The sequence below is a fragment of the Streptomyces sp. NPDC057137 genome, from assembly GCF_042670825.1.
Classification (GTDB): Bacteria; Actinomycetota; Actinomycetes; order Streptomycetales; family Streptomycetaceae; genus Streptomyces.
Window position 1 is genome coordinate 57,672 of the sequence record NZ_JBHUUW010000023.1, and the last position, 55,376, is coordinate 113,047.

At 67.4% G+C, this 55,376-nt stretch carries 59 protein-coding genes and 2 pseudogenes (2 of these 61 cut by a window edge); 47 read left to right on the top strand and 14 right to left on the bottom strand.

Annotated features, from left to right (window positions below):
• The 9 genes from ACFT9I_RS19820 to ACFT9I_RS19860 form a co-directional block, all read left to right on the top strand.
• Window positions 1-121: the end of an RHS repeat-associated core domain-containing protein gene (locus ACFT9I_RS19820; RefSeq protein ID WP_382565893.1), read on the top strand. It extends 7,769 nt beyond the left edge of the window; only the last 121 of its 7,890 coding nucleotides appear in the window; its start codon lies off the left edge, out of view; its stop codon occupies window positions 119-121.
• Between the two features lie 10 nt (window positions 122-131).
• Window positions 132-827 (top strand): hypothetical protein, encoded by a 696-nt coding sequence (locus ACFT9I_RS19825; RefSeq protein WP_382565894.1) that lies wholly within the window; start codon window positions 132-134, stop codon window positions 825-827.
• 197 nt (window positions 828-1,024) lie between these two features.
• The gene (locus tag ACFT9I_RS19830) at window positions 1,025-1,894 is read left to right on the top strand and encodes a Dyp-type peroxidase (RefSeq protein WP_382565896.1); all 870 of its coding nucleotides are present in this window, start codon (window positions 1,025-1,027) and stop codon (window positions 1,892-1,894) included.
• Between the two features lie 153 nt (window positions 1,895-2,047).
• Window positions 2,048-2,797: a Hint domain-containing protein gene (locus tag ACFT9I_RS19835; RefSeq protein WP_382565897.1), complete on the top strand. Its 750-nt coding sequence runs from the start codon at window positions 2,048-2,050 to the stop codon at window positions 2,795-2,797.
• 26 nt (window positions 2,798-2,823) lie between these two features.
• Window positions 2,824-3,147, top strand: a complete 324-nt coding sequence (locus ACFT9I_RS19840) for a hypothetical protein (RefSeq protein WP_382565898.1) — start codon at window positions 2,824-2,826, stop codon at window positions 3,145-3,147.
• A 462-nt stretch (window positions 3,148-3,609) separates the two neighbouring features.
• Complete coding sequence (locus ACFT9I_RS19845; RefSeq protein ID WP_382566007.1) at window positions 3,610-4,455, top strand: Dyp-type peroxidase; 846 nt, start codon at window positions 3,610-3,612, stop codon at window positions 4,453-4,455.
• Window positions 4,456-4,612: 157 nt separating this feature from the next.
• Entirely contained in the window at window positions 4,613-5,371 is a 759-nt protein-coding gene (locus ACFT9I_RS19850; RefSeq protein ID WP_382566009.1) for a polymorphic toxin-type HINT domain-containing protein, read from the top strand.
• Window positions 5,358-5,837: an SUKH-3 domain-containing protein gene (locus tag ACFT9I_RS19855; RefSeq protein WP_382565900.1), complete on the top strand. Its 480-nt coding sequence runs from the start codon at window positions 5,358-5,360 to the stop codon at window positions 5,835-5,837. The genes ACFT9I_RS19850 and ACFT9I_RS19855 overlap by 14 nt, the downstream gene beginning before the upstream one ends.
• 318 nt (window positions 5,838-6,155) lie before the next feature.
• A complete protein-coding gene (locus tag ACFT9I_RS19860; RefSeq protein ID WP_382566011.1) occupies window positions 6,156-7,007 on the top strand; it encodes a Dyp-type peroxidase in 852 nt (283 codons plus the stop codon).
• A 166-nt stretch (window positions 7,008-7,173) separates the two neighbouring features.
• Here ACFT9I_RS19860 and ACFT9I_RS19865 read toward each other — a convergent pair.
• Window positions 7,174-7,892, bottom strand: a pseudogene (locus ACFT9I_RS19865) (transcriptional regulator); the annotation flags it as partial.
• Between ACFT9I_RS19865 and ACFT9I_RS19870 the strand changes: the two are divergent.
• The 6 genes from ACFT9I_RS19870 (at window position 7,892) to ACFT9I_RS19895 (ending at window position 11,329) form a co-directional block, all read left to right on the top strand.
• Complete coding sequence (locus ACFT9I_RS19870; protein ID WP_382566013.1) at window positions 7,892-8,203, top strand: polymorphic toxin-type HINT domain-containing protein; 312 nt, start codon at window positions 7,892-7,894, stop codon at window positions 8,201-8,203. The pseudogene ACFT9I_RS19865 and the gene ACFT9I_RS19870 sit on opposite strands and share 1 nt — an antisense overlap.
• A gap of 248 nt (window positions 8,204-8,451) precedes the next feature.
• Window positions 8,452-8,685, top strand: coding sequence for a hypothetical protein (locus ACFT9I_RS19875; RefSeq protein WP_382565902.1), 234 nt, complete (start codon window positions 8,452-8,454; stop codon window positions 8,683-8,685).
• Window positions 8,686-8,930: 245 nt separating this feature from the next.
• A complete protein-coding gene (locus tag ACFT9I_RS19880) occupies window positions 8,931-9,338 on the top strand; it encodes a hypothetical protein (RefSeq protein WP_382565904.1) in 408 nt (135 codons plus the stop codon).
• A gap of 83 nt (window positions 9,339-9,421) precedes the next feature.
• Window positions 9,422-9,823 (top strand): DUF4265 domain-containing protein, encoded by a 402-nt coding sequence (locus tag ACFT9I_RS19885; protein WP_382565906.1) that lies wholly within the window; start codon window positions 9,422-9,424, stop codon window positions 9,821-9,823.
• A gap of 46 nt (window positions 9,824-9,869) precedes the next feature.
• Entirely contained in the window at window positions 9,870-10,586 is a 717-nt protein-coding gene (locus tag ACFT9I_RS19890) for an SUKH-4 family immunity protein (RefSeq protein WP_382565908.1), read from the top strand.
• Between the two features lie 281 nt (window positions 10,587-10,867).
• Window positions 10,868-11,329, top strand: coding sequence for a hypothetical protein (locus ACFT9I_RS19895; protein ID WP_382565910.1), 462 nt, complete (start codon window positions 10,868-10,870; stop codon window positions 11,327-11,329).
• A gap of 6 nt (window positions 11,330-11,335) precedes the next feature.
• Here ACFT9I_RS19895 and ACFT9I_RS19900 read toward each other — a convergent pair whose 3' ends face one another.
• From ACFT9I_RS19900 to ACFT9I_RS19915, 4 genes are all read right to left on the bottom strand, one after another.
• Complete coding sequence (locus ACFT9I_RS19900; protein ID WP_382565911.1) at window positions 11,336-11,779, bottom strand: hypothetical protein; 444 nt, start codon at window positions 11,777-11,779, stop codon at window positions 11,336-11,338.
• Window positions 11,780-11,892: 113 nt separating this feature from the next.
• Window positions 11,893-12,315: a DUF3592 domain-containing protein gene (locus tag ACFT9I_RS19905; RefSeq protein WP_382565912.1), complete on the bottom strand. Its 423-nt coding sequence runs from the start codon at window positions 12,313-12,315 to the stop codon at window positions 11,893-11,895.
• A gap of 10 nt (window positions 12,316-12,325) precedes the next feature.
• Window positions 12,326-12,991, bottom strand: a complete 666-nt coding sequence (locus tag ACFT9I_RS19910) for a hypothetical protein (RefSeq protein ID WP_382565914.1) — start codon at window positions 12,989-12,991, stop codon at window positions 12,326-12,328.
• Between the two features lie 25 nt (window positions 12,992-13,016).
• The gene (locus ACFT9I_RS19915; RefSeq protein WP_382565916.1) at window positions 13,017-14,588 is read right to left on the bottom strand and encodes a hypothetical protein; all 1,572 of its coding nucleotides are present in this window, start codon (window positions 14,586-14,588) and stop codon (window positions 13,017-13,019) included.
• Window positions 14,589-15,024: 436 nt separating this feature from the next.
• Between ACFT9I_RS19915 and ACFT9I_RS19920 the strand changes: the two genes are divergently transcribed.
• The 22 genes and pseudogenes from ACFT9I_RS19920 to ACFT9I_RS20025 all read left to right on the top strand — a co-directional run bounded on the left by ACFT9I_RS19920 (window position 15,025) and on the right by ACFT9I_RS20025 (window position 34,082).
• On the top strand, window positions 15,025-15,903 hold the full coding sequence (locus ACFT9I_RS19920) for a hypothetical protein (protein ID WP_382565917.1): 879 nt from the start codon (window positions 15,025-15,027) through the stop codon (window positions 15,901-15,903).
• Between the two features lie 204 nt (window positions 15,904-16,107).
• Window positions 16,108-16,821 (top strand): Flp pilus assembly protein CpaB, encoded by a 714-nt coding sequence (gene cpaB / locus ACFT9I_RS19925; protein ID WP_382565919.1) that lies wholly within the window; start codon window positions 16,108-16,110, stop codon window positions 16,819-16,821.
• A 7-nt stretch (window positions 16,822-16,828) separates the two neighbouring features.
• Window positions 16,829-18,076 (top strand): CpaE family protein, encoded by a 1,248-nt coding sequence (locus ACFT9I_RS19930; RefSeq protein WP_382565920.1) that lies wholly within the window; start codon window positions 16,829-16,831, stop codon window positions 18,074-18,076.
• Between the two features lie 146 nt (window positions 18,077-18,222).
• Window positions 18,223-18,582: a TadE family protein gene (locus tag ACFT9I_RS19935; RefSeq protein WP_382565921.1), complete on the top strand. Its 360-nt coding sequence runs from the start codon at window positions 18,223-18,225 to the stop codon at window positions 18,580-18,582.
• Window positions 18,583-18,585: 3 nt separating this feature from the next.
• Window positions 18,586-18,996, top strand: a complete 411-nt coding sequence (locus tag ACFT9I_RS19940) for a TadE family protein (RefSeq protein ID WP_382565923.1) — start codon at window positions 18,586-18,588, stop codon at window positions 18,994-18,996.
• Window positions 18,997-19,084: 88 nt separating this feature from the next.
• Entirely contained in the window at window positions 19,085-20,425 is a 1,341-nt protein-coding gene (locus tag ACFT9I_RS19945) for a CpaF family protein (RefSeq protein WP_382565925.1), read from the top strand.
• Window positions 20,426-20,482: 57 nt separating this feature from the next.
• Window positions 20,483-21,421 (top strand): type II secretion system F family protein, encoded by a 939-nt coding sequence (locus tag ACFT9I_RS19950; RefSeq protein ID WP_382565926.1) that lies wholly within the window; start codon window positions 20,483-20,485, stop codon window positions 21,419-21,421.
• Between the two features lie 16 nt (window positions 21,422-21,437).
• Window positions 21,438-22,322 (top strand): DUF5936 domain-containing protein, encoded by an 885-nt coding sequence (locus ACFT9I_RS19955; protein ID WP_382565928.1) that lies wholly within the window; start codon window positions 21,438-21,440, stop codon window positions 22,320-22,322.
• A gap of 61 nt (window positions 22,323-22,383) precedes the next feature.
• Complete coding sequence (locus ACFT9I_RS19960) at window positions 22,384-23,721, top strand: sensor histidine kinase (RefSeq protein ID WP_382565929.1); 1,338 nt, start codon at window positions 22,384-22,386, stop codon at window positions 23,719-23,721.
• Between the two features lie 73 nt (window positions 23,722-23,794).
• Entirely contained in the window at window positions 23,795-24,895 is a 1,101-nt protein-coding gene (locus ACFT9I_RS19965; protein WP_382565930.1) for a response regulator, read from the top strand.
• A 221-nt stretch (window positions 24,896-25,116) separates the two neighbouring features.
• Window positions 25,117-25,362 carry a hypothetical protein gene (locus tag ACFT9I_RS19970; protein ID WP_382565932.1) on the top strand — a complete coding sequence of 82 codons (246 nt, stop codon included), beginning with the start codon at window positions 25,117-25,119 and terminating at the stop codon, window positions 25,360-25,362.
• Between the two features lie 29 nt (window positions 25,363-25,391).
• Window positions 25,392-26,015: pseudogene (locus tag ACFT9I_RS19975) on the top strand (pilus assembly protein TadG-related protein); the annotation flags it as partial.
• A gap of 86 nt (window positions 26,016-26,101) precedes the next feature.
• Window positions 26,102-26,635: a hypothetical protein gene (locus ACFT9I_RS19980; protein WP_382565934.1), complete on the top strand. Its 534-nt coding sequence runs from the start codon at window positions 26,102-26,104 to the stop codon at window positions 26,633-26,635.
• Window positions 26,635-27,303 carry an OmpA family protein gene (locus ACFT9I_RS19985; RefSeq protein ID WP_382565936.1) on the top strand — a complete coding sequence of 223 codons (669 nt, stop codon included), beginning with the start codon at window positions 26,635-26,637 and terminating at the stop codon, window positions 27,301-27,303. The genes ACFT9I_RS19980 and ACFT9I_RS19985 overlap by 1 nt, the downstream gene beginning before the upstream one ends.
• Window positions 27,304-27,551: 248 nt before the next feature.
• Entirely contained in the window at window positions 27,552-27,788 is a 237-nt protein-coding gene (locus ACFT9I_RS19990; protein ID WP_382565938.1) for a hypothetical protein, read from the top strand.
• A gap of 163 nt (window positions 27,789-27,951) precedes the next feature.
• Window positions 27,952-28,554, top strand: a complete 603-nt coding sequence (locus tag ACFT9I_RS19995) for a tetratricopeptide repeat protein (protein ID WP_382565940.1) — start codon at window positions 27,952-27,954, stop codon at window positions 28,552-28,554.
• A 165-nt stretch (window positions 28,555-28,719) separates the two neighbouring features.
• Window positions 28,720-30,189 carry a polymorphic toxin-type HINT domain-containing protein gene (locus ACFT9I_RS20000; RefSeq protein WP_382565941.1) on the top strand — a complete coding sequence of 490 codons (1,470 nt, stop codon included), beginning with the start codon at window positions 28,720-28,722 and terminating at the stop codon, window positions 30,187-30,189.
• On the top strand, window positions 30,189-30,581 hold the full coding sequence (locus ACFT9I_RS20005; protein WP_382565943.1) for a hypothetical protein: 393 nt from the start codon (window positions 30,189-30,191) through the stop codon (window positions 30,579-30,581). Before ACFT9I_RS20000 ends, ACFT9I_RS20005 begins: the two co-directional genes overlap by 1 nt.
• Window positions 30,582-30,720: 139 nt before the next feature.
• Window positions 30,721-32,352, top strand: a complete 1,632-nt coding sequence (locus tag ACFT9I_RS20010; RefSeq protein WP_382565945.1) for a Hint domain-containing protein — start codon at window positions 30,721-30,723, stop codon at window positions 32,350-32,352.
• Window positions 32,352-32,744 carry a hypothetical protein gene (locus ACFT9I_RS20015; RefSeq protein ID WP_382565947.1) on the top strand — a complete coding sequence of 131 codons (393 nt, stop codon included), beginning with the start codon at window positions 32,352-32,354 and terminating at the stop codon, window positions 32,742-32,744. The genes ACFT9I_RS20010 and ACFT9I_RS20015 overlap by 1 nt, the downstream gene beginning before the upstream one ends.
• Window positions 32,745-32,752: 8 nt before the next feature.
• Window positions 32,753-33,148 carry a hypothetical protein gene (locus ACFT9I_RS20020; protein ID WP_382565949.1) on the top strand — a complete coding sequence of 132 codons (396 nt, stop codon included), beginning with the start codon at window positions 32,753-32,755 and terminating at the stop codon, window positions 33,146-33,148.
• 121 nt (window positions 33,149-33,269) lie between these two features.
• Window positions 33,270-34,082, top strand: a complete 813-nt coding sequence (locus tag ACFT9I_RS20025) for a hypothetical protein (protein ID WP_382565951.1) — start codon at window positions 33,270-33,272, stop codon at window positions 34,080-34,082.
• A 33-nt stretch (window positions 34,083-34,115) separates the two neighbouring features.
• Here the strand turns inward: ACFT9I_RS20025 and ACFT9I_RS20030 are convergent, their stop codons facing one another.
• The gene (locus ACFT9I_RS20030) at window positions 34,116-34,469 is read right to left on the bottom strand and encodes a DUF192 domain-containing protein (RefSeq protein ID WP_382565953.1); all 354 of its coding nucleotides are present in this window, start codon (window positions 34,467-34,469) and stop codon (window positions 34,116-34,118) included.
• Between the two features lie 89 nt (window positions 34,470-34,558).
• On the opposite strand from ACFT9I_RS20030, the gene ACFT9I_RS20035 reads away from it, so the two are divergent.
• Window positions 34,559-35,503, top strand: a complete 945-nt coding sequence (locus ACFT9I_RS20035; protein ID WP_382565955.1) for a prepilin peptidase — start codon at window positions 34,559-34,561, stop codon at window positions 35,501-35,503.
• A gap of 87 nt (window positions 35,504-35,590) precedes the next feature.
• Window positions 35,591-36,391, top strand: a complete 801-nt coding sequence (locus tag ACFT9I_RS20040) for a class I SAM-dependent methyltransferase (RefSeq protein ID WP_382565956.1) — start codon at window positions 35,591-35,593, stop codon at window positions 36,389-36,391.
• A 26-nt stretch (window positions 36,392-36,417) separates the two neighbouring features.
• Here ACFT9I_RS20040 and ACFT9I_RS20045 read toward each other — a convergent pair whose 3' ends face one another.
• The gene (locus ACFT9I_RS20045; protein ID WP_382565958.1) at window positions 36,418-37,632 is read right to left on the bottom strand and encodes a winged helix DNA-binding domain-containing protein; all 1,215 of its coding nucleotides are present in this window, start codon (window positions 37,630-37,632) and stop codon (window positions 36,418-36,420) included.
• A gap of 140 nt (window positions 37,633-37,772) precedes the next feature.
• Here ACFT9I_RS20045 and ACFT9I_RS20050 point away from each other — a divergent pair, with 140 nt between their 5' ends.
• Complete coding sequence (locus ACFT9I_RS20050) at window positions 37,773-38,162, top strand: winged helix-turn-helix transcriptional regulator (protein WP_382565960.1); 390 nt, start codon at window positions 37,773-37,775, stop codon at window positions 38,160-38,162.
• 389 nt (window positions 38,163-38,551) lie between these two features.
• On the opposite strand, the gene mgrA is transcribed toward ACFT9I_RS20050, so the two are convergent.
• The gene (gene mgrA / locus ACFT9I_RS20055) at window positions 38,552-39,589 is read right to left on the bottom strand and encodes an L-glyceraldehyde 3-phosphate reductase (protein ID WP_382565962.1); all 1,038 of its coding nucleotides are present in this window, start codon (window positions 39,587-39,589) and stop codon (window positions 38,552-38,554) included.
• A gap of 186 nt (window positions 39,590-39,775) precedes the next feature.
• On the opposite strand from mgrA, the gene ACFT9I_RS20060 reads away from it, so the two are divergent.
• The 5 genes from ACFT9I_RS20060 to ACFT9I_RS20080 all read left to right on the top strand — a co-directional run bounded on the left by ACFT9I_RS20060 (window position 39,776) and on the right by ACFT9I_RS20080 (window position 45,815).
• The gene (locus tag ACFT9I_RS20060) at window positions 39,776-40,540 is read left to right on the top strand and encodes an isoprenyl transferase (protein ID WP_382565963.1); all 765 of its coding nucleotides are present in this window, start codon (window positions 39,776-39,778) and stop codon (window positions 40,538-40,540) included.
• A 489-nt stretch (window positions 40,541-41,029) separates the two neighbouring features.
• The gene (locus ACFT9I_RS20065; protein ID WP_356594770.1) at window positions 41,030-42,346 is read left to right on the top strand and encodes a PhoH family protein; all 1,317 of its coding nucleotides are present in this window, start codon (window positions 41,030-41,032) and stop codon (window positions 42,344-42,346) included.
• A 391-nt stretch (window positions 42,347-42,737) separates the two neighbouring features.
• The gene (locus tag ACFT9I_RS20070; RefSeq protein WP_382565965.1) at window positions 42,738-43,439 is read left to right on the top strand and encodes a transglycosylase SLT domain-containing protein; all 702 of its coding nucleotides are present in this window, start codon (window positions 42,738-42,740) and stop codon (window positions 43,437-43,439) included.
• 145 nt (window positions 43,440-43,584) lie between these two features.
• Window positions 43,585-44,982, top strand: coding sequence for an AI-2E family transporter (locus ACFT9I_RS20075; RefSeq protein ID WP_382565967.1), 1,398 nt, complete (start codon window positions 43,585-43,587; stop codon window positions 44,980-44,982).
• A complete protein-coding gene (locus ACFT9I_RS20080; RefSeq protein ID WP_382565969.1) occupies window positions 44,979-45,815 on the top strand; it encodes a hypothetical protein in 837 nt (278 codons plus the stop codon). The genes ACFT9I_RS20075 and ACFT9I_RS20080 overlap by 4 nt, the downstream gene beginning before the upstream one ends.
• A 33-nt stretch (window positions 45,816-45,848) precedes the next feature.
• Here ACFT9I_RS20080 and ACFT9I_RS20085 read toward each other — a convergent pair whose 3' ends face one another.
• The gene (locus ACFT9I_RS20085; RefSeq protein ID WP_382565971.1) at window positions 45,849-46,394 is read right to left on the bottom strand and encodes a carboxymuconolactone decarboxylase family protein; all 546 of its coding nucleotides are present in this window, start codon (window positions 46,392-46,394) and stop codon (window positions 45,849-45,851) included.
• A 162-nt stretch (window positions 46,395-46,556) separates the two neighbouring features.
• Here ACFT9I_RS20085 and ACFT9I_RS20090 point away from each other — a divergent pair, with 162 nt between their 5' ends.
• A complete protein-coding gene (locus ACFT9I_RS20090) occupies window positions 46,557-47,009 on the top strand; it encodes a hypothetical protein (protein ID WP_382565973.1) in 453 nt (150 codons plus the stop codon).
• Here the strand turns inward: ACFT9I_RS20090 and ACFT9I_RS20095 are convergent.
• On the bottom strand, window positions 47,006-47,323 hold the full coding sequence (locus ACFT9I_RS20095; protein WP_382565975.1) for a hypothetical protein: 318 nt from the start codon (window positions 47,321-47,323) through the stop codon (window positions 47,006-47,008). The two genes, ACFT9I_RS20090 and ACFT9I_RS20095, sit on opposite strands and share 4 nt — an antisense overlap.
• Complete coding sequence (locus ACFT9I_RS20100; protein ID WP_382565976.1) at window positions 47,320-48,255, bottom strand: SPFH domain-containing protein; 936 nt, start codon at window positions 48,253-48,255, stop codon at window positions 47,320-47,322. The genes ACFT9I_RS20095 and ACFT9I_RS20100 overlap by 4 nt, the downstream gene beginning before the upstream one ends.
• A 264-nt stretch (window positions 48,256-48,519) precedes the next feature.
• Between ACFT9I_RS20100 and ACFT9I_RS20105 the strand changes: the two genes are divergently transcribed.
• Complete coding sequence (locus tag ACFT9I_RS20105) at window positions 48,520-50,796, top strand: transglycosylase domain-containing protein (RefSeq protein ID WP_382565978.1); 2,277 nt, start codon at window positions 48,520-48,522, stop codon at window positions 50,794-50,796.
• 95 nt (window positions 50,797-50,891) lie between these two features.
• Here ACFT9I_RS20105 and ACFT9I_RS20110 read toward each other — a convergent pair whose 3' ends face one another.
• The 3 genes from ACFT9I_RS20110 to ACFT9I_RS20120 form a co-directional block, all read right to left on the bottom strand.
• On the bottom strand, window positions 50,892-52,355 hold the full coding sequence (locus tag ACFT9I_RS20110; RefSeq protein ID WP_382565980.1) for a catalase: 1,464 nt from the start codon (window positions 52,353-52,355) through the stop codon (window positions 50,892-50,894).
• Window positions 52,356-52,563: 208 nt separating this feature from the next.
• Window positions 52,564-54,498 (bottom strand): SpoIIE family protein phosphatase, encoded by a 1,935-nt coding sequence (locus tag ACFT9I_RS20115; RefSeq protein WP_382565981.1) that lies wholly within the window; start codon window positions 54,496-54,498, stop codon window positions 52,564-52,566.
• A 488-nt stretch (window positions 54,499-54,986) separates the two neighbouring features.
• On the bottom strand, window positions 54,987-55,376 hold the 3' portion of the coding sequence (locus ACFT9I_RS20120) for a DUF402 domain-containing protein (RefSeq protein ID WP_382565983.1). The gene runs 285 nt beyond the window's last position; 390 of the gene's 675 nt are visible here — the last part of the coding sequence; the start codon falls outside the window, past its right edge — the gene reads right to left on this strand; it ends in the stop codon at window positions 54,987-54,989.

Below are 55,376 nucleotides of genomic sequence, written 5' to 3' on the forward strand. Positions count from 1 at the left end.
TCCGTCGGGTCCAGGAGGAGCCATGCAATGGGATGGCCCAACGAGTATGCCCGATCTCTCGGCGCTCAAAGGAGATCTTTCCCCTTTGCAGGGTTCGTCCATCGGCTACTGTCACTGCTGAGGAGTGGAGAATGGATGCCTGTCTGAATGGTTTGTACCCAGACGTGGCCGCTCGGGGTGGTCTGGGCGCGGCAATGAAAGAGGTGGCAAGGCTCTACGGCTACGATATTGAGCCATTGCACTTGGCGTCCGATGTCGCCAGGATCGAGACGACCCGGGGCGTCGTGTCGGTCGGCCTTTCAACTGAGGAGCGCGCGTTTCGAGTTGATGTCCATATTCCGGGATTCACCTGGGTAATCGGTTCGACGGGCGATCTTGAATTACTCGTGAAGGCGATCTGCGCATGGCGGAAAGGGGCATCGCTCGACGAGTTGGAGACGAGATTTGAGTTCTTGGAACTCGCTGAATTCCACAGGGCGCTCGAAGTCGGAGAGCCTGCCTTGTCGCAGTGGTCCGACCTCTTGTCGTCCGATTTCTATCAGGAGCAGTGGAATCTTCTGCGTTTTATCCATTCGGATGACGTGCTGAGGAATTTCTTCCCGACGGTCACCCATGGTGCCGTCCGCCTGCGTACCGATCCCTTGGACGGAGCGAGCCGTCAGGTCTTGGTGCAGGAGCTGTATAGGGGGCGGCGCTACGAGGTCCTACGTGTCGGTGAGCCAGAGGCCGTCTGGGTCGAGGTGGAGGTCGACGGTCTGCTCGCTTACCTGCGAGCCGCCTTGGAACATCCGTGGGGGGGCGTGTCTTGCGGCGAAGGACCTTGGTAGCTTCCGGGGCGGCGGTTGGGCTAGGTGTCGTGGGTGTGGGTGTGGTGCGTGTGGGGAGTCGCGAGTCGGAGGCCGACGAGCGCTCCGGCGTGGGAGCCGACAGCGCTGCGTCGCCGGTGCTGGGAGTGCATCAGTCGGAGAGTCGGGCGGGGTTCGTCGTCCTTGATCGGGGTCGATCCGATGGGGAAGCGGGGCGTGTGGTTAGAGCGCTGGTCGAAGGGACGCGGTCTGACGACGGGCGCGACACCGTCATTGCCTTCGGGTTGGGGGCGTCCCTCTTCGAGGGTGACCGGGCCCGGCCACCGCGGCAGTTGAAGGTGATGCCTTCCTTCGCCGGTGACCTGCTGGATCCGACGCAGTCGCACGGTGATCTTCTTGTGCGGGTCGCAGGGGAGGAAGCGGCGGCGGTGCGGAAAGCCGTGGCGGACGTCAAGGCCGTTGCCGTGAAGGCCGGTTGGGCCGTTCGTTGGGCTATCGACGGGTTCCGGGCGGAGAACCGCGTCGAGGGGGGCCGGGGGCTTGCCCGTAATCCCTTCCACTTCACGGAGGGGTTCGGGAATCCGGATTCGGAGCGGGAAGTCGTCGACCGGGTCCTCGTCCGGGACGGGCAGGGTGAGCCGGAGTGGGCTGTCGGTGGGAGTTATCAGGTTGTGCGGGTCATCCGGTTCGCCACCGAGTTGTGGGACAAGGACTCCGTCCCGGAGCAGGAGCGGATTATGGGGCGCGGGCGCGACGGGAGGTGGCTGGACGGGACGCCCACCGCCGAGGAGCCGAACTTCGCCGCGGATCCGAAGGGCCGGCGGACGCCGCTCGACTCGCACGTACGGCTCGCCGCTCCCGACCGCCGTAACCCGCCCCCGCTCGTGCGCCGCAGTTACAGCTACGACCGTGGCGACGGATACACCGGCATCATCTTCAGCTGCTACCAGCGGGATCTGGTCCAAGGCTTCGAGGCCGTCCAGAAACGCCTGGAGGGCGAGGCGCTGGCGAAGTACGTGCTCACCACCGGCGGCGGCTACTTCTTCGTACCCCCGCCCGGCAACGCCTGGATCGACGCCCTCAGCTAGAGGTCGTCGGCGGGCAACTCCCCGATGCTGGCCGGCTGCGTGATCGGCGGCCTGGGAGAGGCGGGCCTGGATTAGCCGGGCCAGCGTCTCTCGGGCCGGAAGGTCAACTGGGGTCAGGTCGGCACCTCGGCGGCACTGGGCTGCGCGGGCGGCATGCTCGGCAAGATCAAGTGGGCGGCCCCCGCCAAGACGATCCCCGCCAAGACCTGCAAGATCCGCCTCCCTAACAGCTTCACGGCCGACACCCCGGTCCTCCTCGCGGACGGCACCCGCAAACCGATCAAGGACATCCAAATCGGCGACCAGGTCCTCGCCACCGACCCTAAGACCGGAGAATCGGGACCCCGCCCGGTGACGGCCCTGATCAAGGGTACGGGCGACAAACAACTGGTCGACATCACCCTGACCGACGGCAAGACAAGCACCCTCACCGCCACTGACGGCCACCCCTTCTGGGTCCCCGCCCTCGGCCGCTGGATCGAAGCCGACGACCTCATCACCGGCCAATGGCTCCAGACCAGCACCGGCACCTGGACCGAGATCTCAACCGTTACCCACCACACAAAGCAAACGACGGTCTACAACCTCACCGTCGACGACATCCACACTTACTATGCGCTCGCGGGGGCGACTCCCGTGCTTGTCCACAATGCGGGATGCGACGAATTCGCTGACGAGCTTCAGCAAAGAATGGGTGGTGAGATCTGGACCCTCACACCCAAGGCTCCGTTCCCTGCGCTCGGCGACTACAAGCTCGCCAAGGAAAGTTGGGGTCATCACACGGTCGTCGTTAAGAATGGCAGGGTGTATGACCAGTTCACTGGCGGAGACGGAATGCCGATTGATGCGTGGAGAAGGCAATGGGACTGGCCGGATGATCATGACTGGACGCGGAAACGGTAGGTCCATGTGCGTGAAGGAAGGGCGGCATGCGTCAGATTGAAGAAGTCATCGAAATCATTGATGGCCGCATGGGTATGTACACAATGAGTCGCACATTCGGCGAGGTGTGTTCCTTTCTCGACGGTTTCGATGCTTGCTCCGAGCTGCAGAGGCTGCAGGCGTTTCGATCTTGGTTGACGCTGCGGGGAAAGGGTAGCCCGGAACTCACCTGGTGGGGACTGGTATTGGCCGAGGTTGGCGATGGATTTCGTGTCGCTGACGCGAAACTATTCTCCGAATCCGAGAACGAACTGGCGATCGCGCGATTGTTTGATCTTCTCAGTGAATTCCTGTCCTGTGAGCTGGAATAGCCGCAGATTTGTTCGCTTTGTGGCCTCGTGAGTCAATACAGTCCGGGAGCGTCATTCAGGATCTGATCGTTCGTATTGGATGCGGCTAGCTGTTCGCGTTAGGTCAACCCGGGGACTGTTCGGATCGGCGTATCGGTTTCGCTCCCCCCCTCCCCCGGAAAATAGGGTGATTGTTTAGAGGAGCAACGGAACCTGACGGTGGCGCGGCTCTGGAGCGGTTCGTGGTGAGGAGGAGGATGTGTCGTGCGGCGTAGGACGTTGGTCGCTTCGGGGGCGGCGATTGGGTTGGGCCTGGTGGGCGCGGGGGTAGTTGCAGCGCGTCTGGGGGGTGGCCCGTCGGAAGCCGACGCGCGTTCCGTGGCAGGTGCCGGAGTAAGGGTGTTGGGAGCGCGACAGCCGGAGAGTCGTGCGGCGATTGTCGTTCTTGATCGGGGGCGAGGCGTAGAGGCGTTGGTTCGGGAGGTGCGGTCCCTTGGTAGGGGTGACATCGCACTGGGGTTCGGCTTGGGAGCGTCGTTGTTCGAGGGTGCTGGGGCGCGGGCGCCTCGGCAGTTGAAGCTGATGCCCTCCTTCGCCGGTGATCTGTTGGATCCAGCGCGGTCGCACGGTGATCTTCTTGTGCGGGTCGCGGGGGAGGCCACGGAGGCGGTGCGGGATGCCGTAGAGAGCATCAAGTCCGTTGCGGACAAGGCCGGTTGGGCCGTTCGTTGGGCCATCGACGGGTTCCGGGCGGAGAACCGCGTCGAGGGGGGCCGGGGGCTTGCCCGTAATCCCTTTCACTTCACCGAGGGGTTCGGGAACCCGGAGACCGAGCGGGAGGTCGCCGACCGCGCAATCGTCCGGGAGGGCCAGGGGGAGCCGGAGTGGGCCGTCGGTGGGAGTTATCAGGTGGTGCGGGTTATTCGGTTCGCCACCGAGTTGTGGGACAAGGACTCCGTCCCGGAGCAGGAGCGGATTATGGGGCGTCGGCGTGACGGGAGGTGGCTGGACGGGACGCCTGTCGGTGAGGAGCCGAACTTTGCTGCCGATCCGAAGGGCCGGCGGACGCCGCTCGACTCGCACGTACGGCTCGCCGCTCCCGACCGCCGTAACCCGCCCCCGCTCGTGCGCCGCAGTTACAGCTACGACCGTGGCGACGGCGACACCGGCATCATCTTCAGCTGCTACCAGCGGGACTTGGCCAAAGGCTTCGAGGCGGTCCAGAAGCGCCTGGAGGGCGAGGCGCTGGCGCAGTACGTTCTCACCACCGGCGGCGGCTACTTCTTCGTACCCCCGCCCGGCGACGCCTGGATCGACGCCCTCAGCTAGAGGTCGTCGGCGGGCAACTCCCCGATGCTGGCCGGCTGTGTGATCGGCGGCCTGGGCGAGGCGGGCCTGGATTAGCCGGGCCAGCGTCTCTCGGGCCGGAAGGTCGACTGGGGGCAGGTCGGCACGTCGGCGGCGGCACCGCAGGTCGATCAAGGGCATCCAGATCGGTGACCAGGTCCTGGCGACGGACCCGGAGACGGGCGAGTCGGGCCCCCGCCCGGTAACGGCCCTGATCAAGGGCACGGGCGACAAACAACTGGTCGACATCACCCTCGACACCGACAAGACCAGCACCCTCACCGCCACCGACGGCCACCCCTTCTGGGTCCCCGCCCTCGGCCGCTGGATCGAAGCCCACGAACTCACCACCGGCCAATGGCTCCAGACCAGCACCGGTACCTGGACCCAAATCACCGGCGTCACCCACCGGGTAAAGCAGACGACGGTCTACAACCTCACCGTCGACGACATCCACACCTACTACGTGCTGGCTGGGGCCACGCCGGTCTTGGTGCACAATATTTGTCCCAAGCCAGGAAGAGCTCCCGAAGGAAGCACGCTTGAGGAATATGCCGGTGCGAATCGTGGCGTGAATCAGGATGCGACGCCCGATTTCGTGACGGAATACACCTCTCCATCGGGGGTGCGATACTACGGCCGAACTACCCCTGGGGGTGTAGACATTGAACCGGGTTCAAACCTCGCCGATGCGCTACGCGGCCATCATGGCGGCTGTGCGGAGGTATGCGCATTGAATGAGGCGCAAAAAGCGGAGGGTGGCCTCGCCATTTATGGCGGGACATTCCGCACACTTCGAGTCAGACCGCAGGGCTCGCCGCTGCCACACGGCGCGTCGGCGGATCCCTGTAAGGACTTCTGTCAGCCGCTGATAGGGAGGGTATATGGCACTTGGTAGTAACCCTCTCTGGGGTTCTGAGCCCAAAGTCCGCGTCTCTCTGGAAGCTGCAGGCTGGCGTTGTGGGCGCCGGGTCGAAATTTCTCACTGGGTTGACTTGCTAGGAGGGCGAGGGTTCAAGCTGAACGCGATGGCCCTCCGAATTTGGGAGGAGTTCGGGAGGCTTGAGATTCTGAGTTCACCAGTTCGTGATCCCCAGTCCTCGCTCCATATTGATCCGGTCGATGCCTGTATTGACGCCGGATCTGAATCGCAAAGGTTGGCGGATGCGTACGATGCCAGCTTTTCTCCGCTCGGGATGTGGTCGATTCAATATCGCACCTGGATCGCGGAATCGGGGAGAGTGCTGGCGGTCGGGCCTGGGATTATTTGGGAGCTGGGTGAGTCGTTTCCGGACGCTTTGCACTTCGTGGTGATCGGGGGGCGGCCCGATCGTGTCGTGACTGGCGGTCGCCGTACCGGTTAGAGGACGCCGGTGCGTGTGTACCGGAAGCGGGTGGATCACGATGGTTCGTCGTTCGTCAGAGCAATCACTACCTGGAGTGGGGGATGCGCTGTGCGGCGTAGGTTGTTGGTGGTTTCCGGGTCGGCGGTTGGGCTTGGGCTTGTGGGCGCGGGGGTGGTCGCAGTGCGTGGGGGGAGCGGCGTGTCGGAGGCCGGTGGGCGCTCCGGTCGGGGAGCTGATTCTCGGGTGGCGAGGGTGTTGGGAGCGCGACAGTCTGAGAGTCGGGTGGGGATCGTTGCCCTTGATCGGGGGCAAGACGTAGGGGCGTTTGTTCGGAAGGTGCGGTCCCTCGGTAGAGGCGGGGTCGGTGTGAGTCTCGGGCTGGGGGCGTCTCTCGTCGAGGGTGCCGCAGCTTCCTCGCCTCAGCAGTTGACAGTGATGCCTTCCTTTGTGGGGGATCTGTTGGATCCGACGCAGTCGCACGGTGATCTTCTTGTGCGGGTCGCGGGGGAGCATTCAGCGGCCGTGCGGGAGGCCATTCAGGGTGTCAAGGCCGTTGCCGCCAAGACCGGTTGGACCGTTCGTTGGGCTATCGACGGGTTCCGGGCTGACAATCGGGTCGAGGGGGGCCGGGGGCTTGCCCGTAATCCCTTTCACTTCACGGAGGGGTTCGGGAATCCGGATTCGGAGCGGGAAGTCGTCGACCGGGTCCTCGTCCGGGACGGGCAGGGTGAGCCGGAGTGGGCTGTCGGTGGGAGTTATCAGGTGGTGCGGGTCATCCGGTTCGCCACCGAGTTGTGGGACAAGGACTCCGTCCCGGAGCAGGAGCGGATTATGGGGCGCGGGCGCGACGGGAGGTGGCTGGACGGGACGCCCACCGCCGAGGAGCCGAACTTCGCCGCGGATCCGAAGGGCCGGCGGACGCCGCTCGACTCGCACGTACGGCTCGCCGCTCCCGACCGCCGTAACCCGCCCCCGCTCGTGCGCCGCAGTTACAGCTACGACCGTGGCGACGGCGACACCGGCATCATCTTCAGCTGCTACCAGCGGGATCTGGTCCAAGGCTTCGAGGCCGTCCAGAAACGCCTGGAGGGCGAGGCGCTGGCGAAGTACGTGCTCACCACCGGTGGCGGCTACTTCTTCGTACCCCCGCCCGGCGACGCCTGGATCGACGCCCTCGGTGATGAGTAGACGTCGTGACCAAACCTGCTCCCCGACGAACTGAACTGCGCGGCAGCTCCCAAGCGCCGGCGGAGGTAGCCGACCGATAGGCGCCGATATGGGCGTGTCCGAGTATCCCTCGACGCCCTCCGTCGTGGCTGACCCTCTGTGGCTGCGCTTGAAGGTTTGACGGGGATCAGGTGACCGGTGACGGTGGTGCGATCGTCCGTGCTCGGTCGTACAGGTCGAGCGCCGTTGCGTTCTTCAGATGAGGGCGCAAGGGATTGAACATCGCCTTCACGTGCTCGTCGGCGCGGCCGGACCGCACCTTGGGGTAGTCGTCGAGTGCCTGGTGCCAGGTGACGCCAGCCGCTTCGAGTTGGCCGAGTTCGAACTGCCGCTCTGCCAACAGGTCGCGACCGTGTACTCATGTGCGCTGGTGCACGCAGGGGCGCAGCCGATCCGCTTGTTGCATGGCTTCGACGGCTCCGGCCTTGTCGCCGAGTTCGTAACGCACCTGGCTGATGCGGTAGTTGAGCGAAGGGGGTCGTACGAGCCAAACACCTCTCCGCGTGACCTGGTAGGGTCCGTGGCTGCCTCGGCTTGCCGGATGTAGCGCAGCGCGCCAGTGCGGTCGCCGGTCTGCGCGGCGGCATCGGCCAGCTCCATGGCCTTCGCCCCGTGACGGAGGCCAACCGCCTGGATGCTCATGCCCCACAGGGCGGTGCAGTACGTCAGGTGGTCCTCGGCCGCGCCCGCCAGCTCCAGGTCCTTGACGTCGTAGCGTTGCGCCGACCGTGCAGCCCTTTGTCCACGGCCATGTAGCCGGCCAGGTGGAGCAGGCACGAGGCGGGGACAGCATCCCTCTGCGTACGTTCTCGGTTCGTCAGCGCGCAGGTACGAGGCCGCAGTGTCTGACCGACGGCAAGACCAGCACTCTTACCGCCACGGATGGTCATCCCTTCTGGGCGCCTGCCCTCGGCCGGTGGATCGGAGCCGACGGACTCACCACCGCCCAATGGCTCCAGACCGGCACCGGCACCCGGACCCAGATCACCGCAGTTACTCACCACACCAAGTCAACAACGGTCTACAACCTCACCGTCGACGATATCCACACCTACCATGTGCTGGCGGGGGGTACGTCGGTCCTGGTTCACAATTCGAACTGCTTCAATCGTAAATTCCGATGGATCCGTGCCAATACCTGGGACGGTTGGCACTAGGCCGCTGAATAACGGTTCGACGGGTTCGAGCGTTGGCAGCACGATTTGGAGAAGGGGACCAGAGAGAGTATCTGAGTTCGGAAACACTTCGTGGCCAAGCCCTACTTTCTGACGCGCTTAGGCTCGGTAAGTTCTATGCCAATGCTGATGCGCTCCGTCCTCAGAACCCGAGCGCCGCAGGTCGTATCAAGCTGCTTCAACGCATCATTGACGCTTATGGGCATGACTGCTAGACCGAGGGATGGCGTATGAGTAGGATCAAGATTGCGGCAGACCAGACTGTCGGGTTCATGCTGATGATCGAACCGCTTGGGATTAGCTATCAGCTAGAGCCGGGGGCATTCATGTTCTTTGAATTCTCGCCGTCCAGGCTTGATGAAATGGAAATCATGCACTGGGACGGAGGAGTTTCAGTTTGGATGTATGGGGATGTTGTCGTCTTCGATCAAGATGGAAAAGAGCTAGATCGACTGTTCTCGTGATAGGGATAGGCATGGCAGATGCTGCACTCCGCCATCCGGTAACGGCTATGACCAAGGACACGGGCGACAAATAACTGGTCGACATCACCCTGACCGGCGGCAAGACGAGCACTCATACCGCCACGGACGGTCGTTCCTTCTGGGTGCGTGTCCTCGGCTGCTGGATTGAGGCTGGAGGCGCCGCATTGTTGGGTGTGCGCCAGACAGTAGGCCCGGCGTAGTGGCGCAGATCAATCGAGGAAACTATGGATTTGACACCGAGCCGTGATGAATCGCTGATCGGGCGAGCCACGTTGTTCGTTGACCACGGGCTCATCATGATTGAGGATCCGGCGAGCTCTTATTTGCACGACGGCTGGGATCCGGCTTCCGAGTATGTGAGTGCTGGTCCGGACTCCGTCTATCTGTCAGTCCAGCCGTCGGTGGATGGACCGGTCGAGATTGGCATCTTCACATCGGAGTCAGGTCGTGCGGACGGCGTCCTCTATTTCGGTGGGTCGATTTCTGTGAAATCGGGTGGGATTGTGATTCATGATGCAGATGATGTGATGCGCTTCACTGTCCGCAAAACCAAAGGAAAGGTTCGAATCAAGGTGCTGGTGGACGAGGCCGGACTTGCAAGTCAGATGAGGGTTGTGTTCCTCGCGGAATAGCTGAGCGGTGAATACACGGCGGTGGAGGGTGTCGTGCAGGTTACGATTGACGGAGTCACCTACGTCAGCCACGAGACCCCCGTATGGAGAGGGGAGAACAACTTTATTGCCATGGTGGATCTCGCACCATCGAGGGCAGTTATGAGGTTTGTTGCATCCCCTTCTATGCCTACGGTCTGGCGCTGGGCGATGTGGTGGGAAGGAACGAGTCGGGAGCCGTTGACCGACTGATCAGTAAGTCGAGTCGTCGTGTCCTCCCGGTATATTTTGCCGAACCTCGGCCTTTGACGGACACTCGCTCCGCGCTGCGCAGAGCTGTGGAATCCACAGGGCTCTTGAGTGAGTGGAATGGCGATCACCAGATAGCGCTTGATGTTCCAGATATCTCGGTGATGCAGTCGATCTTCAACTGCGTTCAGGAGGAGATCGAGAGCGGAACAGCTTTCTGGGAGTGGAGTGACGCCAGGAACTTCAGGTCTAGCTGAAGAGGCCTCTCAATCGGCTGCTGATCAACACCATCGGCTGGGGGAAATGAAAGCCATGTCTCGGCATCGATTGAAATCGCAAGAAGGCTCCCGGAAGGAAGCTTTGAACGACGGAGGTCTTGTGGATGCAAACAGGGCGCGACTCGCTGCGGATCGCATCTTTGAGCAGAGCCTTGGCCTCCTGACCCGGTCGGGTGGGCTGTCGATCTTGCCTGGGTCGTGGACAGAGGGCTGGCGGGTTTCTGACCAGGGGAAACTTGCCCTGTCTTCCTACGGGCTTCCGCCGGCCAGGAGGGACGGCCTGATGGGCGTTGCGGCTGATTTTCAAGAGTCGGGGGAACTTGAGTCCGGGGCGGACGGGGTGCGGTTCTATGCTCTGGGGCGTTACGGCTCGGCAAAGCTTGTCGCTGTAGAAGACGATGGGTGCATTCTTGCCGTTCCGGAGCGTTCGGAAGTTCATCCCGGATTGAAGTCGCGCTGCCCATTGGGAATTCCCGCAATCTCCGTCAATGCATCGATCGATCTGTTTGTTGAGTGTGCGTGGCGATGGTACTGGATCGTGCCGCTTCTTGCTGACGAGCAGAAGCGTGTGGGGGAGGCTGAGATTTCTGCGTGGCGGAAGGGCGGGATTGATGGGATTCCTGACCCGTACGTCGAATATCAAGAGCTGTGCGGCTATATCTTGAAGAAATATCAGGTAATTGACTCCACGATTCAAGGAGATTCCGATTTCTGGTCGGATGTGATTGTTGATCTTTGGTAGAGTCCGACAACTGGAGTCCGTACGGGGATTCCGATCCGGGTTGACGGTACGCCGGGGTTCCGAGTCTTGCTGGTGGTTGACGAGCCGTTGCGTCACCGACGAGTCGTGTGAGGTCTCGCCGGACGAGGCGAGGAGAGGCGCTGGCGAAGTACGTGCTCACCACTGGCGGCGGCTACTTCTTCGTACCCCCGCCCGGCGACGCCTGGATCGACGCCCTCGACTGAGCGGCGCCGCCGACCGCCGGCGCAGTACCGCGTCCCTCAGGAGGAGGTAGCCGGACGATGGGCACCCTTCTGAAAGGGCTGAGCCGCGTCCCCTGGGGGGAGTTGCGGGATGCGCGGGGGTCCGCGTGGGGGGTTCCTGGGCTGTTGGGGCGGGTCGCCTGGGCCGCGGACGCGGAGGTCGCGCGGGCGGCCCTGGAGGAGATCGGGGAGCGGGTCTGTGAGTTGGGGTTCGTCGTGTGTGAAGCCACGGCGTACACCGTGCCCTTCTTGCTCGATCTCGCCGGCAGTCCGGACCCTCGGCATCTCGCCTGCAAGGCCGACGTCCTCGAACTGCTCCTAGCGATCCTCACCGCTCAGCAGTGGCCAAGTCACCTGGCGGAGCAGGTCGGTTGGGAGACGGCGTCGCACGACGCCGTACGTGCGGGGCGGTCCCTGATCGAAGGGCTCGCCGCGTCCGTGCATCCCGACGTCGCCGCCGCGGCGAGCCGCGTCCTGCTCGCCATGGACCAGGACCCGTAACCCGCCTCACTCGTCCTGCAGCCGTTCCCCCGCGTACCCCGCCACCACCCCCACCACCAGCACCGCGTTGGACATGAGGATGCCCTCGGCCTCCAGGTCCTGCCACTGCATCACCATGTTCAGCGCCTGCGCGGCCACCCCGACCGTGAAGACCGCCAGCGCGTGCTGGGTCTTCGAGTCGCGGAAGGGGTCGCGGTGGAACCGGCCCGCCGCCCAGGTGGCCAGGGCTATGCACACCGCGTTGGGGAGGTGGATCAGCATCAGTCTGCCGTTGAAGGTCTCCAGGTTCTCCGTGGTGGCCAGGTGATCGTTGACCAGCGTCGTCTGCAGGTACTCCGTCAGGAGCAGGACGACGATGCCGGCCGCCCAGGCGCGCGCGAGCGCGAACACCGCCGCTCCGCGCCCCTCCTCCCGTTGGACGGACGCCCCCGGGTAGCCGTACCTCGTCATCGCCAACCGCCTCCATCAGTGCTTGTGCGTGTCGGTCCGGGGGCGGGAACCTGAATCCCGCCCTCTCGGACCACCGTTCGAACCACCGTTCAGACCACGGTTCAGACCACGGTTCAGACCACCGTGAAAAGAAGAACCGCCGCGAAGCCGACCGCAGCCAGCCCGCAGCCCGCCACCAGCAACCCGTACTGCAGCACCGGCGACCAGTTGCCGCGGCCGGCCACCGTCGCCGTGCGCTCCGGGGCCGCCGGGTCGTACGTCACCGTCACCGCGTCGCCGACCCGGATCGACCGGCTCGCCAGATCCTCGAACTCGATCTGGCGGCCGTCCGGCGTACGGAACGCGAAGAAGTGCTGCCGTGCGTCCGAGCGGTTGTACGGCTCCTGCTCGATACGTACGCAAGTGCCCTCTGCCCGAATACCCGCTCGCAGTGCCCGATTCACGCCCGAAAGGCGACGCGCGTAGTGCGTTGCCAACCAGCCGAAAAGCAGAATCATGCCGCCGAAGAAAAGGTAATCGCCGCCCGGAACATCCATTGTGGACCGCCTAATTGACCGTGATCGAGTCGATGATTTTCTTCAGGTCGCCCTTGCTGAGTTTTCCCTTGACCGCGTCGATCCGTACGGCGTACGTCTTGTCGTCGGCGTCGAGCCCCGCGATGATCACGCCGTCGATCCGGGTGCCGCCCTTCGGGTCCAGCGCCCCGCCCGGGGTACCCGCTCCGGAGTCGGTGCCTGAGTCCTTCTGGGTGAACTGGAAGTTGACCCGCCGGGCCTCTTCGTCACCGTCCGGACCCGCGACCTGGATCTCCTCCTGCTTCCCGAGCGTCGAGCCGAGCGCGACCCCGGCCTCGGCGCCGATCGCCGCCTCCTCCACCGAGTCGGCGTCCGTGAAGTCGAGCTGCACGGTGATCATGCCGATGGTCCCGCTCTCGTCGGAGAGCGTCGCGGCGGCCGCGTTGTACTTGCTGCGCTCACCCGCGCTCTGCGCCTCGAACGCCGCCGGGTGTGCCACCGTGACCGCCGGGGTCTTGAGCGTGCCCCAGCCGTCCGGCACCGCGCCGCTCTCCGCCTCCGAGCCGCACCCGGCCAGGAGCAGGAGCAGGAGCGCTGCGAGCCCCGCGAGCGGCGCCGATACGGTCGAGGTCGGATCAGTCGCCCGTCCGGTCCGCCTGGCCATCGTCGTCCCTCTCGTCTTCTTCCTGCTGCTCATGGCGTGTGTGCTCCTGTCCCCGGGATCAGTTCGCACAGTAGCTGTACGGGACATAACTGCGGTTCTCCCCCTTCGGCGCACCCAGGAACTGCGCGTCGTTGAGGTTCTCCTCCTTCTTCTCGGTGGAGACCGAGAAGCCGAAGCTCAGACCCAGGTTCAGCTCGAACCCGTACTCCGCGGCCTCGGTCTGGCCGGTGTACGTGTTCTTGCTGGAGAGGCCCTCGTCGAAGAGGAGCTGACCGAACGGGTCGTCGTTGCCCGGCCGCTTCGTCGGCGCGTGGTCGTCAAACATGTAGGCGAACGGTGCCCCGTTGTCACCGCTGCCGTCGAGCCATTTCTGGGCGATCGCGCGCTGCTCGGCACCCTCGGCGCCGGGCTTGAGGACGACGGAGTTGGTGACGACCTCGATACCGGTCTCGTTGTCCGTGCCCTTGGCGCTGCCGCTGCCGCCCCGCTTGTCGTCGTCCTTCTTGCCGTTGTCGCCGCCGACCGAGACGCCGTCCTTCGTGGCGCCCTTCTCGACGGTGCGCGTCATGTCGATGCGCAGCAGCTCACCGGTCGTCTTGTCGTGGCTGACGGTGATGGTGCCGGTCTGCGTCGTGGTCGCGCTCGACTCGCCGCTGATGGGCCCGGCCTCGTAGCCGACCTTGCCCGTGTACTCGATGGCGGCGCTGTACGTGTACGACTTGAGATTCCGGTAGTTGTTGTCGGTCCACGTCACCTCGGGCGAGAACTTGAAGCTGCCGCCGAGCGTCGCGCTGAGCTTCTTCTCGTCACCCGCCGACAGCTTCATACCGCCGGCGGCGCTGGCCTCCAGGCCCACCTTGCCGTAGCTGATGTGCCGGTTGCCGAGCTTCTCGTCGATGCGCTTGCGGAGCTGCTCCTCCTCGTACATCGGACCGCTGTTGAAGAAGTAGGCGATGCTGTTGCCGAGCCCGCCACCACGCGAGTTGGCGTGCCGGTTGGCCAGCTCGTACGTCTTCAGGTCCTCGATGTCGTCGCGGAACTTGGCCGCGTCCTCCTCGCTGTCGAAGACCCAGGTGTCACCGTTGGTCACCTTGATCCCGGCACCGAGTTCGACCTTGTCCGAGCCGAACTTCCCGACCTTGGCGCCCGGCTTCCAGTCCTTCTTGGCGGCGACGGACGCGGCGTCGGTGAAGGTCATCATCACCTGCTGGTCCTTGTCGTCGACCTTGCCGTCCTTGTTGACGTCGTTCTTGGACTGGAAGGTCTGCTGCTGGAAGCCGTACTCCTCGCCCCACTCGATGAACAGCAACTTGCCCTTGGCGCCCGCCTTGTCGCTGATCGAGGAGATCTGGCAGAGCGGCGGCTCGTAGTCGGCGTCGGTCTTGGGGGCGGCCTGGTTCGGCTTGCCGCCGCCGGGGTCGCACGGTCCGAACGTGACCAGGCACTTCAACTGGTCGGCGATGGTCCCGTCCACACCGGTCCCCACCATCGCTCCCGCGACGGCCGCGACGACCACCACCATGCCGACGTACTCGGTGGCGGAGGTGCCGCGGTCGCCCCGTGGTCGTCGGCCCCGTGGTCCGTCCTGTGGCCGGCCCTGTGGTCGTCCTCGTACCAGTTCCCGTCTCATCCGACCGTCCCCCTCGGTGACCGCAACTTTTCTTGTACTCGTACTCGTATACGGAATCGAATCGGAGCGTACGGACGGCCCGGACCCTGTGGCGTGGGTCCGTGGACCCAACCCGGACCCAAAGCGCACCAGTTACCTGGTGGGCGCTTCCGGCGTCGGCTACTTTCGACTTCAAATGAAACATGGGTTAACGCCTGACTGCTTCGCCCGATTTTGGTGGTGCCTACGAAGTGCGCGCCGTACCACTGACATCGGTGAGGTGTTCTCTGTGCCCTAAGTCGTGGATAAAGTGCTGAGCAGTAGTCGAAGGACTTCGAGTAACGACTGCTGCGCAGGACCCGCCGACCACGACTGTCGAACACCGAGCGGCAGGACCCAGCAGGAGAGAAAACCGCGGTCGCCGGAACTCCGGCGGCCGAGCTGAACGGGGAACCAGGTGTCAACCGCCATAGCAGTCACCAGTCCCGACCTGGTGCTGCCTCCCACCGACCAGCAGACGCCCACGGCGGCCCTGCTGCAGGCGCCCGATGCCCAGCCTCTGGAGGCTGCGCTCGCGGACATGCAGGTCCTGGTGGAGCAACAGGGTTATGTCGTCGCTGTCTACCCCGCCTCCATCCCGGTGGCGCACGAACAGCGGCTGCACACTGTCCGGTCTGTCCTGGAGAGCGACCGTATCGCCCTCCTCAAGCTGGATCTCCCACCGCTCGGGCTCGCCGTCCTCGTCCGACAGCTAAGGCAGCTGTCCATCTGCGACTTCAGCGCCGGCGTCGTCGCCTCGGCCGCCCGGCTGCTCTCCCACTACATCCACGCGGGTGCCCTCCTCAACTCGGTCACCAAGCTCGACCGGGTCCCGGTCAGCCTCAAGTCGCACGCCAAGTCCTGGGTGCCGGGCTCCCAGTTCGGTGTCCTCGCCAACCCCGATCCCCAGTTGATCAAGATCGGCAACGGGAAGCTCACCGGCCCCGAGTTCGGCACACAACTCCTGGTCGGAAAGGGGCAATTGCAATCGGACTGGGTGACCGCGACACTCGCGCCCGAGTGGCAGGTGCAAGGAGTGCAGGAGATGGGACTCCTCGCGGATTCGCCACGCTGGTGGGGAACGTCCAAGATGATCGAATTCGCCGCGTTCCTGCCTGATATCTCCGTTCTCTACCAGCTGGTTTCATCCGTACGGCGAGAGGTGTGTTCCTGGTGCGGTCTCGAACTCATCGGTGATCGTTGCGGATTCTGTTCCGCACCGCTCTCCCCGACCGAGAACCAAACGCACGGTTCAGGTGTCCTGAACCAGGGAACGCCCACGCGCCGCGGGTCGTAACCCGCCTGCCAGGCGGTTCGTACGGGCCGGAGGTGCCGGTCGGCACCGTGTGACAACCGCTCTCCCCGTCTCCGTGCCCGCCCGGTCGGTCCCGTCCCACGCCCCAGTTCCACGCCCCAGCCCTAAGCCCCAGCCCTACGCCCCCGTCCCACGTCTTCGTCCCAACGTCTTCGTCCCACGTCTTCGAACGAGGTTGTCCCGCTCATGAATTCACGGCAACGCCGCGGCATCATTCTCCTTCTCCTCTCCGTCCTCTGCGCCTTCGGCGCCTTCGCCGGCGTGCTCTCGGTGATCAGCGACGTGAATTCGAAGGTCGGACCCGAGGTGCCCGCGTACCGGCTGAAGGCGGACGTCGCTCCGTACACGGCGCTCGAAGAGGGGCAGTTCGAGAAGATAGAGATGCCCAAGCGCTGGTTGTCCGACAACGCGGTCACCGACCTCGCCGTCGTCAACGGCAAGATCGCGGTCACCCAGCTCAAGAAGGGGTCGCTGCTCCAGGACGACATGATCGTCAAGCGGCCCGCCCTCGCCAACGACGAGCAGGAGATCGCGATCATGATCGACGCCGCGACCGGCGTCGCGGGCAAGATCAACGCGGGTGACCTGGTCAACATCTTCGCCACCTTCTCCGCCGAGAACGAGGGCGACAACGCGCAGTCCCGGATCATCGTGCCCAACGCCAAGGTCATCGACGTCGGTTCGCTGACGCCGCTGGAGCCCAAGGAGGACGACCGGGGCAGCAGCACCGGTCCCCGCTCGGCCGTGCCGATCACCTTCGCCCTCAAGACCAAGGACGCCCAGCGCGTCGCCTACGCCGAGTCCTTCGCACAGCACGTACGCCTCGCCCTGCTTCCCGACGACAGCCCCACCACGCTGCGCCCCGGGGAGAGCACCTACACCCTCGAAGGGGACAAGTGAGGGACGAATGACGACCAGAATCCTTCCGGTCGTCGGCGAAGCCGACGCCGCCAGATCCATCACCACCCTGCTCAGCCAGCTCCCCGACGCGGAGCCGGCCGGGCCGGTCGGTGACTCGACCTCGCTGATCGACACCCTGGCCAGGCTGGCCGCGGAGTCGATCGACGAACTGCCGGAAGTCGTTCTGGTACATGAGCGGATCGGTCCCGTCCCAGCTCTTGAGCTGATCCGGGAGGTTGCCCTCCGCTTTCCCGCGGTCGGGGTCATTCTGGTCACCGCCGACGCGAGCCCCGGCCTCTTCTCGGCCGCGATGGACTCGGGCGCGCGTGGACTGGTCGGTCTTCCCCTCTCGTACGAGGAACTCGCCCAGCGCGTCCAGGCCGCGGCCGGCTGGTCCGTGGGCGTACGTCGCCACCTCGGCCACGGCGGCGACGTGTTCACCGGCCCCGGTGGCACCGTCGTCACGGTGAGCGGGGCGAAGGGCGGTGTCGGTACGACGGTGGCCGCCGTCCAACTCGCCCTCGCCGCCAAGGCGTCGGGCATGACGGTGGCGCTCGCGGACCTGGACCTCCAGGCCGGCGACGTCGCCTCCTACCTGGACGTGCAGTTCCGCCGCTCGATCGTGGACCTCGCGACCATCCAGGACATCTCACCCCGCGTACTCCAGGACGCGGTGTTCACCCACCACACCGGCATCGGGCTGCTGCTCGCGCCGGGGGACGGGGAGCGGGGCGAGGAGATAAACGACCGGTCCGTACGCCAGATCGTCAGCGCCCTGCGCAACCGCTACGAGGTCGTGATCATCGACTGCGGCACGCAGACGACGAGCGCGAACGCGGCGGCGATCGAGATGGCCGACACCACCCTGCTGCTGACCACGCCGGACGTGGTGGCGGTACGGGCGGCCAAGCGCATGGTCAAGCTCTGGGACCGGCTGCAGATCCGCAAGGCGGAGGAGACGACGATCGTGGTGAACCGCTACATGCGGAACACCGAGATCCAGCCGCCCCTCATCGAGAAGATCACCAGCACCAAGGTGTCGCGGATCGTCATCCCGGCGAACTTCAAGGAACTGCACGCGGTGGTCGACGCGGGCCGGATGCAGGACCTGGACTCCAAGTCGACGGTGAAACAGGCGCTCTGGGGGCTCGCCGGAGAGCTGGGACTGGTGAAAACTCCCGAAGGCGCGGAGAAACAGGGGAAGTTCAAGGGAGACCGGGGCTCGGTCGGAGTGCGACGCGGACGATCGAAGTGATGACCGCAGGACGGCAGGGCCAACGAGACCAGGGGGCGCGTTGAACCATGAGCAATCCAGCAACAGACGCACTGAGCGGGGGCGGAGCGGTGACCGGGACATACGGTGATGTGTCGCGGCACCGCGATAGCCCGCGCCGGAGACGGATGCGCGACGACCGCGGCCAGACCGCCGTCGAGTTCACCGGCCTGGTCCCCATCATTCTGGCCACGGCGATCCTGCTCTGGCAGGCCGCGCTCGTCGGCTACACCTTCTCCCTCGCGGGCAACGCGGCGGACGAAGCGGTGCGCGCGGCGACCGTGGCGTTTCCGGGCACACGACTGGACGAGTGCACGGCCGCCGTGAACGAGGACCTTCCGGACGCGTGGGACATTGGGGAGATCCACTGCTGGGCGGACGACGACGTGGTCAAAGCAGAGGTCCAGCTCGAGATTCCGGTCCTCTTCCCGGGCTTCAACGTCGACGTCAAAGTCACCGGTGACGCCGTCGCGGTGAGGGAGAGCTGAAACATGGTGAACCGAATGCTCCGTGGCAGGCGCTCCGCACCCGGCGACGGGCACGGTGACAGGCACGGTGACAGCCGTGACAGGGGCCAGGCATCGATTGAGTTCGCAGGCGTCCTCTTCCTCCTGCTCATCGCCGGCCTGGCGGCGATACAACTGGGCCTGGCCGCCTACTCGGTCCAGCAGGCAGGTACGGCGTCCCGGGCGGCGGCCCGCGCGGCCTCGCAGTACGACGCGGGCTGGGAGCAGGTCGGACAGTCCTCGATGAGCGACTGGCTGGCCAACGACACGACGTTCGACCGCGACCAGGGGTTCGACGACGTCAAGGTCACAGCCGAGGTGGAGATCCCGTCGATCTTTCCGGCACTGTTCGACCTCGGCTCCGCCGAGAGGGACACCACCATGCCCATGGACTGACACATGACCGGCCGGTTACGCACCCGGGGCCCCGGAGACAGCACGCACCACCCAAGCACCACATCAGCAGCACCTGGGAGTTGAGGACATGAGCCTGAGGGCGCGCATCAGCAGCCCCGAGCCGACCAACGGACGCAGCGAAGAGAGCCTGCTCGTCGGCGTCTACCGGGCCAAGCTCCTTGAAGAGATCGACCTCGCGGAGATGTCCGCCCTCGCCGCCGCCGAGCGCCGGGCACGGCTCGAACGGGTGCTGGGCCACATCATCAGCCGCGAGGGCCCCGTGCTCTCCTCCGGCGAACGCTCCCAGCTCATCCGCCGTGTCGTGGACGAAGCCCTCGGCCTCGGCATCCTGGAACCCCTGCTCGAAGACGCCTCCATCAGCGAAATCATGGTGAACGGCCACGAGCAGGTCTTCGTGGAACGAGGCGGCCGGCTGGAAATGCTGCCGATGCGGTTCGCCTCCAACGAGCAGCTGATGCAGACCATCGAGCGAATCGTCTCCACGGTCAACCGCCGCGTGGACGAGGCGAATCCGATGGTGGACGCGCGACTGCCGTCCGGCGAGCGCGTCAACGTCATCATCCCGCCGCTGTCCCTGAGCGGCCCCATCCTCACCATCCGCCGCTTCCCGCGCGCGTTCACCCTGCCGGAGATGATCGGACTGGGTTCGCTCGACGAGCAGATGATGATGCTCCTGTCCGGTCTGGTCAGGGCGAAGTTCAACGTGATCGTCTCCGGAGCCACCGGTACCGGCAAGACCACACTCCTGAACGCCCTGTCCGGGCTGATCCCGGACGGCGAGCGCATCGTCACCATCGAGGACTCCGCCGAACTCCAACTCCAGCAGAAGCATGTGATCACGCTGGAGACCCGCCCCTCCAACGTGGAGGGCAAGGGCCAGGTCACCATTCGTGACCTCGTCCGCAACTCCCTGCGTATGCGCCCCGACCGCATCATCGTCGGTGAGGTCCGTGGCGGTGAGACGCTCGACATGCTCCAGGCGATGTCCACCGGTCACGACGGCTCGCTCGCGACCGTCCACGCCAACAGCGCGGAGGACGCGCTGATGCGACTGCAGACCCTGGCCTCCATGTCGGAGGTCGAGATCCCCTTCGTGGCGATCAAGGACCAGATCAACAGCGCCGTCGACGTGATCGTCCAGCTGACCAGGCACGCCGACGGCTCCCGACGCGTCACCGAGATCGCCATCGTCGACTCGCACGGCCGCGAGGAGTACCGGATCGTGTCGGTCTGCCGGTACCTCGCCCAGCCCATGGCCGCCGACGGCCGGATCCCGGGCCACTTCGAGTACTACCCGCTACCCCGCCGGATCGCCGAGCGGCTTTATATGAAGAGCGAACCCATTCCCCCGGCCTTCGGCGTCGCACAGTCCGAGGAAGAACTCGCCCTCCGTAAGACAGCGGCCTGATGTCCGCCCCCGACGCCCGTCCCTGCCCGCCGCTCACCCAGAAGGTCCCCGCACGACATGGATAATCTTCCGCTCCTGACGGTTGGCGTCACACTGCTGACGTGTGTGCTCGCCGTCATCGGCGTGCACGTCTACTCGTCGGGCAAGGCCCAACGCGAGGCGCTCGTCGAGCGAATGTCCCACACGGGACAGATAACGACGGTCGGTCGAAACCGCCGGTTCAGAGGGCTCGACCGTCGCCTGCGCCAGACCGGCATCGGCAAACGGATCGAGCGCAAGATCGCGGTGACCGGCCTCGATCTCACACCGGGCGAGTACTTCGTGTACGTGGTGGCCGGTCTGCTCGGCCTCTACTTCCTCATCGGGGCCATCTTCGCCTCGTTCTTCGGGGTGCTGGCAGCACTGGCCGGCCTGTGGGGCGGCAACGCGTTCCTGAACTGGCAGCGTGTCAAGCGGACCGAGGCCTTCATCAACCAGTTGCCCGAGCTGACGCGTGTGCTCGCCAACGCCACGCAGGCCGGGCTGGCCATGCGCACCGCCCTGGTGATGGCGTCCGAGGAACTGGACGACCCCGCGGGTGAGGAACTGCGCAGGGTGGCCGACCAACTGGCGGTCGGGCACACACTGGACGACGCGCTCGGCGAACTCGCCGACCGTCTGCCCTCCCGTGAGCTGGTCGTGCTGGTGACCACGCTGGTGCTTTCGAGCCGGGCCGGTGGACAGGTCGTGACCTCGTTGCGAAATCTCACCGAGACGCTGGAAGAGCGCAAGGAGACGCGGCGAGAGGTGAAGACCGTGCTCTCGCAGATTCAGGTCACCGCGCTCGCCGTGCCCATGATCGGTCTCGGCTTCCTGCTGCTCATCAACAACATGACTCCCGGAGCGCTGGACAAGATGACCGGGGCCACGATTGGCCAGGTCGGCACGATCGTCGCGTTCGCTCTGTACGCGGTCGGATATCTCGCCATCCGGCGAATGTCCCGGATCCAGGTCTGAGAGGGGGAGACGAGACATGGGACTTCTACTCGCCGCCGTCATCGGTCTCGCCGTGTACGGCGCCTTCCACGGCGTTCGTCTGTACCGCGCCGACGCCAAGCTCCCCGGCGACCTGGCCGTGGCCCTGGAGATCGGCGCCAGCCGTACCACCGCCGTGGGCTCCGGCATCGACCGGCTGGGCATTCGCTACGCCCCGTCCGTGCTGCGGATGATGGGACCCAAGCGCGTCGACGCGCTGCGCCGCCGCCTTGACATGGCGGGCAACCCCGGCGGTATGACCGTCGACCGGTACGCGGCCCGGCGCGCGGTCTACGGATTCCTCGGCGGCTTCGCCTGCTTCGCCCTGGTGATCCGTGGTCAGGTGCCCCTCGGGATCTTCGCCCTGATCTACGGCTTCTTCTGGACCGACGTCATCATCCGCGCCGCCATCCGCAAGCGCCGTGACGACATCGAACGTACGCTGCCGGACTTCCTGGACGTCCTGGCTGTCGTCGTCTCGGCCGGCCTCGGGTTCCGGCAGGCCCTGGACCGTGTCGCGGAGAAGTACAAGGGCCCCTGGTCCGACGAACTCCGCATCACACTGCGCCAGATGGACATGGGTGTGAGCCGCCGGGACGCCTTCGAGCATCTGCGAAAGCGCAACGACTCCGACCAGGTCTCGATGTTCGTCACCGCCCTTCAGCAAGGTGAGGAGCTCGGTGCGCCCATCGTCGACACGTTGATCCAGATCGCCAACGACATGCGGCGAACCGACTCGCAGAACGCGCGTCGTAACGCGGCGAAGGCCGTGCCGAAGACGACTCTCGTGGTCACGATGGTCATGCTCCCGGCGACCATGATTCTCATTGTTCTCAGCTTCTACTACGGTTCCGGAGTCGACTTCGGAAACATTCTCGGCTGATCGGACGATGGCCGGCCGAAGCGCAGCAGCCCAACGACATCCGAGCGGGAGGTGAGTCCCCATGACCCCGAGATTCGCAGTACTCACGGGCGGTATCAGCAGCGAACCACCCGGTTCAACCACCACCGCGCCTGATCATGTGCCGTCACTGCCGATTCAGGTCAACGCTCTCCAGGCGCTGTGCCGGCAGGTCTTCGGTTTCCGACTGGCGATGATCGCGCTCGCGTCTCCCTTCGCACTGGAACGCACCGCGGCCGGCCTTGCCACCTGGCTCGTCGCCTCCGCGGTCATCGTCACGTTCATGGTGTCGTACCTGCTGTTCCGTGACTGGGAGCGCTTCGGGCCCGTGCTTCTGCGGCACCCCGTACTCCTCGCCGCGGACACCCTGTTCGGGTCGCTCCTCCTGGTCACGGCCTCCCCGGACTCCACGCTCGCCTACGTCACCATCTGCACGCCGCTGCTGGCCGGACTCGTCTACGGCTGGCGTGGAGCCACGTTCTTCGCGGTGCTCCAATCGCTGATCATCGGCGCGGCGTACGTGGTGAACTCCGAGGTCGACGCGGCGTTCTCGGCCCTGCTGCTTCCCGGTCTGTGCGTCATCGCCGGCGCCGTCGGCAGCACTCTGCGCAACCTCATCCTCGGCTTCGGCACCGCCAGCCAGGCGCTCACCGAGGCCCGCGCCCGGCTCGCCGTCACCGGCGCGGTCGAGGAGGAACGGGCCAGGCTCGCGCGCGAGATGCACGACTCGGTGGCCAAGACCCTGCACGGTCTGGCGATGGCCGCCGACGGGCTCGCCAGCACGGCCGACCGCATGGACCCGCTCACCGTCAAGCACCAGGCGGAACTCGTCGCGCGCTCGGCCCGCCGCGCCGCCGCCGAGTCCCGCGAACTGCTTTCCGACCTGCGCCGGGAGTCCGGCCTCGACGGCGGGGTCGACGTCGTCGCCGAACTCCGCTCACGCACGGAGGACTTCACCCGGCGCCACGGTGTCCAGGCGGCCTTCCGGCAGCTCGGCGAGACGGCGATGCCGCCCATCCCGCACGCGGTGGCCAGGCACGCCCTGACCATCGCCACCGAGGCCATGGAGAACGCGAAGCGGCACGCGCACCCGACGTATGTCGACGTGTCGGCGGGCGTGGTACGCGACGTGCTGCGCATCAGCGTGTACGACGACGGGAAGGGCCTGCCCGAGGGCACCTCGCTCGAAGACCTCAGACGGGCGGGCCACTTCGGGCTCGTCGGCATGGTGGAGCGCGCGGCGTCGATCGGGGCCCGTATCCGTATCGGCAGAGGCCGGGCGGCGAAGGGCACAGAGGTACGGCTGGAACTCTCGCTCACGGCCCTGGGGCTGCCCCAGAGCCGTCATCCGCAACAGCACCCCGCACCACTTCTGAACTGAACCCGACCCCGGAACCTCCGTCCCGGAAGAGCAACCCACCCACCGTCCCCACCCATGAGAGGAGGCCGCAGCCATGCCGGACGACATCTCCCGGAGTTCCGGGCAGCACTGGACGCAGCAGTCGCACGTATCGCAGCACTCGTCCTCGCACGCCACACCGCTCAGCTCGGAGCACACCGCCGGAGTCCCCACGTCAGCACCGCCCGCGGCATCCGGAGGATTCCCCGCCCTTCCAGGGCCGATGCCCGCGGCGCCCGCGCTGCGTGTCGTGATCGCCGACGACAATCCGGTCGTACGGGCGGGACTGACCGTCCTGCTGTCCGGCCGTGACGACATTGAGGTCGCCGCAGAGGCTGCCGACGGCCGCCAGGCGTACGAACAGACCGTGCAACACCACCCCGACGTCGTCCTGTTGGACGTCCGTATGCCGGGAGTCGACGGGATCTCCGCCCTGCCGCACCTGGTGCGGCTCGCCCCGGTCCTGATGATGACGTACAGCCGCGAGAGCGAGATCGTCCATGAGGCGTTGCGGCTGGGCGCCGGCGGCTATCTCGTCCACGGTGAGTTCACGGCCGACCAACTGGTCGCCGCCGTAAGGGACATCAAGCAGGGCCGGGCGCACTTCACGCACTCCGCCTCCAGCGCGCTGCTGGCGAGTGTGCGGGGCGGCGGCGGGGCGGACCCGGGCGCCGGAGCCCTTCCGGAGGGACTGGGCACGGCGTTCACCGGCCCCGGCTACCAGCCGGCCCAGCCGAGCCATTCGTCTGCAAACGCACACGCCGGCCATGGGCATCCCCCGTACGTCCCACCTGCTGGTCGTCAAGCGGCACCAGGTGAACGTGAGTTGAACCCGCAACATTTTGCTCAGCCATCTTCGCTTTCGCAATCGAATATGGCACACTCGCCCCAAGGGCAGACAGCCCCGGGGATGCCTCGGGCGTCAGGAACCTCGGAGGGGCTCTACTCCGAGCTGAGCCAGCGGGAGGTGGAGATCATGGACCTGATCGCGTCAGGGATGACCAATCAGCAGATCGCCGCGGCCTGCTTCATCAGCCAGAAAACCGTGAAGAACCACATCAACCGCATCTTTGCCAAATTGAATGCCGGTAGCCGCGGCGAGGCGATCGCCTTCTGGCACGGTGTCGCACGAGGGGGGTCGGCCGGTCGTGACTGAGCGCGCCGAGGGCCGGACGGCCCGTGAATTCGCCGGCAGGGACGGGTCTGTTGGCCGGGCAGGGCGTTGGGTTTTGAAGCCCATACCAGAGAGTGTCGTGCCGTCGTATATTTCTCATGTCGCCAGCGGGACCGGCCGGGAGGAAGCCGGAAGCGCGGGTGGTATCCGAGACTTGTACGAGTCGGCCGGTTGCCGGTCGGCCGACATCAAAGGGGAAGCTCATGTCGAACGTCACGCTGAGAGCCGCCACCAACGCCAGACTCTCCGTCGGGACCTGGGTGAACACGGCTGTTGCGGCGATGAGGCGCCTGGGCGACAAGGGTCAGGGCGCGGTCGAGTATGTGGGTGTGATCGTGCTGGTGGCGCTGATCATCGCCGCGATCGTGGGCTCGGACGTGGACGACGCGATCGCCGACGGTCTCACCAGCACGGTCGGCGAGATCCTCGGTGGTGGCGGCGGCGAGTAGCCAACTCTCGCGAGACGGGGCAGGCCGCTCCCATCTACATCACGATGGTGGCGGGCCTGCTCTTTCTCGCGCTCGCGTTCTTCGCGGTAGGCCAGGCGGGCGCCACCCGTAACGGTGCCCAGTCCGGGGCCGACGCCGCGGCTTTGGCAGCGGCACAGGAATCCCGCGACCGGTTCGCGGAGGAACTCCTGGCGAATTTCTTCACCCCCGGCTATCTGGGCGGCATCTTCAACGGCAGATCGGTCGGCCCCTTCTTCGGTTGTGCGGCGGCTCATGAGCTCGCCGACAAGAACGGCGTCGACGTGAAGCCGAGGGGGTGCAACACCCCGGACAACGGCGCCTGGGGTGTCAAGGTCGATGTCAGAACCCAGGAGCCCATGGGCGATAACATCCTGCCCGGCACCGAGGACAAGAAGGCTGAGGCCACGGCCACGGCGGTCATCGTCCCTCGTTGTGAGTTCAAGCCGGCGGAGGAAGACGAGAAGCCCGAAGAGGAGCCCGGCGACGGGGACGACGGCGAGGACGAGGGCGAGGAAGAGCCCTCCTTGCCCGGTGAACTCATCTGCAATGGCAGGGGTCTGGACCTGGACCCGAAGAATCTGGTGCTGCCGGACATGTCTGTCCTGTTCTCCGTCCGACTGGCCGAGGACTGACCGCGAGTGAACGCAAAGGATCAACACTGATGAATATGCGGCATGGAACGAAAGCCCGTAGGGCAGCGGGGTGCGTCCTCGCGGCCGTGGCGCTGACCGTGTCCTTGACGGCCTGTGGTGGCAGTGACGACGGCGGGAAGGACGACGCCGACAACGCCTCGTCCTCCACCCCGGCCAAGGACGGGGCGAAGGACGACGGCGGGAACACGGTGCCGGACACCAGCCAGACGCTGGCGACGATCAACGGCAGCAACGGATTCCAGTTCACCATCCACACCGCCGCCCGTGACGAGGGTGGTTTTCTGACGGTGACCGGCACCATCAAGAACACCAGCGGGGGCAGGCAGTCGACCCCGAGCGCATGGAGCGGTGAGGAGAATCAGGTCAGGCGAACCGGTAAGTCGTTGGCCGGTGTCACGCTCGTCGACAAGGCGGAGAAGAAGCGCTACTACGTGTTGCGTGACACGGACGGCAATCCGCTGACCACAACGGGAATCAGCGGTATGGATGACGGCGACACCGAGAACTTCTTCGCCCAGTTCCCGGCTCCGCCGGACGGCACTTCCCAGGTCGACTTCTTGGTGCCGCTGATGCCCGCCGCGACGATTGAGATCTCCTGATGGGCGCATTCATGTCGCGCACGCGCGGGGCTGTCGCACGGCCGGCGGCGACGGCGATCGCCGCGGCCGTTCTGTTCACCAGTGTGCAGTTCACCATGTCGGCGAGCGCGTCCGCGGACGAGGCCCCCAGCACGCCACCGGGCACGGAATCGACAGCACCACCACCGGAGGTGGACGGTAACGCCTCGGGCCTCAAGATCCGTGACGGTGCCACGCTCGCCCCCGCGAAGGTGCTGCCCATCATCTCGGTCGTCGAGTCGGAGGGCGGAGAAGAGCGTCGCGAGGAGACGAGCGAAACTCTGAAGTTCGCGCTTCAGGCCGAGGTGCTCTTCGGGAAGGACAGCGCGAAGTTGTCCAGCGCCGCGAACTCGCGTATCGCCGCCGTGGCGGCGGAGATCGAGAAGCAGGGCGCCAAGAAGGTCCGGGTCTTCGGCTTCACCGACAACCTCGGCTCCTCCGCGCATGGAGACGTGCTCTCCAAGCAGCGCGCCGACGCTGTGCACGGCGTCCTGGAGAAGGAACTGGCGGCCGCCGACATCACGTTCGAGATCCGGGGCTACGGCGAGCAGTACCCGATCGCGAACAACAACAACGAAGAGGGACGTAAGAAGAACCGTCGCGTGGAGATCTCCTTCCCCCGCGGTGAAACCGACACCTCGCAGAACTGATCCGTCGCACGACACAGCGCTGCCCCGGCCGTCCGTACCAAGGACCGCCGGGGCAGCACTGTGTCAGGGCCCAATCCGTTGCTTGGGCCTGGGGTTGGGCCTTGGGGCCCATGCTGGTGGGTGTTGCCCGGTCGTATGTTTCTCATGTCGCCAGCGAGACCGGCCAGGAGGAAGCCGGAAGCGCGAGTGACACCAAGGACTCGTACGAGTCGGCCGGTAGTCGGCCGGCCGACACAAAGGGGAACACCATGTCGAACATCACGCTGAAGGCCGCCACCAACGCCAAGGTCTACGTCGGCACCTGGGCGAACACCGCCGTCACCGCCATGAAGCGTCGCAGTGACAAGGGTCAGGGCGCGGTCGAGTACGTGGGTGTCATCGTCCTGGTGGCCCTGATCATCGCGGCCATCGTCGGCTCCGAGGTCGACACCGCGATCGCCGACGGTCTCACCAGCACGGTCGACGAGATCCTGGGCGGCGAGTAACAACCCTCGCGAGACAGGGCAGGCCGCACCCATCCCCCGGCCAGGATGGCCGCGAACCTGCCCCTCTCACGTTCCGATCCACGGTGCCCCCCACCTCTGCCCCGTCCGCCCGCACCACCGGCGGCCGGGGCAGAGTTATGCGGAAGAGGGAGGGCAGGGAGACATGATCGACGAGGTTCACGAGGTCAAGCGACTGGCGCGGGAAGAGGGCACCACCGAGCGGAAACTCGACTACGTCCAGGTCGTGTTCGGACTTGAGTGGTTCGGCGATGAGGACTCGGCGGTGGCCATGGTGGGAGACCTGGTCACCGCGGACGAGGGGAATCCCCGCGCCGTACTGCTCCACTCACACAGTGCGCTGCACCTGCTGATGGACGACGAGAGCATCGCGAAGGCCCGGCGCCTGCTTTCCGCCGTTCCGGTGGAGTCCGTCTACCGGCCCATGGCGGCAACGCACCTGGCGGCGATCAACGAGCGGCACGGTGCCGAACGCAGCGACCGCGAACTCACCTTCCGGCTCATCTCGGAATCGGTCGACCGCGCACCGGAGTTCGTCTCCAACAACGCCTGGCTCGGCCGGCTCTACGCGAGACGCGGCGAGACGACCGAGGCCAGGCACTACCTGGCGCGCGCGAAGGCGAACATCCTACCGAAAGGGGAGGCCCGGGACCGGCTGTCCCTTGTCGAACGGGCCTGGCACGAATGCTTCACCGGGTGTCTCTCCACACCGGTGGGAATTGAGCTGGACCTCGACAAGCTCGCCTGACCGCGCCGGATGCCCCACTATGAGCCCCTTGTTGGGTCCTGGGGCCCATGACCCGACCTGCGTCGGCGCCGTAGCGTCGCGCGTATGTTGCCATCGGGGGTAGTACGTCGGGTACGTCATATCCGTCGTCGTACGCGGCAGTCTCTGCCGCGTACCGACGTTCGGTTGCTGGGCGCTCTGCGTCGATCACAGCGGGGCCAGGGGGCGATCGAGTACGTCGGCCTGATCGTTGTTGTGGCGGCGATCGTGGGTGCCTTGGTGGGTACGGGGGTTGGGCCGGCGCTCGCTGATGGGATCAGTACGCAGGTCTGCAAGATCACCGGTGGTGGCAATTGCGGTGGTGGCAGTGACTCGGTGGCCGAGGGGGACGAGGGCGGTGAAGAGGCCCCGCCCGGCGGCGGTAGTGATGGCTCCGCTTCCGACACCGGTAACGACAGCGGTGAGAAGACGCAGGCCGAGCTGGACTACGAAGCCGCGCTGAAGGAGCTTCAGGACGCTCAGGCGGCGGAGAAGAGCGACTCCGACAAGGCGAAGGAAGCGGCGAAGGAGCTTGCCAAGATCCTCGCCGATGAGCTTGGCATCACGGATGCGCTGGACTGCATCACCAAGGGCGACATGGGCGCCTGCACGGAAACCCTCATCAACGTGCTCCTCAGTGTCGTCGGCGGTGCCGTGGGCAAGTTGGCGGCGAAGTACGGGGCTCCGTGGAAGTGGAAGAAGGCCGTTGAGCTGGTCAAGAAGCTCAAGAAGCACGGCGGGGATCTGTACGACGGTCTCAAGGGTCTGATCAAGAACCGCAAACGCGTAGACGACGCCGAGGACAAACTCGCCGACGCCAAGAAGAAACTCGACCAGGAGAAGCCGGACAAGCCCAAGGACGGCGACAAACCCGAGTCCTGCGCCGTCAAGCACAGCTTCCTGCCCGGAACTCCCGTGCTGCTCGCCGACGGCAGTCGCATGGCGATCGACAAGGTCCGCGTCGGCATGCGCGTCGTCGCCACCGACCCGGAGAGCGGTCGCACCGAGGCCCGCGCCATCGAGCGGACCATCACCACGTACGACGACAAGGACTTCACACGCCTGGCGGTCCTCACGGACTCGGGCACCGAGGTGCTGACGGCGACCGATACGCACCCGTTCTGGCTGACGGACCAGGGGCGCTGGGCGGACGCCGGAGAGATCAGGGCCGGGGACGATCTCCGTACACCCGCCGGTACGTCCGTGCAGGTCAAGGCCGTCGGCCGGTACACCAAGCGGCAGACGACGCACGACCTCACCATCAACGGCATCCACACGTACTATGTCGTCACAGGTGACACACCGGTCCTGGTGCACAACAACGACTGGTGCACCGACGAGGAGCGGCTCGAAGACGCCGGCGACATCGCCAAGGGGCACGCGGACAACAAGCACGCGAAGGACTTCCCCGGCGTTTCGGCCAAGGAACTCGGTGAACTCGCCACCGACGTGATGAAGAATCCGTCACGGACCAAGCCCCTCGGCAGCGGTCGGAAGGCATACCTCGGCAAGGACGGCACGACCATCGTGATTCATGACCCGACGCATCCGGACGGCGGAACGATCTTCCGCCGGGACCCGGCGTCGCTGGAAGACTATTGGGCGGGGCTCGACTGATGGCGGGAAGCGAAGTGACGGCGAGCGCGCTGCTCGCCGAGGACGAGACCGCGTTGCTGCGGCGGGCCCTGCTGGAATGGGGCGGGCCCGCCCGGTGTGGGGATCAACTCGCCGTCGGGATGGGGTTCGAGAGCGAGCGCGACCTGCTCGACCAGTGCTCTCGGCTGCGGCGCGCGCTCGCCGACGACGTGCCACTCGCGCCGGTCGACTGGGCGCGGATTCTCCTGGCCGTCGAGATCGTGTTCGTCAGCGACCTGGTGGGCGCGGGCTCCGAATGGTCCACGACGACCGGGCGCGGTGACGAGGCGACCATCAAGTCGCTGCGGGCGATCCAGCGGAAGCTCGGGGCGACCGTCAGGCCGTACTACGGGGAGACTCCGAGCGACGCATGACGTTCCCGCGGGAACTGCACGGCCCATTCCTGTAGTCCTTTACGAGCAGAGGCTGACGTACTGGGGGGAGTGGGTCGTGCGTCGTTTTTTGCGGTACAAGTTGCGCGGGGCGGTTCTGCCGCGCACGGACACGCGCTTGTTGGGTGCGTTGCGGTGGTCGCAGCGGGGTCAGGGGGCGATCGAGTACGTGGGTCTGGTCGTCGTGGTCGCGGCGATCGTGGGTGCCTTGGTGGGTACGGGGGTTGGGCCGGCGCTCGCTGATGGGATCAGTACGCAGGTCTGCAAGATCACCGGTGGTGGTAACTGCGGTGGTGGCAGTGACTCGGTCGCCGACGGCGATGAGGGCGGTGAAGAGGTCCCGCCCGGTGGCACCGGCGACCCCGCTGTCGATACGGGTGATGGCACCGGTAACGACAGCGGTGAGAAGTCGCAGGCGGAGCTGGATTATGAAGCCGCGCTGAAGGAGCTTCAGGATGCCCAGGCGGCGGAGAAGAGCGACTCCGACAAGGCGAAGGAAGCGGCGAAGGAGCTTGCCAAGATCCTCGCCGATGAGCTTGGCATCACGGATGCGTTGGACTGCATCACCAAGGGCGACATGGGCGCCTGCACCGAGACTCTGATCAATGTTCTGCTCAGCATCGTGGGCGGTGCGGTGGGCAAGTTGGCGGCGAAGTACGGGGCTCCGTGGAAGTGGAAGAAAGCCGTTGAGCTGGTCAAGAAGCTCAAGAAGCACGGCGGGGATCTCTACGACGGCCTCAAGGGCCTGATCAAGAACCGCAAACGTGTCGACGACGCCGGAGACAAACTCGCCGACGCGAAAAAGAATCTCGACCAGGAGAAGCCGGACAAACCCAAGGACGGCGACAAACCGGAATCCTGCGCCGTCAACCACAGCTTCCTGCCCGGGACTTCGGTGCTGCTCGCCGACGGGCGCCGGATTCCGATCGAGACCGTACGGACCGGCCAATGGGTCACCGTCACCGAGCCGTCCAGCGGTCTGACCACCGCCCGTCGCGTCGTCCGTACCATCACCACCCACGACGACAAGGACTTCACCCGGCTGACGGTCCTCTCCGGCTCGGGCACCGCCGCGCTCACGGCCACCGACACCCACCCGTTCTGGCTGAGCGACCAGCGGCGCTGGGTGGACGCCGGGGACATCCGGCCGGGTGCGACGTTCCGTACGGCCGCCGGCGGGGCGCTGCGCGTGCTGGACGCCGACCACTACACGCGTCGGCAGACGACGTACGACCTGTCCGTCGAGGGCATCCACACGTACTACGTGGGTGTCGGCGGCCAGGAAGCGCTCGTCCACAACAACGACCCGTGCGACAACCCGGACTACGACGAGGATCCGGACTACGGCATCACGGAGAAGAAGCACCAGCAGCTCGACAAGGACTACGGCACCGACGTCGCGGACGGCGTGGACTACAACGTCCAGCGCATCAAGTCCAAGGACCAGCCGGTGGAGGGTGAGACCCCCGACGAGGCCGCGAAGCGGCTCAAGAACGCCGACGACCACATCATCCCGGGCACCAACGGGGACCCGACGAAGATGGCCGAGTACTTCGCGAAGTTCCGGAACGAGAAATTCACCCACCACGACCCCCGGCCGCCGGACCCCAAGAGGCCGAATTCCCAGTCGGACGCTCTCTACGATGACGAGAAGGGCGTGGTGATCCTGAAGAACGGCACGATGATCCACGGCTACAACATGACCCGGGAAGAGTTCGACCGTATTTACAGCAAGGGAGCGAAGCGCAGCTGATGATCACCGAGGTGGAGATCCGGCGCGGCCGGGAGAGCGGACAGTACGTCCTGACGGTGGACGACGGTCAGTTCCACCTGTTGCGCCGGGCGGTCGTCGTCTTCTCGTACCAGGAGGAGTCCGCCGTCGCCCGGGCCCTCGTCACCGGCACCGAGGACGACATCCTGGCGGAGCCGCTCCAACTGGGTGTGTCGTACGACGACGTGGTGCCGGGACCGGTGGAGCTGACGTTCGCGCAGCTCCACGCGGTGTACGGGATCCTCACGTCGTTGCCGGCCGTCTCCTGGGCCGAGGAAGAGTTCGTCGAGAGGGTGGGGGACTTCCGCGAGACCGTCCTGCGGATGGCGCTTCTCCTGCGCTCGGGTCTGCTGCGCTCGGGGCTGCCGGTATGAGGAATCGGGTGTCGGTCAGCCGTACCGGCAGCGGCAGCGGTGGCGGTGGCGGTGGCGCACTGGAAGTACGTCTCACGCCTTCGCAGCTCGAACTGCTGCGCCGCTCCACCGAGGCCTTCGGCGCTCTCGTGCCCGACCCGGAGCAGCGGCGGTTCGTCCTCGGCGAGGCGGGCGCGGACCTGGTGGCGCTGTTCGACGTCGAGCACGAGCCGAACCACTCCCTGACCCTGTCCGCGACGGATGCCCAACTGCGCGCCGCTCACGCGCTGTTGACGACTCTCCTCGCCATCGTCCCGTCGGAGCGTGCCTTCATGGAGCGGGTCGGCTTCTTCCGGGAGAACGTGGCGGGCGTGGCCACCGGCCTGCGCCGCGGCGTTGGCGCGGCGGCCGAGCCGGCGGAGTGAGGTCACGTGCGGAGTGAGGTCACTGTTGGGTCCAAGGACCCATGGAAGCCGGCGCGAGCCGCTGTAGCGTGCAGTACCGGTCAGTAGAGAGCGAGATGGGATTCCGATGAGGACGCGCACCGTGGGTACGTCACGCCGGACCGGCACGGTCGCCGCCCTGGCCGCGCTCGTGCTGGGGCTCACCACCGCCTGTGGCGGCGGGGACAGCGGCGGCGACGACGCCGACAAGCCGAAGAAGCCGGACGCCGCCGCCAACGCCACCACGGAGGCGAAGGACCCGAAGGACCCGGGCCAGGTCTCGGAGCCGCCGGCCCTGGAGGAGCAGCCGAAGACGGTCGACCCGAAGGTGAAGGGCGTCGGTGCCGGTGACGGCAAGGAGTTGACCAAGGCCGAGCTGGACACGGCGGTACTGGCCACCGGCGACGTCTCGACGTTCAAGGTCGACCCGATGGACGGGCCGCCCGCGCAGGGCGAGACCGCCGACAAGCCCGAGTGCGCACCGCTCACCGCGATGATCAACGGCAAGCCCGAGCCCGAGCCATCGGCGGCGGTCTACCGTCAGCTCGTCGGCGCGAAGACCGGCAGGCCCGCCATCTCCGAATTCCTCACCACCCACGGGACACAGGGCGCCACCACCCTGCTCAGCCGGCTGAGCGACGCCGTCAAGGCCTGCGAGGGCGGCTTCAAGGGCAGCGGCGCGGGCAGCCCGTCCACGTACTCGGCCGTCAAGCGGATCGACACCCCCAAGGCGGGCGACGACACCCTCGCGTACGAGGTGACGGGCGACTTCGAGGGCGATCCGGTGCCGCTGGTGTTCCATGTCGTACGCGTGGGTGGCACGGTCGCGACCTTCTACACCGCGAACTTCGAGGGCGCCAAGACGCCGGAGATACCGTCGATCCTGCTCGCGACCCAGGCGGCCAAGCTCAAGTAACGGCGAAAAGAAGGCTGAAAGAGGGACGGGACCCTACGCGTCCACGCTCAGCCGCACACCCGGACGCACGCCCCACTTCTCCATCGCGCCCGCCTCGGCCTCCAGCACATGCCGCGCCCGCAGCCGGGGCAACGGCATCCGGCCGGGCTTCAGTGTGTGGACGTGGACGACCCTCAACTCCTTGTCCAGATACGCCACATCGATCGTGAAGCCCATCCGGAACGTGTGCACGCTGCTGCACGGCGTGATCAACAGCGCGCCGTCGAGCCCGGTCCGCCCGAGCAGGCCGCGCCGCCGCGTGTTGTACGAGGCCGCGATCTCCAGCTCCACGGGCTCGTCGCGGCCCTCGACCGTCAGAGTGCCCTTGCCGTTCTGCCATTTCCCCATGGCCGTAGACCATACGACCCCACCGCACAGCTCCCCGCCGCGGAGCCCCGATCTGGGCCCGGGGCCGTCGGATCTGGGCCCCAGGACCTATGACCCACGCCGTCGTCCCCTCTAAGGTCGACCATGTGTACGCCACGCTGATCGTTGTCGCCGTCCTCTGGGGCTCAGCCACCGGGCTGCTCCTGCCACGCGCCGCGTACCGGCTCTCCGTCGAGCCGGAGACCATGTACCGCGACAGCTGCGAGGCCGGGCACCCGATCACCGGGCCCGCCAAGGGCTGGCTCGGGAGGGCCGGTTGTGGGACCTGTGCGGCGGCGGGCGGCGTGGTGACGGCCGCCGGCCGGGCCACCGCGTCCCCGGGGCATGCGGAGGCCGGCGAGGCCGCGCTTCCCAGTACGGACCAGGCCCCGGCGAGTGACACCGACGCGTCGGACGACAGCGACACCGCAGACTCATCCGCCGCCGCCCCTCAGCCCGTCCTGCGCGGCGCGCGCTACGCCCCCTCCATCCAGGTCACCCTCATCACCGCCCTCGTCTGCGCCGCGCTCGCCGCCGCCACCGGGCCCCACCCCGAACTCGCCGTATGGCTGCTGCTCGCCCCCTTCGCCGTACTGCTCGCGCTCATCGACCGCAACGTGCACCGCCTCCCCGACCACCTGACCCTGCCGCTCGCGGTGGCCTCCGCCGTACTGCTCGGGATCGCCGCGCTCCTCCCGGACGCCGGCGGCTCCTGGCCGACCGCGCTCCTGGGCGGACTCGTGCTCGGCGCCTGCTACTTCGTGCTCTTCCTCATCAACCCGAACGGCATGGGCTTCGGCGACGTCAAGCTCGCGCTCTCGCTCGGTGTCGTGCTCGGCTGGTACGGCTGGCTGGTGCTGTTCGTCGGCGCGTTCGCCGGGTTCCTGCTCGGGTCGCTGTACGGGATCGGGCTGATGATCCTGCGCCGGGCGAACCGTAAGTCCGCGATCCCCTTCGGGCCCTTCATGATCGCCGGGGCGCTGCTCGGCGTGCTGCTCGGCGCTCTCGCCGTCTGACGGTCGGTTCCGCCAGGTCCAGGCGCTTCCGGCGATCCGCGTGAAATCCGTTCGCGGCCCGTACGGCGCCCCTGCGACCATCCCCTCATGTCCACCGAGCCGCGCCCCGACCCCCACCCGCACCCCCGCCCCCGCAGCTTCGACGACCTGATCGCCGAGGCCGACGCCGTCTCCGTAGAAGGCTGGGACTTCTCCTGGCTGGACGGGCGTGCGACGGAGGAGCGGCCCCCGTGGGGCTACACCCGTTCCATGGCCGAGCGGATGGGGCGCGCCACCGCCGCCCTTGACATCCAGACCGGGGGCGGCGAAGTCCTCGCCTCCGTACCGAAGCTGCCTCCGCTGACCGTGGCCACCGAGGCCTGGCCGCCGAACGTCGCCCGCGCCACCGCGCTCCTGCACCCGCTCGGTGTGGCCGTCGTGGGCGACCACGACGAACCGCCGCTGCCCTTCGCGGACGAGGCGTTCGATCTGGTCGTCAGCCGCCATCCGGTGAAGGCGTGGTGGACGGAGATCGCCCGCGTCCTGCGGCCCGGCGGCACCTACTTCTCCCAGGAGGTCGGCCCGGCCAGCGTCTTCGAACTGGTCGAGTACTTCCTGGGGCCGCTGCCGCCCGACAGCTACACCGCGCGCGACCCCGAACTGGCCGGGGCGGCGGCTCGGGCGGCGGGGCTCGACGTGGTGGATCTGCGGACGGCGTCGCTGCGCACCGAGTTCCACGACATCGGCGCCGTCGTCTACTTCCTGCGGAAGGTGATCTGGATGGTGCCCGGTTTCACGGTCGACGGGTACCGGGACCAACTCGCGTCCCTGCACCGCCGTATCGAGGCCGAGGGCCCCTTCGTGGCCACCACGACACGCTTCCTGATCGAGGCGGTCAAGCCCTCCTGAACGGCGGCCGTACGGACGTCCACGCCTTACGCGTGTGCGCCCACCGACACCGCCCCGACCGTCAGCCGAGGCGTGCCCTGAAGGATCTCGGCCGTCCGCTCCACCTGCTCCTCAAGTTCCGCGCGCCGCGCGGCCGTCAGTGTGCCTCCCAGCGGTTCCACCGTCATGTCGAGCCACTTCCCGGAGCGGCGCTGGTGCCACACCCCGGCGACGACCCCGTCGATCAGCAGCACGGGGAAGTTCCCGGCCTGCCCGCCCCCGAGCGCCCGCTCGTACGCCGCGCCCGGGAAGAGCCGTTCGCGGGGCTGGGAAGCGATGGTGAAGGCGTCGAAGTAGGGGAGGAGCCGTACACCTGGGGCCGGCCGCTCGGTCGGGAAGTCCGTGTCGCCCGCCACCACCCACGCCGGGCCGCCCTCGTAGCGGACCCTCTCGGTCCGCCCCTCCGTCGCGAGCGCGGCGAACAGCTCCTTGGCCCAATTCACCGGCATGGCGAGCCACTTGGCGAAGTGCTGCGGGGAGGCGGGGCCGTACGCGTACAGATAGCGCTCCACGAGCCCGGCCAGCGCCGCCCGGCCCGGCAGCGGGGTGAATCCCGGCAGCAGCCGGTGCGGGTTGGTGTACGTGACCTTCCGCCCCCGGTTGGGGCCGAAGCAGAGCGCGCCGCGGTGCGCCGCCGTGTGTGTCATCTGCCGCCACCGCGGCCACTTGGTCTGGAACGCGTCCATGACCAGGTCCCCGGCCCATGGCCCCGTGCGCGCCACGATCGCCTCGGTCAGCTCGTCGACGGTGAGATCGTCGTCGGCCAGCGCGTCGGCGATCGCGGCGACGACCTGGTCCGTCTCGGCAGCACTCATCCGTACGTCCGCGGGCATGGCGTCGCGCCCGGCGGGCAGCGCGGAGAGTGCGCCGGTCCACAGCGGCAGGTCGGCGGACGGCAGCAGATGTACGGTGCCGCGCGGCCCGAACGTCTTGACCAGACTGCCGTCCGTCCACAGCGCGGTCCGCACCGACTCGCGCGTGGCGCCGCCGTCCAGCCGCAGCGCAACCGAGAGTTCGGCCGCCGACAGGACCTGTGCGTGGGCGCCGACCATGGCGCGGGTGACGGCGGCTGGGCCGCCGCCCGAGGGCGTGGTGAGCCCCTGCCGGGCCAGCCGCCGGGCGTTGGCCGCGGCCCAGGTCACGCTCGCGGCCTCCGCCCCGGACTCGGCGCCGGCCCCGGACTCGGTGTTCTTCGTCGTCATACGGCCGACCCTAGGAGCCATTCAGGACAGGTCTCGTCCGCATGCGGAATTCAGAGGCTTCCTCCGGCCCTTCCCATACACCTCCCTGTGGCGGAGTACTGCCACAAAGGTAAGTATCGGTATCCGGCGAGGAGTTGGCAGTGACGCGACAGCCCGGCAGCTCGAACCCCTTCACCTGCGGTCTCGACGCGGCGGTCGCCGTCGTCGGCGGCAAGTGGAAGCCGATGATTCTGTGGGCGTTGGACGCCGAAGGCGTACTGCGCTTCGGCGAACTCCGGCGGCACATCGACGGGGTCAGCGAGAAGGTGCTCATCCAGCAACTGCGCGAGCTGGAGTCCGACTCCATCGTGAAGCGTGAGGTCTACCGGGAGGTGCCGCCGCGCGTCGAGTACTCCCTCACCGACCTGGGACAGGCCCTGAACGCGGCGCTGGTTCCGCTCGGCGAATGGGGCCACACCAACATGGACGTCATCATCGCGAACAAGGAGAGGACGGCGGAGAAGACGGCAGAGAAGGCCACCGCGGTCTGAACTCCCGAACCGCCGCACTCCCGAACCGCCGCACTCCCGAACCGACCGCCCCAACTCCCCGAACCGCCGCTACCGTCAAGCCGGCGCCCCTCCCGCCGCCCCCTCCCGAGTACTCCCAACGGGTGGCGACTTCTCGCCATTCAAAAGCCCTGGACAGCGCGCTCAGCCCCGCTGTCCAGGGACTTTTACGTGTCGGACGCAGCAATCCGGCAACTCCGGAGCGTAGCGATGGCCGTGCGTGGCACCCAGCACCACTTACGAAGGGTTATGGTGGAAACCCCCCCTCGGGCCGGTCCGTATCCCCCCCCCACGGACCGGCCCGTTTTTTATGTCCGCACGTCATTCGGTCCCGGACAGGCCCGCGTTCGGCCCCGCGTCCAGCCTCGTGCTCAGCCCCGCCCGGCCCAGATGTTGGTGCCCTCGGTGTCCACGGCGAAGGTGTCGATCTCCTTCAGCTCGTCGGCCGACAGCGCGGCCCCGGACAGCGCCGCGACGTTCTCCTCCAGCTGCTTCACGCTGGACGCGCCGATCAGCGCCGACGTCATCCGCTCGTCGCGCAGCACCCAGTTGATCGCCAGCTGCGCCAGCGACTGACCGCGCCGCCCCGCGATCTCGTTGAGCCCGTTCAGCCTCCGCACGACCTCGTCCGACAGCAGGTCCGGGTCCAGGGACTTGCCCTGCGTGGCCCGCGACCCCTCCGGAATCCCCTTGAGGTACTTGTTCGTGAGCAGGCCCTGCGCCAGCGGTACGAAGGAGATGCAGCCCATGCCGGCCGCCTCCAGCGTGTCGAGCAGACCGTCGTCCTCGATCCAGCGGTTGATCATCGAGTAGGAGGGCTGGTGGATGAGAGCGGGAACGCCCATCTCCTTCAACAGCCGCGCCGCCTCGGCGGTCTGCTCCGCGTTGTACGACGACACACCCACGTACAGCGCCTTGCCCGCCCGCACCGCGGACGCCAGCGCGCCCATCGTCTCCTCAAGGGGCGTGTGCGGGTCGAAGCGGTGCGAGTAGAAGATGTCGACGTAGTCGAGGCCCATCCGCTTCAGGGAGGCGTCCAGCGACGACGTCAGGTACTTACGGGATCCCCACTCCCCGTACGGACCCGGATGCATCAGATATCCGGCCTTGGTGGAAATGATCAGTTCATCCCGGTAAGCCGCGAAGTCCCGCGCGAAGATCTTGCCGAAATTCAGCTCGGCCGACCCGGCCGGGGGGCCGTAGTTGTTCGCCAGGTCGAAGTGTGTGACGCCCAGGTCGAAAGCGCGGCGCAGGATCGCGTACTGCGAGTCGAGGGTCCGGTCGTCACCGAAGTTGTGCCAGAGGCCGAGGGAGAGTGCGGGCAGCTTCAGGCCGCTGCGTCCGCTGCGCCGGTACTCCATGGAGTCGTACCGGTCGTCGGCTGCGAGGAAAGAGGAGGAATCAGTCACGAGTCCTTCCCTATCACGGACTTGTGACAGACCGGGTTGGGCCGTCGTGGCGCCCGCGCAGTAATGTGACGGCTTCGGGTGCCAGGGGTGGTCCCCCTTTTTCGCGGACCGCCCTCCCTGCGGTGACGGGCGGCCCCGCGGTCCGCCCGGCGGGCGGTCCCCATCAGAAATCGAGAGGTGGACTCAGTGAACTTGCGCGACCTGGTGTACGGGCTCTACGCACGCCGGGTGGAAAGGCGCCTCGATCACACCCAGGTGCTGCCCAAGCACATCGGCGTCGTCCTCGACGGGAACCGCCGCTGGGCCAAAGCCTCCGGCGGCACCACCGAACAGGGCCACAAGGCGGGTGCCAGCAAGATCCAGGAGCTGCTCGGCTGGTGCGACGAGACGAACGTCGAGGTGGTCACCCTGTGGCTGCTGTCCACGGACAACTTCGAGCGTCCCGACGAGGAGCTGATCCCGCTTCTCGGCATCATCGAGAACGCCGTGCGCGATCTCGCGGCCGACGGCCGCTGGCGCGTCCACCACGTCGGCACGATGGACCTGCTCCCCTCCCGTACGCAGACCGCCCTCAAGGAGGCCGAGCAGGCCACGGACGGCAACACCGGAATACTGGTGAATGTCGCCGTCGGCTACGGCGGCCGGCAGGAGATCGCCGACGCCGTCCGCTCCATGCTCCTGGACCACGCGAGCAAGGGCACCTCTTTCGAGGAGCTGGCCGAGGTCGTCGACACGGACCTGATCGCCTCGCACCTCTACACCCGTGGCCAGCCCGACCCCGACCTGGTGATCAGGACGAGCGGGGAGACGCGTCTGTCGGGCTTCATGCTCTGGCAGAGCGCCCATTCGGAGTACTACTTCTGCGAAGTCTTCTGGCCGGCTTTCCGCAAGGTCGACTTTCTGCGAGCCCTGCGCGACTACGCGGCGCGTCATCGCCGCTACGGCTCCTGAGCCCGTCCCCGTAAGCCTTCCGATACCCCTCCCCGGAATCCCCCCGACAGCCTCCGGACGCCACGCCTGACGTACGTCCGCGGCCGTCGAGCCGTCCCGTCATCCGAGGTTCGCACGCTGTCCGTCATATGCCGTGGCATGGCGGCGGGCGTTCGAGGGAATACCTCTCCCAGGTCGACGTCCGAGCAGAACCGTCAGAGATGACGGCGGGCGTCGAATCTCAGCGGTCGGCCCAGCCGTCCGCCCGGGAGGCCCTTTGCACCAGGACGATCGTACGGTGACGCGTACGGGCGCCGTGGAGGGCCGGTCCTCGGCCCATGCACTTGGGCCCGAGTCCGGTCCGCCGTCCGCCGCCAGGCCGCGTTGTGGAAGTAGCGCCGTCCGCCCCAAGGGCGGGCCCCGCGGGACTTCCGAAGCGCGGCCCGGGCGGGCGACCACAGCCCGTGACGCCGTCGCATCCCGACCTCGTCCGAGGGGGTACGTCCTTCCGTGGTGACCAGCACAAAGCGCCGCATGCCCGACAGGCGCACCTATGTTCTCGACACCAGCGTCCTGCTGGCCGATCCGAACGCCATGTCCCGCTTCGACGAGCACGAAGTCGTGCTGCCGATCGTGGTGATCACGGAGTTGGAGGCCAAGAGGCACCATCCGGAGCTCGGATACTTCGCCCGGCAGGCCCTGCGCCTGCTCGACGACTTCCGCATCCGGTACGGCCGCCTCGATGCCCCCATCCCCTTGGGCGACCTGGGCGGCACGCTGCGCGTCGAGCTCAACCACTCCGATCCCGGCGTCCTTCCCGCCGGCTTCCGATTGGGGGACAACGACTCGCGGATTCTCGCGGTGGCGCGCAATCTGCAGGCCGAGGGGTACGACGTCACCGTCGTCTCCAAGGATCTGCCGCTGCGCATCAAGGCATCGTCGGTCGGACTTCTCGCCGAGGAGTACCGCGCCGAGCTGGCCATCACCGATTCCGGCTGGACCGGTATGAGCGAGATGGCGCTCTCGGCCGAGCAGGTGGATCTCCTCTTCTCCGAGGAGACGCTGTACGTGCCGGAGCTGGCCGACCTGCCCGTGCACACCGGACTGGTCCTCCAGTCCGACCGCGGCAAGGCGCTCGGCCGCATCACGCCCGAGGGCAATGTGAAGCTCGTCCGCGGCGACCGGGAGGCCTTCGGGATCCACGGCCGCAGCGCCGAGCAGCGCATCGCGCTCGAACTGCTCCAGGACCCGGACATCGGCATCGTCTCGATGGGCGGGCGCGCGGGCACCGGCAAGTCGGCCCTGGCCCTCTGCGCGGGCCTGGAGGCGGTCCTGGAGCGCCGCCAGCACAAGAAGGTGATGGTCTTCCGGCCGCTGTACGCGGTGGGCGGGCAGGAGCTCGGCTATCTGCCGGGCACCGAGGCCGAGAAGATGAGCCCGTGGGCGCAGGCGGTCTTCGACACCCTGTCGGCCGTCGCCGGCCGTGAGGTGATCGAGGAGGTGCTGGGGCGCGGCATGCTCGAAGTGCTGCCCCTCACACACATCCGCGGACGTTCGCTGCACGACGCGTTCGTCATCGTGGACGAGGCCCAGTCGCTGGAGCGGAACGTTCTGCTGACCGTTCTCTCCCGTATCGGGGCCAACTCCCGTGTGGTGCTGACCCACGATGTGGCGCAGCGCGACAACTTGCGTGTGGGCAGGTACGACGGAGTGGTCGCCGTCGTCGAGAAGCTCAAGGGCCATCCGCTCTTCGCGCACGTCACCCTCAACCGCTCCGAGCGCTCGCCGATCGCGGCGCTCGTGACCGAAATGCTGGAGGAAGGTTAGTTCTCCGCCTGAATGCGGCAGTTGGCGCCGCCCGGTAAGGCCGCAAGAGCCTAGCCGGGCGGCGCCGTGCTGCGCCGCCATTTCCGTGAAACTGGTGTGGCAAACGGGGTGTGAGCTATCCCACGCAACGAAGAATTGCCTTGCGGTGCGGGCGTCCGGCAGAGTCTTGCTTCCGTCAGGCCCCGCATACGACACCCATGCATCTTCAGGGATGCGCACCACCACAACTCCACACTTGACGTCGTATGCCGCCCGCGCTTCATCCGGTGCTTCCGCCATGGGAGTTGCCGACGGGCCCGTGTCTCCCGTGACGTGCGGTACGGAGACCAGTGCCAGGGGCACGATTGCATCCGTGAGGTCACGTACACGGACGCTGCTGGAAGGAAACCGTGTGAGCCGGATCTCGGTCCGGGGATTCGCCGTGGCATCAGCTACAGCGGTCACCACCGTCGGCGCAGTCGTGGGAGTCGCTTCGGGCGCTCCTCAGGCCTCGGACGACAATTTCGAGGCGACCGCAGCTGACACGACGCTCCTCGCAGACATCCCCGCGGGTCAGCACGCCCAGGTCCAGACTGTGTCGTTGACGCAGCAGGCGGACGCGCAGGCCAATGCCGCCGACGTGGCAGCGAAGAAGTCAGCCGAGGAATCGGCTCGTATCCAGGCCGCCCAGGACGCCAAGGCGAAGAAGCAGGCGGCCGAGGACAAGGCCGAGGAGGCCCGCGAGGCCAAGAAGGAAGAAGAGGAACGCGCCAGCCGCTCGGCGACGCGTGACTCCTCCGACTTCTCGGTGCAGAGCTCGTACTCCGTCGGCGAAGTCCAGGCGATGGCCCGCCAGATGATCCCCGGCGACCAGTTCCAGTGCTTCAGCAACATCGTGGACCACGAGTCCACCTGGAACTACAAGGCGTCCAACCCCTCGTCGGGCGCCTACGGTCTGGTCCAGGCACTGCCGGGCTCCAAGATGGCATCGGCCGGCGCCGACTGGCAGACCAACCCGGCCACCCAGATCAAGTGGGGCCTGAACTACATGAACGACCGCTACGGCAGCCCCTGCGGTGCGTGGTCGTTCTGGCAGGCCAACAACTGGTACTAGAGCCACCCCGATCTTCCCCCTGGCGGCCGGTTTTCCAGGCCGTCGGCGCTCAACCTTGTGAAGCCCCTCCCCGTCCTACGGGAGGGGCTTTGCGCGTGTACCGTCAGGCAGTACGACACCGGGGCCGGGGAAGAAGGATCAAAGCATGTCGAAACTGCCGGGGTGGCTCGGCCGGGTCGGAGCCGAACTGACCCAGCTGGGCGAGCGGTTGGGGGAACGCCGGGCGGAGGCCACGGCGGACGACGTGCCGGGGAACGGGACCGTACGGGACAGTGTCCCGGCGCCGCCGGACTACGCGCCCAGCGTCGCGGCCAAGCCGGAGCCCGCGGCCGCGATTCCGTGGGGCATGCGGGTCGCCGCCGAGGCCGCCTGGCGGCTGCTCGTACTGGCGGGCATGCTCTGGGTGTTGATGAAGATCATCAGCGCCGTACAGCTCGTGGTGATGGCCTTCGTCGGCGCGATGCTCGTCACCGCGCTCCTTCAGCCCACGGTCGCCAGGCTCAAGAAGTGGGGCCTGCCGCGCGGACTCGCCACCGCGGTGACTGCTTTCGCCGGATTCGTCATCATGGGCCTCATCGGCTGGTTCGTGGTGTGGCAGGTCGTCGAGAACATCGATGTGCTCTCCGACCGGGTGACCGACGGCATCGAGGAGTTGAAGCGCTGGCTGCTCAACAGCCCCTTCCATGTGACCGAGCAGCAGATCAGCGACCTCGCGAAGAGCCTCAGCGACGCCATCGGCACCAACACCGAGGAGATCACCTCCGCCGGCATCCAGGGCGTGACCGTGGTGGTCGAGCTGCTGACGGGGATCCTGCTCGCCGTGTTCTCCACCCTCTTCCTGCTGTACGACGGGAAGCGGATCTGGCAGTGGTCGCTCAAGCTGGCGCCCGCGGCGGCGCGTCCGGGCCTCGCCGGGGCCGGACCGCGCGCCTGGCGCACGCTCACGGCGTATGTGCGCGGCACCCTGATAGTCGCGCTGATCGACGCGGTCTTCATCGGGCTCGGGCTCTATTTCCTCGATGTCCCCCTCGCGGTGCCGCTGGCCGTCTTCATCTTCCTCGGCGCGTTCATCCCGCTCGTCGGCGCGGTGATCTCGGGCGCGCTCGCCGTGGTCGTCTCGCTGGTCACCCAGGACGTGTTCACGGCGCTGATGGTGCTGATCGTCGTCCTCGCCGTCCAGCAGATCGAGGGCCACATCCTGCAGCCCTTCATCCTCGGGCGTGCGGTACGCGTGCATCCGCTGGCCGTCGTGCTCGCCGTCGCGACGGGCGGACTCGTCGCCGGTATCGGCGGAGCGGTCGTCGCGGTGCCGCTGGTCGCCGTCACGAACACCGTCGTCGGCTACCTCCGCGCGTACAGCCAGGAGCAGGCGATGCGCGGCGGCCCCGGGCCGCACGGCGCGACGGCGCTCGACATCGCTCCGACGCCCGCTCCGACGCCCGCCCCGGCGGCCACACCCGCGTCCCCGGCTCCCCCCACCACCGGTCCGGCCGCGCCGGGCTCGGACGTGCCACCGACCGAGCCCCGGAGCGGGCAGGAATGATCTCCGAACCGGAGCTGGAGGGTGAGATCTCGGCGCCGGTGCCGGGGCCGAGAGGCGCGGGGCGCCCGGGAGTCGCGGGAGCGGAGGCGGCTCCGGGACCGGCCGGTGAGGACGGGCCGGAGCACGAGCCGGAGACCATGGATGCCGACGGCCGGCCCCTGATACGGGGGGTACCGCTGCGGCAGCGCCCGTGGGTGTGGGGACTGACCGGTGTGCTGGTGACGTCGGCCGTGTGGGCGGGCGGTCTGTGGGCGTACAACAGGGCGGGACCGGACCTCCAGGGCTACCGGGTCAGCCGCAATCTGTGCCTGGACGCCGATCTGTCGGCGCTGACCGCCGCCATCGGCGGCAAGCGGGATCCGTTCGCGGCGACGGGCGAGGACAAGGCGCTCGACCAGGCCGTCTGCACGGTCAATCTCGTTCCGAAGCGGGCGCCGGGGGCCAAGGGGCACCCGGGGCCGACCGTACGGGCGTACGCCGAGATCACGTACACGCTGCACAAGAAGACCGATCCGGGGCCGCAGTTCGACGCGTCCCTGATCAACCCGGTCGACCAGGGGTCGGGGGAAGAGATCCTGAAGCTCGTCCCCGACGTGGGGGAGCGCGCGTATCTGGTGAGCCAGTCCAGCGGGGAGAACCCGGCGCTGGAGGTCCTCGACGGACAGGCGGTGCTCTCGCTCTCCGTCGGCCAGGTCGTCGACTACGACGACACGGACCCGCTGAGCCCGGACTACGACATCGACCAGCAGGAAGTCCTGCATCTGGGCGGGCTGGAACCGGCCATGGTCGAGGACATGCTGGCGTTGATGGACCAGCTCAAGAAGAAGGACTGACCCAGGCGAGAAGGACTGGGCGGGCGCCAGGACTCAGTCGTCGGCGAGACCGGCCATGACGGCCTCGGCGTCGAGCGTCGTGGCGAGGGCCTGGATCACGGCCGCGATCTTGATGCCCTCCTGGATCGTCTCGCGGTCCACCTCCAGCCTGCTGAGCGCGCGTTCGTGCGCGTCGAGGCAGAGCCCGCAGGCGTTGATCGCGGAGACCGCGAACGACCAGAACTCGAAGTCGGCCTTCGTGACGCCGGGATGACCGACGGCCGTCATCCGCAGACCCGTACGCAGCTCTCCGTACGCGGGGTCGGACAGCAGATGCCGGGTCCGGTGGAACACGTTGTTCACCGCCATGAGGGCGGCGGCCGACTTGGCCGTCGTGTACGCGTCGGGGGAGAGCCGGGCCCTGGCCTCGGGTGCCAGCTCACGCAGCACGCGCGCCGAGCGCGCGGCGATCGCGCAGACCAGCACCGTTCCCCACAGGCGCTGTTGGGAGAGTCCGCCGTGCTCGACGACCGCGTCGAGATTGCGGCGCAGGTCCCGGGCGTAGTCGGGAACGGCGGCCTTCAGCGCGTCGAGTGACATGGGGCTCTCCTACTGATCGAACGGACGTGGCCGTAGCGACATACGAGTACTCCACTTCACACCCAAGGGGATGAAAAGGGCGAATCGATCAGCGTATGGCGCTGTGCCAGATCATGGAGAAGTACAGCTCGATCTCCCGAAACTCCTGACAGGCTCTGTCCCATGATCGACGCTTCGAACGACCTCTATATACGCCTTGTGCTTCTGTTGAGCCTGGCCGGCGTCGTCGCGACGCCGTGGCTCGTCGTCCGCGGGGTGGTGCTGCTGCTCCGCACCGGCAACAGGCGGACCACGCACACCGTCGTCAAGGGTGCTGTCGCCCTGACCTGGGCCTGCGCGATCGGAATGTACACCTGGGGTGTGCTCCACCTCGTGCTGCTGGACGAGAGCAACCAAGCCCGGGCGTGTGAAGAGGCGTTGGGGCCGGAGCGGGCCGAACTCGTCGAGGGATACGAGTATCAATTCATGCCCTTGCGTTTCAAGTGCCGCGTCACCGGCGGGCAGACATTCCAGGCGGTCGTGCCCGGATATGTGAATCCGGCAACCGGGATCTTCGGAGTGTCTGCCGCCGCCTTGATGCTCGCCAACACGGCAAGATCCGAAAGAAAGCCCTAGGAGTCGTGGTCCTCTCGGGGTTCGTCGTCCGAGGTGTCGTGCGCGTCGTCCGGGCCCCGCCGGTCCAGGGGTGCGGGTTGCGCGGGTCGCGCGGGCTGTTCCGGCGGGTTCGGGGAGTTCGGCCCCTTCGGCGGTCTGCCCCTGCGCGGGATCGGCCTCGCGTTGCCCGGGAGCCGCCCCTGCTCCGCCAGGGCCCGGCGGAGCAGGAACTCGATCTGCGCGTTGGCGCTGCGCAGTTCGTCGGACGCCCACCGTGCCAGGGCGTCGTACACCGCCGGGTCCAGGCGCAGGAGAACCTGCTTCCGCTCCGTCACTGGTAGAGCGTGCCCGTGTTCACGACCGGCTGTGCGGCCCGGTCACCGCAGAGCACGACCAGGAGGTTGCTGACCATCGCGGCCTTCCGCTCGGAGTCCAGCTCGACGATGTCCTGTTCCTGGAGCCGGGCGAGGGCGGCCTCGACCATCCCGACGGCGCCGTCCACGATCAGTCGGCGCGCCGCCACGACCGCGCCGGCCTGCTGGCGCTGGAGCATCGCCGAGGCGATCTCCGGAGCGTACGCGAGGTGGGTGAAGCGAGACTCGATGATGTGCACACCGGCCGCCTCGACCCGGGCGTGCAGTTCGACGGCGAGCTTCTCGGTGATCTCCTCGGCGTTGCCGCGCAGCGAGAGGCCGTCCTCCTCGTGGGCGTCGTACGGATACTCGATCGCGATGTGCCGGACGGCGGCCTCGGTCTGGGTGGAGACGAACTCCAGGAAGTCGTCCACCTCGAAGAGCGCCTGCGCGGTGTCCTCGACCCGCCAGACGACGACCGCCGCCAGCTCGATCGGGTTGCCGTAGGCGTCGTTGACCTTGAGGACGGCGGTCTCGTGGTTCCGTACGCGGGTCGAGATCTTCGCGCGTGAGGTGAGCGGGTTCACCCAGCGCAGGCCGTCGATGCGGATGGTGCCGCGGTAGCGCCCGAACAGCTGGACGACGCGGGCCTCGCCCGGCGCCACCATGTTCAGCCCGCACATCGCGAAGAACGCGCCGATCGCGAGCAGGACGCCGATCACGATCAGCACGGCCTTCGCGCCGGTCGAGGAGAGGGCCGCGCCGGTCACGACGAGGGCGACCCCACCGATCAGGCCGATCAGCCCGAGCAGCAGCGCCAGGCCGCCGCCGATACTGCTCGCCTGGAATTCCCGGACCCGTGGGGCGGGCATCTCCGGCAGGTCGTCCACCACTGGAGTGCTGGTCTTGGGCATGGCTGGTCCCCGTTCCTCGTGCTGTCGCGCCTGTCGGCACAGCTAGCATTGTGATTACACATTAACGCGCTTCGCAACCCTCTGCGCCTTTCGTGAGTCGGTTCCTCTGAGACAGGTGCTGATTGTCACGTCGGATACGACCGGATCGAGGTCCTTTGTCACAGGGGACGGTGTTAGCTTTCTGAGCTGATTCCGGCAACTGAGACAAGTGGACGAGGCCCGGCGAGGCGAGACCCGAGAACCCGAGAGCGGAGCGACTGAGCGATGGGCCGAGCGGAAGCGCGACAGGCCCGGCAGCGTGGAGCGCGCCGGGCGAAGAAGACCGGCGGCATACGTGGCTTCTTCACGCTGAAGAAGCTGCTCGGTACGTTCCTCGGGCTGTGCCTGCTCGGCATGGGCGCGTTCGTCGTGATGTATTTCCTGGTCCCGGTGCCGACGGCCAACGCGCAGGCCGAGATGCAGAGCAACGTCTACAAGTACAGCGACGGCACGGTCCTGGCGCGGACCGGCGAGATCAACCGCGAGATAGTCGGCCTGGAGAAGGTCCCGAAGGACGTCCAGCGGGCCTTCGTGGCCGCCGAGAACAAGTCCTTCTACAAGGACTCCGGCGTGGACATCAAGGGCACGACCCGCGGTCTGATGAACACCGTCTCGGGCAAGGGCAAGCAGGGTGGTTCGACCATCACCCAGCAGTACGTGAAGAACTACTACCTCGACCAGGACCAGACGGTCACCCGCAAGCTCAAGGAGCTGGTGATCTCGCTGAAGGTCGACCGGCAGATGACCAAGAGCGAGATCCTCGCCGGTTACATGAACACCAGCTACTACGGGCGGGGCGCGTACGGCATCCAGGCGGCGGCCCAGGCGTACTACGGCGTGGACGCGGCCAAGCTGAACGTCGCGCAGGGCGCGTATCTGTCCGCGCTGCTCCAGGCCCCCAACCAGTACGACTGGGCCCAGGCCACGGACACCGGCAAGAAGCTCGTCACGGAACGCTGGAACTACGTTCTCGACAACATGGTCGAGGAGAACTGGCTGGACGGCGCCGAGCGCGAGGGGCTGAAGTTCCCCGTACCGCAGAAGCCCAAGCCCGCCCCCGGCGCGGAGGGGCAGGCCGGCTATCTCGTCGAGGCGGCGAACAGTGAGCTGGAGCGGCAGGGTGTCAGCAAGGAGGAAATCGACGCCGGCGGCTGGACGGTCACGCTGAGCGTCGACAAGAAGCGGCAGAAGGAACTCGTCGGCGCGGTCGAGAAGCAGCTGGAGTCCAAGCTCGACCGCAAGAAGAACAAGGTCGACGCGACCGTGCAGGCGGGCGCCACGTCCGTGGACCCGAAGACCGGCGCGGTGGTCGCGCTCTACGGCGGGGTCGGTGCCACCGAGCACTGGATCAACAACGCCACGCGCACCGACTACCAGCCCGCGTCGACCTTCAAGCCGATCGTGCTCGTCTCGGCGCTGGAGAACGAGTCGAAGACGCAGGACGGCGACAAGATCGGGCTCAAGACGATCTACGACGGCACCAGCAAGCGCAAGGTCGTCGGCAGCGACACCCCCTTCTCGCCGCAGAACGAGGACGACGTCGACTACGGCGACATCACCGTCCAGGAGGCGGCCAACGACTCCGTCAACTCGGTCTTCGCGCAGATGGTCGTCGATGTCGGCCCGGACAAGGTCAAGAAGACCGCGCTCGATCTGGGCATGCGGGACAAGGACTTCCCCGAGCGGCCCGCGATCACGCTGGGCACGATGCAGGCCTCCACCTGGGACATGGCGGGCGTGTACGCGACGCTCGACAACCACGGTGAGAAGGTCACGCCGTCGATCCTGAAGTCCGCCGAGCACAAGGACCGTACGGTCGAACTGCCCGAGCGGATCGGCGACCAGGCGATCAGCCGCGAGTCCGCCGACACCGTCACCTCGGCCCTCACCGGTGTCGTCAAGAACGGTTCGGCGCACGAGGCGAACACCGACGCGTACGAGGCGGCGGCCAAGACCGGCACCTCGGAGAACAACAAGTCCGCCTGGTTCGCCGGTTACACGCCCGAACTCGCCACCGTCGTCGCCCTGTTCGGCGAGTCCACGGCCGAGGGCGGCGGCCAGGTCACCCTCACCGGCACGGCCAACTCCGGCCGCGCCAACGGTGGCGGCTTCCCCGCCAGGATCTGGGCCGACTACACCCTGGGCGCGCTGGGCGGCGGCTCCGACGCCTCGTTCGACCTCGAAGTCGCCGAGGACACCTACCGTCCGCCCAAGCCCTCGACGCCGCCGCCCTCCACGGAGCCGCCGGAGACCCAGGATCCGACGACGCCGCCGCCCGACGAGCCGGACCCGAGCGAATCGGAGACCGACCCGCCGGAGACCGATCCTCCGGCGACGACCGAGCCGCCCGCTCCGCCCCCGGAGCCGGGTGACGACTCCGGAGGCGGCGGTGGCGACACCGGCGGCGGCACGGACGGAGGCGCCGACACCGGCGGTACGGGCTCCGCGGGCGGCGCCGACGGTGGCGGCGGTGGCCAGCGGCCACCCGGCTTCACCGACTGAGCGACGCACGGCGCAGCGAAACGGCCGCCCGGGAGACCGGGCGGCCGTTGTCATTCCGTTCTCGTTCCGTTGTCGTTCTCGTTCGCGCTACGCGGTCAACCGCCGTTGACCTTCGCGGCGATCCGGTCGCCGACGTTCTTGTCGATGTTGCGCCAGTACTGGAGCGCCCGGTCGAGGACCGGCCGGCTCACGCCCTGGAGTAGATGACCGGAGACGTTCGACACCAGCCGGTCGCGCTGCGCGTCGTCGAGCACGTTGCGGACCTGGGTGCCCGCCTGGCCCCAGTCGTCGTCCTCGCGCCGCTTCGTGTACGCCTCGCGGACCATCTCGCCCGCCGCCGCCCAGCCCGCCGGGTCGCCGTAGCGCTCGGTGTCGGCGGCGGGGCCGCCGTAGGAGTTCGGGGCGTACGGCATCGCCGCGTTCGACGCGACGTACCGCATCGGGCCGTCCTTGGCGTACGAGTTGACCGGCGAGTGCGGCCGGTTGGGCGGCAGCTGGGCGTAGTTCGGGCCGATCCGGTACCGGTGCGTGTCCGGGTACGAGAACAGCCGGCCGAGCAGCATCTTGTCCGGCGAGGGGCCGATGCCCGGAACCATGTTCGACGGCTCGAAGGCGGCCTGCTCGATATGGATGAAGAAATTGTCCGGGTTCCTGTTCAGCGTCATCCGGCCGACGTCGATCAGCGGGTAGTCGCCGTGCGGCCACACCTTCGTCAGGTCGAACGGGTTGAAACGGTAGTCGGCCGCCTCGTCGAACGGCATGATCTGGACCTTCAGGCTCCAGGTCGGCGCGTTCCCCGACTCGATCGACTCGTACAGGTCCCGGCGGTGGTGGTCCGCGTCGGTGCCCGCCATCTCGTCGGCGTCCGCCTGGCTGAGGTAGTCGATGCCCTGGTCCGTCTTGAAGTGGTACTTCACCCAGAACCGCTCACCGGCGCCGTTCACCCACATGTAGGTGTGCGAGCCGTAGCCGTTCATATGGCGGAAGGACTTCGGGATGCCCCGGTCGCCCATCAGCCAGGTCACCTGGTGCGCGGACTCGGGCGACAGGGTCCAGAAGTCCCACTGCATGTCGTTGCTGCGCAGCCCGGTGGCCGGGTGGCGCTTCTGCGAGCGGATGAAGTCCTGGAACTTGATCGTGTCGCGTACGAAGAAGACGGGCGTGTTGTTGCCCACCAGGTCGTAATTGCCCTGCTCCGTATAGAACTTCAGGGCGAAACCGCGCGGGTCGCGCCAGGTGTCGGGGGAGCCGAACTCACCGGCGACCGTCGAGAAGCGGGCCAGCATCTCGGTGCGCTTGCCCGGCTGGAAGAGGTCGGCCTTGGTGAACTGACTGACGTCGTTGGTCACTTCGAAGACGCCGTACGCGCCCGAGCCCTTGGCGTGGACCACCCTCTCGGGGACCCGTTCGCGGTTGAACTGGGCCATCTTCTCGATGAGGTAGTGGTCCTGGAGCAGGATCGGACCGTCGGGCCCGACGGAGAGCGAGTTCTCGTCGCTCTCCACCGGGATACCGGCGTTGTTGGTCGTGTACGGGGCCTTGGGCGTCGACTCGGTCACGAGCGGCCTCCCGTCGATAGGGGGTTCCCGCGACCGGAATCACGCGCCACGGGACAACAGCGGTCGTATCGACCGCCTGCCCCAGTGAAACCCGCCGACACACCGTCGGCAACATTTGTACGGCGACCGGGACCGAGGCCGGGACCGAGGCCGGGAGCGAGCCCGGGGCCGGGCCCCGGACGCGCCCTCGACGCGCCCCGGACCCGGCCTACGGGCGGGTCGAGATCTCGAACCAGACGACCTTGCCGGTGGACAGCCGCGTCGCGCCCCACCGCCGGGCCAGCCGGTTGACCAGGAACAGTCCCCGGCCGCCCTCGTCCGTGTCGCGCGCCCGGCGCTGGCGGGGCAGCTGCGGCGAGTCGTCGCCGACCTCGCAGCGCAGGACGTCGGTCCGCAGCAGCCGCAGCGTGACGGGCCGCTCCGCGTACCGGACGGCGTTGGTCACGACCTCGCTGATCAGCAGCTCGACGGAGTCGCTCAGCTCCTCCAGGCCCCAGCGTGAGAGCGCGCGTCTGGCGAGCCGTCTGGCCCGTCCCGGCGCCGCGTCCTCCGGCTCCAGGAACCAGTAGGCGACATCGCTCGGCGCGATCCCGTCGAAGCGCGCGGCCAGCAGCGCGATGTCGTCGTCACGGTCGCCGGGGCCGAGCACGTCCAGCACGTCGTCGCAGAGCGCCTCCAAAGGAGGCGAGTGGTCGGGGCCGGTGAGCTGCGCCGTCGCGGCGAGGCGCTCCCGCAGCTGCTCGATGCCCGTCCACACGTCACGCAGCCGGGACTCCACGAGGCCGTCCGTGTAGAGGAGCAGCGTGGCACCGGCCGGCGCGTCCAGCTCGACGGCCTCGAAGTCGACCCCGCCGACGCCGATCGGGGCACCGGGCGGCACCCGCAGCACCTCGGCCCGGCCGCCCAGATGCAGCAGTATGGGCGGCGGATGGCCGGCGTTGGCGATGGTGATGCGGTGCGAGACCGGGTCGTACACCGCGTACAGGCAGGTGGCCATCCGGTCGGTACCCAGCCGCTGCGCCTGCTCGTCGAGGTGGTGCAGGACCTCCTGCGGCGGCAGATCGAGACCGGCCAGCGTCTGCGCCGTCGTCCGCAGCTGGCCCATGATCGCCGCCGATGTCATGGAGTGACCCATGACGTCACCGACGACCAGGGCGACGCGGCTGCCGGGCAGCGGGATCGCGTCGTACCAGTCACCGCCGACCCGGGCGGTCTCGGCGGCGGGCAGATAGCGGGAGGCGAGCCGGACGCCCGTGGGCTGCGGCAGCCCCTCCGGGAGCATCGTGCGCTGGAGCTCGTCCGCGATGTACGCCTCGCGGCCGTACAGCACCGCCTTGTCGATGCCGAGCGCGGTGTGCGTCGCGAGCTGCGCGGCCACCAGCAGGTCGTTGGGCTCGAACGCGGGGCGGTCGGGCCTCCTCAGGAAGACGGCGGCGCCGATGACGCGCCGCCTGCCGCGCAGCGGGGCCAGGATCGCGCGCCGGCCGCCGGGAACGGCCATCTCGCCGCCGAGCAGCTCGGGCAGCGCCGCGCGGGCGGCGGCGGAGTCGCCGAAGACCGGCCGGACGCCGCGCAGGACCTCGGAGAGCGCGCCGCCGGACGCCACCTCGCACAACTGCGCGGCGGGCATCACGTCGGTCTGCGGGTCCAGGACCGGCACCCGGCCGGCCTCGGACTCCGGCAGCTGGATACCCGTACCGGCCGTGCCCGCGCTCTCGCCGTCCTCGTCGGTGAGCCGCAGCCGGTCCGTACGGCGCAACCTCAGTACGAAGGGTGAGACCGGCCGCTCGTCGCCGACGGGCAGCGGGTCGCGGAGGTAGACGAGTATCGCGTCGGAGAAGGTCGGGACGGTAGCCCTGCACAGACCGAGCACGATCTCGTCCAGGTCGATGCCCCGTGCGATACGACGGGTGGCGGCCCCTACGAAGCGCAGCCGGTCGCCCTCGCGCCGCGCGGCGCCCACCGGGTCCTGCGGGGGCGTGGCCGACCCCACCGTGGCCTGCGCGGACGCGGGCGCGGGGACCGAGGGCACCGACGGCTGCGGTACGGCGGCAGCCGCCGCCTCCTGCCGTGGCCGGGTGCGTTCCTGGGACCGGGCAGCCACGGGCTGCCGGCCTTCATGGGAGGTGGGATGCTCCGTCACGCGTGGGATTCCGTCCGTCCGGGCCGGTGGTGCGAGACAACCGATTCGACTGGCGATGCCACCCTCGTCCAGGGTGTCCCGGGTCTGTGGCCGCAGGGGCCTTCGCAGCCGGACATCGGGACCTTGCGCCGGAAACGCCCTTCAAGGGCCCCGAGAGCGCGGATGCCACGGCGGCAGGCGTCCTGCACGGCTCCACCCCCTCGTCGATGTCCAGCGGCTGATGTACGGCTGTCCTGCGGCTGTCTGCGGCTCGTTCGTCGTGCGAATCGTTCTCGCGTGCGTCGTACGTCGTGCGGCTCGATGGTCCCTTGCTGGTCCAGCGATATGACTCTAGGTCAGCTCCGTTGCCCCGCCCGCGCGTTGGTCGGGCGCGGCCTTGCGGAGGACGATCCTACGTTTGAACCCCAGGGGCGCATCAAGGGTCTCACGACGTCGGCGAACCCGCCCCGGCGATCACCAGGTACGTCGGACCACCTGCACTCTCTGCCTCATCTGGTCCGGACCTTTGCCGGTTCGGGTGCCCGGTCCCAGCCCGCCGGCAGCTCGGGCACCGACCACCGCGGATCGGGCCGCCAGTTCTCCCAGCCGTCGGAGAACGGCGCGCCCCACGCCCTGATCATCTCGACCGCCGCCTTCCCGGCCTCCCGGACGCGCAGCGCCTGACCGGCGTCCAGCAGCCCGACCCGCTGGGCCTCGGCGAACTCGTCCTCGTCCCGCCAGAGCCAGCTGCGGTCCGGGTACACCGAGATGTCGAGGAAGTGGTCCTCGGAGTCGATGCCGCCCGCCCAGCGCAGCCGCGGCTCCTCCAAGTTGACGTACCAGCTGCGGAACTCCCAGCCCTGCTCCCAGAACAGCCAGACCGACCACGGCTCGTCGGG

Coding starts and splice junctions, on each gene's coding strand:
- ACFT9I_RS19840 (WP_382565898.1), top strand. CDS start 2,824: ATGCGTCAGATTGAAGAAGTCATCGAAATCATTGATGGCCGCATGGGT.
- ACFT9I_RS19945 (WP_382565925.1), top strand. CDS start 19,085: ATGAGCCTGAGGGCGCGCATCAGCAGCCCCGAGCCGACCAACGGACGC.
- ACFT9I_RS19880 (WP_382565904.1), top strand. CDS start 8,931: ATGGATTTGACACCGAGCCGTGATGAATCGCTGATCGGGCGAGCCACG.
- ACFT9I_RS20030 (WP_382565953.1), bottom strand. CDS start 34,469: ATGGGGAAATGGCAGAACGGCAAGGGCACTCTGACGGTCGAGGGCCGC.
- ACFT9I_RS19895 (WP_382565910.1), top strand. CDS start 10,868: ATGGGCACCCTTCTGAAAGGGCTGAGCCGCGTCCCCTGGGGGGAGTTG.
- ACFT9I_RS20075 (WP_382565967.1), top strand. CDS start 43,585: ATGTCGAAACTGCCGGGGTGGCTCGGCCGGGTCGGAGCCGAACTGACC.
- ACFT9I_RS19890 (WP_382565908.1), top strand. CDS start 9,870: ATGAAAGCCATGTCTCGGCATCGATTGAAATCGCAAGAAGGCTCCCGG.
- ACFT9I_RS20015 (WP_382565947.1), top strand. CDS start 32,352: ATGATCACCGAGGTGGAGATCCGGCGCGGCCGGGAGAGCGGACAGTAC.
- ACFT9I_RS20040 (WP_382565956.1), top strand. CDS start 35,591: ATGTCCACCGAGCCGCGCCCCGACCCCCACCCGCACCCCCGCCCCCGC.
- ACFT9I_RS19825 (WP_382565894.1), top strand. CDS start 132: ATGGATGCCTGTCTGAATGGTTTGTACCCAGACGTGGCCGCTCGGGGT.
- ACFT9I_RS20005 (WP_382565943.1), top strand. CDS start 30,189: ATGGCGGGAAGCGAAGTGACGGCGAGCGCGCTGCTCGCCGAGGACGAG.
- ACFT9I_RS19905 (WP_382565912.1), bottom strand. CDS start 12,315: ATGGATGTTCCGGGCGGCGATTACCTTTTCTTCGGCGGCATGATTCTG.
- ACFT9I_RS19900 (WP_382565911.1), bottom strand. CDS start 11,779: ATGACGAGGTACGGCTACCCGGGGGCGTCCGTCCAACGGGAGGAGGGG.
- ACFT9I_RS19995 (WP_382565940.1), top strand. CDS start 27,952: ATGATCGACGAGGTTCACGAGGTCAAGCGACTGGCGCGGGAAGAGGGC.
- ACFT9I_RS19950 (WP_382565926.1), top strand. CDS start 20,483: ATGGATAATCTTCCGCTCCTGACGGTTGGCGTCACACTGCTGACGTGT.
- ACFT9I_RS20105 (WP_382565978.1), top strand. CDS start 48,520: ATGGGCCGAGCGGAAGCGCGACAGGCCCGGCAGCGTGGAGCGCGCCGG.
- ACFT9I_RS19960 (WP_382565929.1), top strand. CDS start 22,384: ATGACCCCGAGATTCGCAGTACTCACGGGCGGTATCAGCAGCGAACCA.
- ACFT9I_RS19935 (WP_382565921.1), top strand. CDS start 18,223: ATGCGCGACGACCGCGGCCAGACCGCCGTCGAGTTCACCGGCCTGGTC.
- ACFT9I_RS19985 (WP_382565936.1), top strand. CDS start 26,635: ATGGGCGCATTCATGTCGCGCACGCGCGGGGCTGTCGCACGGCCGGCG.
- ACFT9I_RS19970 (WP_382565932.1), top strand. CDS start 25,117: ATGTCGAACGTCACGCTGAGAGCCGCCACCAACGCCAGACTCTCCGTC.
- ACFT9I_RS19990 (WP_382565938.1), top strand. CDS start 27,552: ATGTCGAACATCACGCTGAAGGCCGCCACCAACGCCAAGGTCTACGTC.
- ACFT9I_RS19910 (WP_382565914.1), bottom strand. CDS start 12,991: ATGAGCAGCAGGAAGAAGACGAGAGGGACGACGATGGCCAGGCGGACC.
- ACFT9I_RS19965 (WP_382565930.1), top strand. CDS start 23,795: ATGCCGGACGACATCTCCCGGAGTTCCGGGCAGCACTGGACGCAGCAG.
- ACFT9I_RS20090 (WP_382565973.1), top strand. CDS start 46,557: ATGATCGACGCTTCGAACGACCTCTATATACGCCTTGTGCTTCTGTTG.
- ACFT9I_RS19940 (WP_382565923.1), top strand. CDS start 18,586: ATGGTGAACCGAATGCTCCGTGGCAGGCGCTCCGCACCCGGCGACGGG.
- ACFT9I_RS20080 (WP_382565969.1), top strand. CDS start 44,979: ATGATCTCCGAACCGGAGCTGGAGGGTGAGATCTCGGCGCCGGTGCCG.
- ACFT9I_RS20100 (WP_382565976.1), bottom strand. CDS start 48,255: ATGCCCAAGACCAGCACTCCAGTGGTGGACGACCTGCCGGAGATGCCC.
- cpaB (WP_382565919.1), top strand. CDS start 16,108: ATGAATTCACGGCAACGCCGCGGCATCATTCTCCTTCTCCTCTCCGTC.
- ACFT9I_RS19915 (WP_382565916.1), bottom strand. CDS start 14,588: ATGAGACGGGAACTGGTACGAGGACGACCACAGGGCCGGCCACAGGAC.
- ACFT9I_RS20085 (WP_382565971.1), bottom strand. CDS start 46,394: ATGTCACTCGACGCGCTGAAGGCCGCCGTTCCCGACTACGCCCGGGAC.
- ACFT9I_RS19885 (WP_382565906.1), top strand. CDS start 9,422: ATGGAGAGGGGAGAACAACTTTATTGCCATGGTGGATCTCGCACCATC.
- ACFT9I_RS20045 (WP_382565958.1), bottom strand. CDS start 37,632: ATGACGACGAAGAACACCGAGTCCGGGGCCGGCGCCGAGTCCGGGGCG.
- ACFT9I_RS19955 (WP_382565928.1), top strand. CDS start 21,438: ATGGGACTTCTACTCGCCGCCGTCATCGGTCTCGCCGTGTACGGCGCC.
- ACFT9I_RS19875 (WP_382565902.1), top strand. CDS start 8,452: ATGAGTAGGATCAAGATTGCGGCAGACCAGACTGTCGGGTTCATGCTG.
- ACFT9I_RS19855 (WP_382565900.1), top strand. CDS start 5,358: ATGGCACTTGGTAGTAACCCTCTCTGGGGTTCTGAGCCCAAAGTCCGC.
- ACFT9I_RS20035 (WP_382565955.1), top strand. CDS start 34,559: ATGACCCACGCCGTCGTCCCCTCTAAGGTCGACCATGTGTACGCCACG.
- ACFT9I_RS19930 (WP_382565920.1), top strand. CDS start 16,829: ATGACGACCAGAATCCTTCCGGTCGTCGGCGAAGCCGACGCCGCCAGA.
- ACFT9I_RS19835 (WP_382565897.1), top strand. CDS start 2,048: ATGCTCGGCAAGATCAAGTGGGCGGCCCCCGCCAAGACGATCCCCGCC.